The 55,552-nt window shown below is 73.0% G+C and carries 51 protein-coding genes, 7 pseudogenes and 1 riboswitch (1 of these 59 cut by a window edge); of the genes and pseudogenes, 31 read left to right on the top strand and 27 right to left on the bottom strand.

All coding sequences use genetic code 11. The annotated features are described in order from the left end of the window. The 5 genes from ACFRFC_RS18360 to tgmB all read left to right on the top strand — a co-directional run. Positions 1-829, top strand: the 3' portion of a protein-coding gene (locus tag ACFRFC_RS18360; protein WP_382687980.1) for an FAD-dependent oxidoreductase. Its footprint begins 536 nt before the window's first position; only the last 829 of its 1,365 coding nucleotides appear in the window; its start codon lies off the left edge, out of view; the stop codon is at positions 827-829. Positions 830-1,198: 369 nt separating this feature from the next. After that, positions 1,199-2,299: a hypothetical protein gene (locus tag ACFRFC_RS18355; protein WP_382687977.1), complete on the top strand. Its 1,101-nt coding sequence runs from the start codon at positions 1,199-1,201 to the stop codon at positions 2,297-2,299. A 273-nt stretch (positions 2,300-2,572) separates the two neighbouring features. Further along, entirely contained in the window at positions 2,573-2,863 is a 291-nt protein-coding gene (locus ACFRFC_RS18350) for a DUF1232 domain-containing protein (protein ID WP_382687975.1), read from the top strand. Positions 2,864-3,089: 226 nt separating this feature from the next. Beyond that, positions 3,090-3,281 (top strand): putative ATP-grasp-modified RiPP, encoded by a 192-nt coding sequence (gene tgmA / locus ACFRFC_RS18345; RefSeq protein WP_382687973.1) that lies wholly within the window; start codon positions 3,090-3,092, stop codon positions 3,279-3,281. Between the two features lie 18 nt (positions 3,282-3,299). Further along, on the top strand, positions 3,300-4,280 hold the full coding sequence (tgmB, locus tag ACFRFC_RS18340) for an ATP-grasp ribosomal peptide maturase (protein ID WP_382687971.1): 981 nt from the start codon (positions 3,300-3,302) through the stop codon (positions 4,278-4,280). Between the two features lie 109 nt (positions 4,281-4,389). On the opposite strand, the gene ACFRFC_RS18335 is transcribed toward tgmB, so the two are convergent. Then, entirely contained in the window at positions 4,390-4,638 is a 249-nt protein-coding gene (locus ACFRFC_RS18335) for a DUF5133 domain-containing protein (RefSeq protein ID WP_382687969.1), read from the bottom strand. A 389-nt stretch (positions 4,639-5,027) separates the two neighbouring features. Between ACFRFC_RS18335 and ACFRFC_RS18330 the strand changes: the two are divergent. Beyond that, positions 5,028-5,917 (top strand): annotated as a pseudogene (locus ACFRFC_RS18330) (Gfo/Idh/MocA family protein). A 325-nt stretch (positions 5,918-6,242) separates the two neighbouring features. On the opposite strand, the pseudogene ACFRFC_RS18325 reads toward ACFRFC_RS18330, so the two are convergent. Beyond that, a pseudogene (locus tag ACFRFC_RS18325) lies at positions 6,243-6,563 on the bottom strand (hypothetical protein); the annotation flags it as partial. A gap of 84 nt (positions 6,564-6,647) precedes the next feature. Continuing rightward, positions 6,648-7,547, bottom strand: a complete 900-nt coding sequence (locus ACFRFC_RS18320; RefSeq protein WP_382693008.1) for a GNAT family N-acetyltransferase — start codon at positions 7,545-7,547, stop codon at positions 6,648-6,650. A gap of 426 nt (positions 7,548-7,973) precedes the next feature. Here ACFRFC_RS18320 and ACFRFC_RS18315 point away from each other — a divergent pair, with 426 nt between their 5' ends. Continuing rightward, the gene (locus ACFRFC_RS18315; protein WP_382693007.1) at positions 7,974-8,180 is read left to right on the top strand and encodes a hypothetical protein; all 207 of its coding nucleotides are present in this window, start codon (positions 7,974-7,976) and stop codon (positions 8,178-8,180) included. Between the two features lie 52 nt (positions 8,181-8,232). Here the strand turns inward: ACFRFC_RS18315 and ACFRFC_RS18310 are convergent, their stop codons facing one another. After that, the gene (locus ACFRFC_RS18310) at positions 8,233-8,412 is read right to left on the bottom strand and encodes a hypothetical protein (protein WP_382693005.1); all 180 of its coding nucleotides are present in this window, start codon (positions 8,410-8,412) and stop codon (positions 8,233-8,235) included. A gap of 372 nt (positions 8,413-8,784) precedes the next feature. On the opposite strand from ACFRFC_RS18310, the gene sthA reads away from it, so the two are divergent. The 3 genes from sthA (at position 8,785) to ACFRFC_RS18295 (ending at position 12,984) form a co-directional block, all read left to right on the top strand. Beyond that, on the top strand, positions 8,785-10,188 hold the full coding sequence (gene sthA / locus ACFRFC_RS18305; protein WP_382693003.1) for a Si-specific NAD(P)(+) transhydrogenase: 1,404 nt from the start codon (positions 8,785-8,787) through the stop codon (positions 10,186-10,188). A 355-nt stretch (positions 10,189-10,543) separates the two neighbouring features. Beyond that, entirely contained in the window at positions 10,544-12,019 is a 1,476-nt protein-coding gene (locus ACFRFC_RS18300; RefSeq protein WP_382693001.1) for an APC family permease, read from the top strand. 11 nt (positions 12,020-12,030) lie between these two features. Then, positions 12,031-12,984: a hypothetical protein gene (locus ACFRFC_RS18295; RefSeq protein ID WP_382693000.1), complete on the top strand. Its 954-nt coding sequence runs from the start codon at positions 12,031-12,033 to the stop codon at positions 12,982-12,984. An 8-nt stretch (positions 12,985-12,992) separates the two neighbouring features. Here the strand turns inward: ACFRFC_RS18295 and prcB are convergent, their stop codons facing one another. The 7 genes and pseudogenes from prcB to ACFRFC_RS18260 all read right to left on the bottom strand — a co-directional run. Continuing rightward, positions 12,993-13,847: a proteasome subunit beta gene (gene prcB / locus ACFRFC_RS18290; RefSeq protein ID WP_382692999.1), complete on the bottom strand. Its 855-nt coding sequence runs from the start codon at positions 13,845-13,847 to the stop codon at positions 12,993-12,995. A gap of 84 nt (positions 13,848-13,931) precedes the next feature. Then, a complete protein-coding gene (locus tag ACFRFC_RS18285) occupies positions 13,932-14,900 on the bottom strand; it encodes a YbhN family protein (protein WP_382692997.1) in 969 nt (322 codons plus the stop codon). Positions 14,901-15,752: 852 nt separating this feature from the next. Continuing rightward, positions 15,753-18,098 carry a glycoside hydrolase family 65 protein gene (locus ACFRFC_RS18280; RefSeq protein WP_382692995.1) on the bottom strand — a complete coding sequence of 782 codons (2,346 nt, stop codon included), beginning with the start codon at positions 18,096-18,098 and terminating at the stop codon, positions 15,753-15,755. Next, complete coding sequence (locus ACFRFC_RS18275; protein WP_382692993.1) at positions 18,095-18,856, bottom strand: beta-phosphoglucomutase family hydrolase; 762 nt, start codon at positions 18,854-18,856, stop codon at positions 18,095-18,097. Before ACFRFC_RS18275 ends, ACFRFC_RS18280 begins: the two co-directional genes overlap by 4 nt. 95 nt (positions 18,857-18,951) lie before the next feature. Beyond that, entirely contained in the window at positions 18,952-19,347 is a 396-nt protein-coding gene (locus ACFRFC_RS18270) for a YybH family protein (protein WP_382692991.1), read from the bottom strand. A 328-nt stretch (positions 19,348-19,675) separates the two neighbouring features. After that, positions 19,676-20,296: a hypothetical protein gene (locus tag ACFRFC_RS18265; RefSeq protein WP_382693016.1), complete on the bottom strand. Its 621-nt coding sequence runs from the start codon at positions 20,294-20,296 to the stop codon at positions 19,676-19,678. Positions 20,297-20,392: 96 nt separating this feature from the next. Continuing rightward, a pseudogene (locus ACFRFC_RS18260) lies at positions 20,393-20,647 on the bottom strand (TetR/AcrR family transcriptional regulator); the annotation flags it as partial. A gap of 59 nt (positions 20,648-20,706) precedes the next feature. Here ACFRFC_RS18260 and ACFRFC_RS18255 point away from each other — a divergent pair. The 6 genes from ACFRFC_RS18255 to ACFRFC_RS18230 all read left to right on the top strand — a co-directional run bounded on the left by ACFRFC_RS18255 (position 20,707) and on the right by ACFRFC_RS18230 (position 25,726). After that, a complete protein-coding gene (locus ACFRFC_RS18255) occupies positions 20,707-21,576 on the top strand; it encodes an SDR family NAD(P)-dependent oxidoreductase (RefSeq protein ID WP_382692989.1) in 870 nt (289 codons plus the stop codon). Positions 21,577-21,686: 110 nt separating this feature from the next. Continuing rightward, positions 21,687-22,430, top strand: a complete 744-nt coding sequence (locus tag ACFRFC_RS18250) for an SDR family NAD(P)-dependent oxidoreductase (RefSeq protein WP_382692987.1) — start codon at positions 21,687-21,689, stop codon at positions 22,428-22,430. 178 nt (positions 22,431-22,608) lie between these two features. Then, positions 22,609-23,523 carry a MurR/RpiR family transcriptional regulator gene (locus ACFRFC_RS18245; protein ID WP_382692986.1) on the top strand — a complete coding sequence of 305 codons (915 nt, stop codon included), beginning with the start codon at positions 22,609-22,611 and terminating at the stop codon, positions 23,521-23,523. A 385-nt stretch (positions 23,524-23,908) separates the two neighbouring features. Beyond that, positions 23,909-24,292, top strand: coding sequence for a hypothetical protein (locus tag ACFRFC_RS18240; RefSeq protein ID WP_382692985.1), 384 nt, complete (start codon positions 23,909-23,911; stop codon positions 24,290-24,292). Positions 24,293-24,450: 158 nt separating this feature from the next. Continuing rightward, positions 24,451-25,119 (top strand): TetR family transcriptional regulator, encoded by a 669-nt coding sequence (locus tag ACFRFC_RS18235; RefSeq protein WP_382693014.1) that lies wholly within the window; start codon positions 24,451-24,453, stop codon positions 25,117-25,119. A 190-nt stretch (positions 25,120-25,309) separates the two neighbouring features. Continuing rightward, entirely contained in the window at positions 25,310-25,726 is a 417-nt protein-coding gene (locus ACFRFC_RS18230; RefSeq protein ID WP_382692984.1) for a Zn-ribbon domain-containing OB-fold protein, read from the top strand. 7 nt (positions 25,727-25,733) lie between these two features. Here ACFRFC_RS18230 and ACFRFC_RS18225 read toward each other — a convergent pair whose 3' ends face one another. Together ACFRFC_RS18225 and ACFRFC_RS18220 are read right to left on the bottom strand one after the other, a co-directional pair. Beyond that, entirely contained in the window at positions 25,734-26,123 is a 390-nt protein-coding gene (locus tag ACFRFC_RS18225) for a PPOX class F420-dependent oxidoreductase (RefSeq protein WP_382692983.1), read from the bottom strand. Positions 26,124-26,231: 108 nt separating this feature from the next. After that, complete coding sequence (locus tag ACFRFC_RS18220) at positions 26,232-27,419, bottom strand: MalY/PatB family protein (RefSeq protein WP_382692981.1); 1,188 nt, start codon at positions 27,417-27,419, stop codon at positions 26,232-26,234. Positions 27,420-27,605: 186 nt separating this feature from the next. On the opposite strand from ACFRFC_RS18220, the gene ACFRFC_RS18215 reads away from it, so the two are divergent. Beyond that, complete coding sequence (locus tag ACFRFC_RS18215; protein ID WP_382692980.1) at positions 27,606-28,946, top strand: S1 family peptidase; 1,341 nt, start codon at positions 27,606-27,608, stop codon at positions 28,944-28,946. 259 nt (positions 28,947-29,205) lie between these two features. Here the strand turns inward: ACFRFC_RS18215 and ACFRFC_RS18210 are convergent, their stop codons facing one another. From ACFRFC_RS18210 to ACFRFC_RS18200, 3 genes are all read right to left on the bottom strand, one after another. Then, the gene (locus ACFRFC_RS18210) at positions 29,206-29,391 is read right to left on the bottom strand and encodes a hypothetical protein (protein ID WP_382692979.1); all 186 of its coding nucleotides are present in this window, start codon (positions 29,389-29,391) and stop codon (positions 29,206-29,208) included. 187 nt (positions 29,392-29,578) lie between these two features. Then, on the bottom strand, positions 29,579-30,274 hold the full coding sequence (locus ACFRFC_RS18205) for a L,D-transpeptidase family protein (protein ID WP_382693012.1): 696 nt from the start codon (positions 30,272-30,274) through the stop codon (positions 29,579-29,581). 193 nt (positions 30,275-30,467) lie between these two features. Further along, positions 30,468-31,265, bottom strand: a complete 798-nt coding sequence (locus tag ACFRFC_RS18200) for an SDR family NAD(P)-dependent oxidoreductase (protein ID WP_382692977.1) — start codon at positions 31,263-31,265, stop codon at positions 30,468-30,470. Positions 31,266-31,314: 49 nt separating this feature from the next. On the opposite strand from ACFRFC_RS18200, the gene ACFRFC_RS18195 reads away from it, so the two are divergent. Then, positions 31,315-31,866 (top strand): hypothetical protein, encoded by a 552-nt coding sequence (locus ACFRFC_RS18195; RefSeq protein WP_382692975.1) that lies wholly within the window; start codon positions 31,315-31,317, stop codon positions 31,864-31,866. A gap of 64 nt (positions 31,867-31,930) precedes the next feature. On the opposite strand, the gene ACFRFC_RS18190 is transcribed toward ACFRFC_RS18195, so the two are convergent. The 3 genes from ACFRFC_RS18190 to ACFRFC_RS18180 all read right to left on the bottom strand — a co-directional run bounded on the left by ACFRFC_RS18190 (position 31,931) and on the right by ACFRFC_RS18180 (position 34,705). After that, positions 31,931-32,845, bottom strand: a complete 915-nt coding sequence (locus ACFRFC_RS18190) for an SDR family oxidoreductase (RefSeq protein WP_382692974.1) — start codon at positions 32,843-32,845, stop codon at positions 31,931-31,933. A 145-nt stretch (positions 32,846-32,990) separates the two neighbouring features. After that, complete coding sequence (locus ACFRFC_RS18185) at positions 32,991-33,620, bottom strand: MBL fold metallo-hydrolase (RefSeq protein ID WP_382692973.1); 630 nt, start codon at positions 33,618-33,620, stop codon at positions 32,991-32,993. Then, a complete protein-coding gene (locus tag ACFRFC_RS18180) occupies positions 33,620-34,705 on the bottom strand; it encodes an S-(hydroxymethyl)mycothiol dehydrogenase (protein WP_382692971.1) in 1,086 nt (361 codons plus the stop codon). Before ACFRFC_RS18180 ends, ACFRFC_RS18185 begins: the two co-directional genes overlap by 1 nt. A 321-nt stretch (positions 34,706-35,026) precedes the next feature. Between ACFRFC_RS18180 and ACFRFC_RS18175 the strand changes: the two genes are divergently transcribed. Both ACFRFC_RS18175 and ACFRFC_RS18170 read left to right on the top strand, forming a co-directional pair. Next, positions 35,027-36,391: a rhodanese-like domain-containing protein gene (locus ACFRFC_RS18175; protein WP_382692970.1), complete on the top strand. Its 1,365-nt coding sequence runs from the start codon at positions 35,027-35,029 to the stop codon at positions 36,389-36,391. Next, the gene (locus tag ACFRFC_RS18170; RefSeq protein ID WP_382692968.1) at positions 36,388-37,488 is read left to right on the top strand and encodes a TSUP family transporter; all 1,101 of its coding nucleotides are present in this window, start codon (positions 36,388-36,390) and stop codon (positions 37,486-37,488) included. The genes ACFRFC_RS18175 and ACFRFC_RS18170 overlap by 4 nt, the downstream gene beginning before the upstream one ends. A gap of 33 nt (positions 37,489-37,521) precedes the next feature. Here the strand turns inward: ACFRFC_RS18170 and ACFRFC_RS18165 are convergent, their stop codons facing one another. Beyond that, positions 37,522-37,809: a metal-sensitive transcriptional regulator gene (locus ACFRFC_RS18165; protein WP_382692966.1), complete on the bottom strand. Its 288-nt coding sequence runs from the start codon at positions 37,807-37,809 to the stop codon at positions 37,522-37,524. A gap of 72 nt (positions 37,810-37,881) precedes the next feature. On the opposite strand from ACFRFC_RS18165, the gene ACFRFC_RS18160 reads away from it, so the two are divergent. Together ACFRFC_RS18160 and ACFRFC_RS18155 are read left to right on the top strand one after the other, a co-directional pair. Then, on the top strand, positions 37,882-38,457 hold the full coding sequence (locus ACFRFC_RS18160; RefSeq protein ID WP_382692965.1) for a rhodanese-like domain-containing protein: 576 nt from the start codon (positions 37,882-37,884) through the stop codon (positions 38,455-38,457). A gap of 87 nt (positions 38,458-38,544) precedes the next feature. Beyond that, a complete protein-coding gene (locus ACFRFC_RS18155) occupies positions 38,545-40,299 on the top strand; it encodes an ABC transporter ATP-binding protein (protein ID WP_382692963.1) in 1,755 nt (584 codons plus the stop codon). A 26-nt stretch (positions 40,300-40,325) separates the two neighbouring features. Here ACFRFC_RS18155 and ACFRFC_RS18150 read toward each other — a convergent pair whose 3' ends face one another. Then, a complete protein-coding gene (locus ACFRFC_RS18150) occupies positions 40,326-40,631 on the bottom strand; it encodes a hypothetical protein (protein ID WP_382692962.1) in 306 nt (101 codons plus the stop codon). 479 nt (positions 40,632-41,110) lie between these two features. On the opposite strand from ACFRFC_RS18150, the gene ACFRFC_RS18145 reads away from it, so the two are divergent. The 3 genes from ACFRFC_RS18145 to ACFRFC_RS18135 all read left to right on the top strand — a co-directional run bounded on the left by ACFRFC_RS18145 (position 41,111) and on the right by ACFRFC_RS18135 (position 42,744). Continuing rightward, positions 41,111-41,473 carry a nuclear transport factor 2 family protein gene (locus ACFRFC_RS18145; RefSeq protein WP_382692960.1) on the top strand — a complete coding sequence of 121 codons (363 nt, stop codon included), beginning with the start codon at positions 41,111-41,113 and terminating at the stop codon, positions 41,471-41,473. A gap of 10 nt (positions 41,474-41,483) precedes the next feature. Further along, positions 41,484-41,711 carry a hypothetical protein gene (locus ACFRFC_RS18140; protein WP_382692958.1) on the top strand — a complete coding sequence of 76 codons (228 nt, stop codon included), beginning with the start codon at positions 41,484-41,486 and terminating at the stop codon, positions 41,709-41,711. A gap of 68 nt (positions 41,712-41,779) precedes the next feature. After that, a riboswitch (ZMP/ZTP riboswitch) is annotated at positions 41,780-41,861 on the top strand. 22 nt (positions 41,862-41,883) lie between these two features. After that, positions 41,884-42,744 (top strand): bifunctional 5,10-methylenetetrahydrofolate dehydrogenase/5,10-methenyltetrahydrofolate cyclohydrolase, encoded by an 861-nt coding sequence (locus ACFRFC_RS18135; protein WP_382692957.1) that lies wholly within the window; start codon positions 41,884-41,886, stop codon positions 42,742-42,744. A gap of 8 nt (positions 42,745-42,752) precedes the next feature. Here the strand turns inward: ACFRFC_RS18135 and ACFRFC_RS18130 are convergent, their stop codons facing one another. Beyond that, positions 42,753-44,723, bottom strand: coding sequence for a GTP-binding protein (locus tag ACFRFC_RS18130; protein WP_382693010.1), 1,971 nt, complete (start codon positions 44,721-44,723; stop codon positions 42,753-42,755). Between the two features lie 213 nt (positions 44,724-44,936). Here ACFRFC_RS18130 and ACFRFC_RS18125 point away from each other — a divergent pair, with 213 nt between their 5' ends. The 5 genes and pseudogenes from ACFRFC_RS18125 (at position 44,937) to ACFRFC_RS18105 (ending at position 49,279) form a co-directional block, all read left to right on the top strand. Beyond that, the gene (locus ACFRFC_RS18125) at positions 44,937-45,185 is read left to right on the top strand and encodes a hypothetical protein (RefSeq protein ID WP_382692955.1); all 249 of its coding nucleotides are present in this window, start codon (positions 44,937-44,939) and stop codon (positions 45,183-45,185) included. 53 nt (positions 45,186-45,238) lie between these two features. Then, entirely contained in the window at positions 45,239-45,364 is a 126-nt protein-coding gene (locus ACFRFC_RS18120; protein ID WP_382692954.1) for a hypothetical protein, read from the top strand. Next, positions 45,357-46,461: pseudogene (locus ACFRFC_RS18115) on the top strand (XdhC family protein). The gene ACFRFC_RS18120 and the pseudogene ACFRFC_RS18115 overlap by 8 nt, the downstream one beginning before the upstream one ends. Positions 46,462-46,476: 15 nt before the next feature. Beyond that, a complete protein-coding gene (locus ACFRFC_RS18110; protein WP_382692953.1) occupies positions 46,477-47,112 on the top strand; it encodes an SRPBCC family protein in 636 nt (211 codons plus the stop codon). A gap of 238 nt (positions 47,113-47,350) precedes the next feature. Continuing rightward, entirely contained in the window at positions 47,351-49,279 is a 1,929-nt protein-coding gene (locus ACFRFC_RS18105; RefSeq protein WP_382692952.1) for a glycosyltransferase family 2 protein, read from the top strand. A gap of 149 nt (positions 49,280-49,428) precedes the next feature. Here the strand turns inward: ACFRFC_RS18105 and ACFRFC_RS18100 are convergent, their stop codons facing one another. The 5 genes and pseudogenes from ACFRFC_RS18100 to ACFRFC_RS18080 all read right to left on the bottom strand — a co-directional run. Then, positions 49,429-50,232, bottom strand: a complete 804-nt coding sequence (locus tag ACFRFC_RS18100) for a class I SAM-dependent methyltransferase (RefSeq protein WP_382692950.1) — start codon at positions 50,230-50,232, stop codon at positions 49,429-49,431. A 61-nt stretch (positions 50,233-50,293) separates the two neighbouring features. Further along, positions 50,294-51,262 carry a dTDP-glucose 4,6-dehydratase gene (rfbB, locus tag ACFRFC_RS18095; RefSeq protein ID WP_382692948.1) on the bottom strand — a complete coding sequence of 323 codons (969 nt, stop codon included), beginning with the start codon at positions 51,260-51,262 and terminating at the stop codon, positions 50,294-50,296. Between the two features lie 265 nt (positions 51,263-51,527). Then, positions 51,528-51,683 (bottom strand): annotated as a pseudogene (locus ACFRFC_RS18090) (sugar phosphate nucleotidyltransferase); the annotation flags it as partial. A 133-nt stretch (positions 51,684-51,816) separates the two neighbouring features. Continuing rightward, positions 51,817-52,090: pseudogene (locus ACFRFC_RS18085) on the bottom strand (ATP-binding protein); the annotation flags it as partial. A gap of 213 nt (positions 52,091-52,303) precedes the next feature. Continuing rightward, positions 52,304-52,774 (bottom strand): annotated as a pseudogene (locus ACFRFC_RS18080) (GAF domain-containing protein); the annotation flags it as partial. Between the two features lie 554 nt (positions 52,775-53,328). Here ACFRFC_RS18080 and ACFRFC_RS18075 point away from each other — a divergent pair. Further along, on the top strand, positions 53,329-55,455 hold the full coding sequence (locus tag ACFRFC_RS18075; RefSeq protein ID WP_382692946.1) for a SpoIIE family protein phosphatase: 2,127 nt from the start codon (positions 53,329-53,331) through the stop codon (positions 55,453-55,455). Positions 55,456-55,552 lie beyond the last annotated feature (97 nt).

Here is a 55,552-nt window from a genome sequence, read left to right as displayed (position 1 = left end):
CAATGTGTACGAGGGCCTGAAGGCCAACAAGGCGCTGGAGGTGCACGTCTTCGGGCGGCGCGGCCCCGCGCAGGCCAAGTTCAGCCCGATGGAGCTGCGGGAGCTGGACCACTCCCCCACCATCGAGGTCATCGTCGACCCCGAGGACATCGACTACGACGCGGGCTCGATCGAGACCCGGCGCGGCAACAAGCAGGCCGACATGGTCGCCAAGACCCTGGAGAACTGGGCGATCCGCGACGTCGGCGACCGGCCGCACAAACTCTTCCTGCACTTCTTCGAGTCCCCCACGGAGATCCTCGGCGCGGACGGCAAGGTCGTCGGCCTGCGCACCGAGCGCACCGCCCTCGACGGCACCGGCAACGTCAAGGGCACCGGCGAGTTCAAGGACTGGGACGTCAGCGCGGTCTACCGGGCGGTCGGCTACCTCTCCGACAAGCTGCCCAAGCTGCCCTGGGACATCGACTCGGGCACCGTCCCCGACGCCGGCGGCCGGGTCATCGAGGAGAGCGGGGCGCATCTGCGGTCGGTGTACGTCACGGGCTGGATCCGGCGCGGCCCGGTCGGCCTGATCGGGCACACCAAGGGCGACGCCAACGAGACGGTCGCCAACCTGCTCGACGACCACGCCCATGACCGGCTGCACACCCCGTCGGCGCCGGAGCCGGAGGCCGTGTCCGACTTCCTCGCCGGGCGCGAGGTCCGCTTCACCACGTGGGAGGGCTGGCACCGGCTCGACGCCGCCGAGAAGGCGCTGGGCGAGCCGCAGGGCCGCGAGCGGGTGAAGATCGTCGAGCGGGAGGACATGCTCCGGGAGAGCGGCGCCTGATCCCGCCCGGGTTCCCTCGGTACTTGATCCCGCACGGGTCCCCTGTTTCCCCGCGCGCGGCGGACGGAAGGCCACGCGACGGACCGAAGGCGAGCGGAACCGCCCCAATGCGGATGGAGGGCGGTTCCGCTCGCCCCCGTGATTGTGGTGAGACGGTACGTCCGGGGCCACGGGTGCGCGACGGTCACCTGTGGCGCGGGAAGCGCGCCCCGTACGCGCCGCGCACTCCCCGTGTGCGGCGCGCGGTGTGTTCCTGATCACTCCGGGCGGGCATTCCCGCATACCAGGGCCGGTTCCGGTCGATGTTTCACAAGGAGTGCGGCGATACTGGCTGATCGCACTGCTTGGCCCCTTCTGACCGATGGACACATGCCCAGTTCCTCCTCGATCTCCCCGACCGTGTGGCTGGCCCGCGGTCGGTACGCCGGCTCCGGCGCGGCGGACGTCCTGCGGCGCACCCTGCGCCTGCGCAAGGACTCCGGCGCCCTGGACGACTTCTACGAACTGCCCGAGTCCGAGACCGGCGGCGGCCCGCTCGTCGTCGAGGCCCGCTGGCGGGTGGACGGGCCCGTCACCGTCCGGTCCCGGCTCACCCTCGACGACACCGGCCGGTGGACGCTGGTGGCCGAGGCCGAGGCCGCCTGGGAGCTGCACTGGCCCTCCCCCGCGACCCTGTTCTGGCCGGAGGACGACGACTCCTGGGCCCATGAGTCCGGTACGGAACTGCGGCTGCGGAGGATCAATCCGCTGCCGTCGGAGGAGCGCGACCTGCGGCAGGTGCTCAAGGCCGCCGCGCACGACCCCTGGACGATCCATGTCGTCGTCCACGAGGCGATGACCGTCGACGAGCGCGGCCTCAGACCCCTGGCCGCCGTGCTGCCGCCCGCGCTGCGGCACCGGGTGGTCGAGCATCGCGCGGCGCCGCAGCAGCTCAGGCCCGTGAACTGGGCGCTGCGCGAGGCCGGTGTGGAGGTGCCGCGCGGCGGCGCCGTCCTGCTGCCGGGCGTCCCCGCCCCGCCCGGGTACACCGCCGAGGGCTTCACCGTGCGCTCGGTGTTCCTCGACGGCTCACAGCCGGTGGAGCTGATCAGCACGGTGACCCGGTTCGCCGCGCTGTTCCGCTGGCTGCCCGACGGCGCCGAGCCGCTGCTGACCGCCCTGCGCGACGACTGGCGGCTGCTCACCACGGAGGAGGAGCTGGACCGCGAGCGGCGGCTGGTGGCGATGTACGTGGAGGCGCTGGAGGCGATGACCACCTCCCGCGATCTGTACCGGGAGGCCGCCGACTCCGCCCATGAGGCGCTGGCCGCCTACCGCGAGACCTACGGCGACCTGTCCGGGCCTGCGCGGCCCGCCGAAGCGGCGCCGTCCCCGCTGCGCCAGCTGACCCAGACCTTCGGCCGGCTCCGGCTCCCCGGCCGCCGCACGGACCCCGGCGCCGGCGCCAGTACCGATGGCGTGTCCCCCTGAGCGAACCTCGGGGGACACGCCCGCGTGGCACACAGGCCCTTCTTAACGAGACGGAACAAGATGAGCGGCGACAAGACACTCTCTTGACCCGGAACAAAGGCTTCCGCCTACGGCCTCTCATGTGACTTGTGCCGCGAAGCAGCAATATGACCCGCGTTTGCGGGAATTCATGGAGTGCGAACGCATTGCGGCGTGGGGATCGAGCAGGGCCGAGTAGGGCCTAGTGAGACCGACTGGGATCGAGTGGGACCGAACCTGATCGAGGGGGACCCTGTGGAGACGACCACCGTGGTGCTCATCGCCGTCGTCCTGGTGTTCGCCGCGCTGGCGCTGGCCGCCGCCGTGGGACTCCTGGTGCGGCTGGTGCGGGCGCGGCGGGGGTTGCGCCGGGCGGGGCTCCCGACCGGTCCACGCTGGGTCTTCTGGGGCGCGGTCCTGTATTTCGTACTCCCCGCCGACCTGTTGCCCGATCCCGTGTACCTCGATGACATCGGTGTCCTCCTGCTCGCCCTGCGCACCATGCGGGGGCGGGCGGAGGTCGCCCGGCCGGGCGATCCCGTCTGAGATCCGGACCACACAGCAACCACACAAGTCGTCCACGGATCAACCGATTGGCCCTCCCGACCGTCTCAGGTTCAGAGCGGCTCAACTCGCCTGTGACTACGGAGTGTAAGGAAACCATTCACCCGTTCGATTCGTATAAGTGCATGGGGCCCAGAAGATCCATGGGCGAAGCAATGACGCGGCCTGCCGACAGCTTGCTCGGAGCGGCACCGACGAGGGAGAGACGATGCAACCGTTCACGCTCAACTACGCACGGCCGGCTGCGGAGTTGGACGTCACCACTCCGTACGCCTACGACTCCGGACAGCAGTTGAACGTACTCGTGGATGGCCGGATCGCCGCCTCAGATCTGGCACTGCTCAGAGAATTGGGGACGACGACCTCCACCGCGGGTTCCAAGACGCACTTCGACGACTGACCCACGGACCCTAGACAGATGACCGTGCTGATCCTGACCTCCGAGCAGGATGTGACGGCCGACATGGTGGTCGTCCATCTCAACGCCTCGGGGGTGCCCGTGGTGCGCATCGACCCCGCCGACCTGACCGGCGGGGTGGCCCTCTCGGGCGAATATGTGCACGGCGCCTTCCGCGGGCACGTGTGGTCCGCGGGACGGCTGGTGAGCATGGACGGGCTCAGATCCATCTGGGTACGCAGGCCGGGCACCCCGGCCACCCGGGTGCCCGAGCCCTCCGAGTGGCTGACCGAGGAGTCCGCGCAGGCGCTGTACGGCATGCTGCGCTCGCTGGACGCGCGCTGGATGAACCATCCGGACGCGGCCCGCCGGGCCCGGCACAAGCCGTGGCAGCTGCGGCTCGCCCAGCGCACCGGGCTGCCCGTGCCCGCCACCCTGATCACCACGTTCCCGCAGGCCGCCCGCGATTTCGCGGACCGGTTCCCGGATCTGGTGGTCAAACCGGTCTCGGGCGCCCATCCGCAGGAGCCGCCGCGCGCGGTGCCGACCAGCCGGGTGGCGCCCGGCACCGACTTCGCCGCCGTGGCCTACGGGCCGACCCTGCTGCAACGGCGGGTCACCAAGCGGGCGGACATCCGGCTGACCGTGGTGGGCGAGCGGATGCTGGCGGCCCGCAATCCCACCGCGCCCGACGCCGACCCGGACGACGTCGACGTCCGGTTCGCCCCGTCCACCGGGCCCTGGCAGGAGACCCGGGTGCCACCGCGCATCGCCGACGGCGTCCGCGCGTATCTGAGGGAGGCGGAACTGTCGTACGGCGCCTTCGATTTCGCGGAGGACGGGGACGGCACCTGGTGGTTCCTGGAGTGCAATCAATCCGGGCAGTTCGGCTTCGTGGAGGTGGACACGGGACAGCCCATCGCCCGCACCATCGCCGAATGGCTGGCGCGTCCGGCGCGCTTCCCGCAGCAGGTGCGGGGTGCGGACACCCGGGTGCGCTGATCCCACCACCCGCCGGGCGGCCGACGGCCCTGTCCTGCCGTCGGCCCCGGCCCCATGATCTTCCGTCATGCCTTCCTGTGTGCCTTCTTGCCTGTCTTCTTGCCTGCCGTCATACGGCGATCGGTACGGCGTCGCCCCCCGCGGGGGCCCGGCGTGCGCCCGGCACCGCCGACAGCAGCACATCCGCCCTGGCGATGGCCTCCGGCACCTCGGAGGTGTCCATCAGTTCGCACAGCAGTCGGCTCACGTCCGTCAACTCCCGGGTCACGGCGAGTCGTTCCCGCTCCGACTGGGCGATGCGCAGCGCCGCATAGCGGGTCAGCAGCTCTCTGACGGCCTTCGGATCCGGCACCGTCACGAGACGTCCTCTCTCTCGAACCCTGAGATCTCTTGAATCTCCCGGGCCTGTTGGGTGTATCTGATCAGTCAATTCTGTCTGGTTCTGTCGAGGCTGTCTGGTCTGTCGGGACTGTCTGGTCCGTCGGATTTCCTGAATCTCTTCTGAGATCTCTTGGATCTCTCGGAAAAAATCTCGGGTCTCGCAGGTTTGTGCTGCGTATGCCCGGATGGTGGCGAAGCATTCGTCCCGCGGGGTGTGTGCCGCCTCATTGGCCGAATACCGCCTCGGCCGCCGCCGCTGAGAAACGGAATCGGGCTGCGCAGATCGGCCGTCCGTGTGACACGCTCCCCCTGGCCGCGGACCCGGCCGTTCGGGGCCCGGCACATCGGCACAGGAGAGGCGGCAGTATGCGCATCGGACTGCTCGGAACCGGCCCGTGGGCCCAGCTGGCCCACGCGCCCGCGCTCGACGAGCACCGCGGGCTGGACTTCGTCGGCGTATGGGGCAGGCGCCCGGACGCCACGAAGGAACTGGCCGGCCGGCACGGGGTACGGGCCTACGACGAGGTGGACACGCTCCTCGCCGACGTGGACGCCGTCGCCGTGGCCCTGCCGCCCGGGGTGCAGGCCGAGCTGGCGGTGCGGGCCGCGCGGGCGGGCCGTCATCTGCTGCTGGACAAGCCGCTCGCGGCGACCGTGGCCGAGGCGCGGGCGGTGGCGGAGGCGGCGCGCGAGGCCCGGGTGGCGTCCGTGATCTTCTTCACGGCGCGGTTCCAGACCGAGACCGAGGCGTGGATCGCCGAACAGGCCGCCACGGAGGGCTGGTTCACCGCGCGGGCCCAGTGGCTCGGGTCCGTGTTCACCTCCGGCGACAGCCCGTTCGCCGCGTCGGCGTGGCGGCGGGAGAAGGGCGCCCTGTGGGACGTGGGACCGCACGCCCTGTCCGTGCTGCTGCCGGTGCTCGGCGACGCCCTGCGGGTGGCCGCCGCCGCGCACGGCCCCGGTGACACCGTGCACCTCGTCCTCGACCACGCGGGCGGCGCGTCGAGCACCCTCACGCTGAGCCTCACGGCACCGCCCGCCGCCGGGGGCACCGAAGTGGAATGCGGGGCGCGGCCGGGGTGGCCCGGCTCCCCACCGGCTCCGAGGGCGCGGTCCCACCCCTGCTCCGGGCCGCCGACGCCCTGATCCTGGCCGCCGGGAGCGGACGCCCGCATCCCTGCGACGCCGCGTTCGGTGTGCGGGTTACGGAGATCCTGGCGGAGGCGGAGGGGCTGCTGGGCGAGCCGGTGGGGTAGCCGGGGGGCGGGAGGGGCGGTGGTCGCCGGGGGGCGTTTCCGGGATAGGGCGGTGGTCGCCGGTCAGCAGTAGTTCCCCCGGGCAGCGTTCGCCGGGGGTTCAGCGGTCGCCGGGAGCGCGGGCGGCGTCGAGAGCGGCGTCCGGGGCGGGTCTGCCGCCCGGGGTGCTGGTGTCGGCGGCTTCGACAGCACCACCCCTTCGCGCCGCACCGCCCTCCTTCTCCACGGCACCACCCACGCCAACCCCCGCACCCCCGCTCCCCACATCCCCCGCCGCAACATCCCCCACCACGTCGACCACCTCGACCTCCTCCACGGGCTCCCCCTCGAACGGCTCGTCGCTCCAGCGGAACCACGCCCGCTCCCCCTCGATGTGCAGCAGAAACTCCGGGACCGGTCCGTCCGGCGAGGACAACGTCACCCGGCGGGTGATCTCGTCGTACGCCGTCTCCCAGGCCGCCCACTTCGCGTCGTCGTCCCGTCGGGTCAGCGCCAGCTCCCGGGCGAACAGCTCGCGCACGTCCTCGTACGCCGGGCCCGGGGTGAAGCTGCCCGACAGCCAGGGGAAGTCGGCGTCCTGGATGAGGATCTCCCCGATGTCGCCCGCGCCGCAGCGCACCCGCCAGACCTCGCCCAGGAACCCCACGCCGGCCTCCCCTTCACTCCGCTGATCCTGTTCGCCCAGCATGGCACCCGGCACTGACAACGCGGTCCGGGCCTGCCGTCCGGGTCAGGCTTCCCTGGGCGGCGCGTAGTTCACGCGTTCCTTGGTCACCGGGTAGCCGGCCCTGCGGAAGTTCGCGGCCATGGGGCGGTTCCCCCGGTCCGTGGCCGCCGCGATGAACTCGGCGCCGCGTTCGGCGAGGAAGTGCGTGCACTCGGCGAGCAGGTCGTAGGCGTAGCCGTGGCCGCGCCGCTCGGGCAGTACGCCGATGAAACCGACGCAGGGCCCGGAGGGATTGTGGCCCGGGATGTGGATGCCGACCGGTTCGCCCTCGCGGGTGTGGGCGACCTGCCACCACGCGCGCGGGGACGGCAGCCAGTGGAAGAAGTCGAGTTCCTCCTGAGCGGCCCGGGCGACCCCGCCGTCCTCCTCGATGATCCGCCGGGCATGGGCGTCCAGCGTGCCCGTGTGGATGCGGCGCAGGGCGTCGAGGAAGACGGTGTCATCGGGTTCGGGGCGGAAGACCAGCCGGCCGGGGCGCTCGGGCAGGCCGTGGTCCGGGGTCCAGCGGTAGAGATGGCGGTCGGCCAGGAACGCGTACCCCGCGGCCCGGGCGGCATCGAAGCGGACCTGGGCCGCCGCGTGCAGGGCCGGGTCGGTACGCCAGCCGCTGGGCAGGGTCAGTTCCAGCTCGACCTGCCAGGGCGCGGTGCGCAGCAGCTCGGCGCCGGCCGCGGCCTCGCCCTCGGCGACATCGAACCAGTTCACATTGACCGGCTCGGTGTCCTCGGGGCCGCCCCACCAGGCGCCCCGGGCAACCACCCGGCCGTCGCGCAGGGCGACCCGCTTCCATTCCGGGCGGTGCACGGTGCGGCGGTGGGTGTCGGCGGCGCCGAGCGGGTCGGGCAGGGCGTCGAAGAGAGAGGTGTGCCGGGCGTCGAGCGTACGGATGACCGGATCGGTCATGAAGATCCTCCGGGAGGGCTGTGCTGCGATGCGCGCTCCCGGTCCGGATCATCCGGATCAGATGTCGGCCGCCGTGGCAACGGGGCGGGAGCGCTGTGGTCGGGAGAACGGCACGGCACTCACCTCCTTCGTCGGTCGTCGGCGTGCCCGCACAAGATAGCGAGCGGCTCGCACACCCGGCCACCGTATTTCGACACCGACGACCGACGAAGGACACCGACGCCGCCCCCGTCCCCCCGGTTTCCCCGGTTTCCCCGGGAAACCGTCTCCCGGGATGCACGCCGGCCCGGGGCGTTGAATGGTGATAGTGCACCGGATTTCCGAATCGCACCCACCGTCCGCTCCCGGCGCGCGTCCCGTCCGCCCCGGGTCCACACCCCGTCGGCCCCGGGTCCGCGTCCCCCCTGGACCGGAGGAACAGTCATCATGTCCGCACCCGAGCCCGAAGCGTCCCGGCCCCCGCAGGACCGCGCCACCCCCGACCGCCTGCTGCACGCCCGTACCGGCACCGATGTCTCCCCGGAGGACCTGGTCCTGGCCTCCGGCAAGGACGTCACCCCGCACACCCTGGAGTGGGCCGAGCGCAAGCTCGCCCTGGAGGGCACCGCCGCGCTGGACAAACTGCTGCCCTGACCCCGCTCACCAGTGGCGAGGCGGTTCACGGGGTCGCGATCGCCTCGGTGGGTCAGGCCCGCCGGCGCCGGTCCGCGAGGGCGACGGTGAGGGTGGTGACCGCGAGCAGGGCCCAGGCCGCCCACATCACCGGAATCACCGTCGGCTGCATCCCGGCGACGACGGTGGTCGCGGTGAGCGCCAGGAGGCTCATGGGCGTGGCGATGGTGAGGGCCTTGACGGCTGGGTGCATGACGTCTCTTCCGGTGCGGAGGGGGCGGGGCGAGGTGCCCGCCCGGCTGTCGGGACAGGTGATGCGCCGCACGCCTTGGCAGGCCGCCTCTCGGTGAGATCCGGCGCCCGTGTCGTCGGCGCACGGCACGATCATGCTCCCATTCCGGGCAAGCGGGTCGAATACGCGGGTTCCGCTCACGGCCCGCCCAGCGGCAGAACCCCCGGCCACCGCGCGGGCCCGGCACAGACGTCCCGGCACAGACGTCCCGGCACAGAGACCCTCCGCGCCCGGCCCCCTCACCACAGCCCCCTCGCCACAACCCCTCGCCATAACCCCCTCGTCCCCGGCCCGCCCTTCCCGTCACCCGTCCGTGCTGACAGACTCCGGAGGGTGCCCGACTTCGACATGCTTGTCATCGGTTCAGGTCCCGGCGGTCAGAAGGCCGCCATCGCCGCCGCCAAACTAGGCCGCCGGGTGGCCGTGGTCGATCTCCCCGACATGGTCGGCGGCGTCTCCATCCACACCGGCACCATCCCCTCCAAGACCCTGCGCGAGGCGGTGCTCTACCTCACCGGACTCACCCAGCGCGATCTGTACGGGCAGAGCTACCGGGTGAAGGACGACATCACCGTCGCCGATCTCACCGCCCGCACCCAGCACGTCGTCAGCCGCGAGGTGGACGTCATCCGCAGCCAGCTCGCCCGCAACCACGTCGCCCTGTACGCCGGTACGGGACGGTTCGTCGACCCGCACACCGTCGCGCTGCGCGAGGTCAACGGGCACGAGCGGCTGCTGAGCGCCGAACACATCGTCATCGCGACCGGCACCCGGCCCGCGCGCCCGGACAGCGTCGAGTTCGACGGCCGTACGATCATGGACTCCGACAATGTGCTGGCCCTGGAGCGGGTGCCACGGTCCATGGTGATCGTGGGTGCGGGTGTAATCGGGATGGAATACGCCAGTATGTTCGCCGCGCTCGGCAGCAAGATCACGGTGGTGGAGCGGCGGGCCGGGATGCTCGACATGTGTGATGTCGAGGTCGTGGAGTCGCTCAAGTACCACCTGCGGGATCTCGCCGTGACCTTCCGGTTCGGGGAGACCGTGGCGGCCGTCGAGCGGCATCCGCGCGGCACGCTGACCGTGCTGGAGAGCGGCAAGAAGATTCCGGCGGACGCGGTGATGTACTCCGCCGGACGGCAGGGCATGACCGACGACCTCGCGCTCGACAAGGCGGGCCTCGCGGCGGACCGGCGCGGCCGGATCACGGTGGACGAGCACTACCGCACCGAGGTGCCGCACATCTACGCCGTCGGCGATGTCATCGGTTTCCCGGCGCTGGCGGCGACCTCGATGGAGCAGGGGCGGGCGGCGGCGTACCACGCGTTCGGGGAGCCGGTCAGGCGGATGCTGGAGCTTCAGCCGATCGGGATCTACACCATCCCGGAGATCAGTTTCGTCGGCCGGACCGAGGACCAGCTGACGGAGGACTCCGTGCCGTTCGAGGTGGGGGTCTCGCGCTACCGGGAGCTGGCGCGCGGGCAGATCATCGGGGACTCGCACGGCGTGCTGAAGCTGCTGGTGTCGCCGCAGGACCGCACCCTGCTCGGGGTGCACTGCTTCGGGTCGGGCGCGACCGAGCTGATCCATATCGGCCAGTCGGTGATGGGGTGCGGCGGCACCGTCGACTATCTGGTGGACGCCGTCTTCAACTACCCGACGCTCGCCGAGTCCTACAAGGTGGCCGCCCTGGACGCCACGAACAAACTCCGCCAGCTCGACCGCATAGCCGACTGAACCGGCCGCCCCCGGCACCTGGCGTGAGCCGGATCGGCCGGTGGCCCCAACGGGCCCGAGCGGGGGCCAACACCCCCACCGGGCACCGGAATTCAACCCTCCGCAAGGGGCGTACCGGACCGACGCACATTACCAGTACATCCCGCTCGAAAGCCCGGCGCCTGGGGCTATCATCACTCGGACACACGGCGTGACCGGCTGTCCACACGGCGGCAGGACACACCCCCGCCACGCCCTTCGCCGCCCCGACCCCAGAGGCCAACCCTCCCCGGTTGACGGCGGGTTCACCCCCCACCCCCCTACGCCGTCGGGGCCTGGTCGCCCTTGCGTCGTGCAAGTCGGAAAGCAGCGCTTCATGAGCAACAGCAGCGGCAGAGGGTTGCAGCCCGGCGCCCTCGGCCTGTTCGACACCGTGGTGATGGCCATCGCCGGCAGCGCACCGGCGTACTCCCTGGCCGCGACCACGGCGGTGCTGGTCGGAGCGGTCGGACTCGCCGGCCCGGCCACGTTGCTGTACTGCGCGATCCCGATGCTGGGCATCGCGCTCGCCTTCAGTCACCTCAGCAGGATCGACGTCAACGCGGGCGCGAGCTACTCCTGGGTGGGCCGTACGCTCCATCCGTTCCTGGGCTTCATCAGCGGCTGGGCGCTGGTGGTGTCGGCGACCCTCTTCATGGTGGCCGGTTCGCTGCCCGCCGGGGCGATGACGCTCGCGCTGTTCGACGAGTCCCTCGCCGAGAACACCGCGCTGGCCACGGCGGTCGGCGCGGGCTGGTTCCTCGCCATGCTGCTGGTGGTGCTGGGCGGCGCCCGGCTGACCGTACGGGCGCAGCTGCTGATGTCCGGGGTGGAGCTGGTCATCCTGGCGCTGTTCCTGGTGCTGGCGCTCTTCCACACCGACGACGCCCGGCCCTTCGACTGGTCCTGGCTGGGTTTCGGGCACTTCGACGGGACGGCCGGGTTCGCGGCGGGCGCGCTGGTGGCGGCGTTCTACTACTGGGGCTGGGACGTCACCAGCAATCTCAGCGAGGAGACCCGCGACAGCCGCCGCACCACCGGGCTGGCCGGGATCATCGGTCTGGGCGTGGTGTTCCTGCTGTTCGAGGCGTTCACCATCACGGTGAACATCGTGCTGACCGACCGGCAGATCGCCGAGAACGGGGCCAATGTCCTGGGCGTCCTGGGTGCCGAGATCTGGCCGGGGCCGGGTGGGAAGCTGCTGATCGTCGCGGTGATGCTGTCCACCATCGCCACCCTGGAGACCACGCTCATCCAGGTGACGCGCTCACTGTTCGCGATGGGCCGGGACCGTACGATGCCGGCCGCGCTGGGGCGGGTGCACCGGCGCTGGAACACGCCGTGGGTGGCGATCGTGGTGGTCGGCGCGGTGGCGCTGGCGCTGTTCATCGCGTCCAACGCACTGGGCTCGGTCGGCGAGATCCTCGGGTACGCGATCTCGGCGATGGGTCTCCAGATCGCCCTCTACTACGGGCTCGCGGGCCTCGCCGCGGTCGTCGCCTACCGCAAGACGCTGTTCAGGTCCTGGCGGCGGTTCGTGCTGGGCGGGGTGTGGCCGCTGTTCGGTTCGCTGTTCATGTTCTGGATCTTCTTCGAGTCGCTCGGTGAGCTGAGCGGCCCGGCGATCGGGATCGGCATCGGCGGACTGGCGGTCGGCCTGGTGCCGATGCTCTGGTACTGGAGGCGGGGCAGCGACTACTACCGGCCGGCCGCCCTCGACGCCACCCGGGCCGTCGAGACCGACTACCGCGTCCCCGACAGCCGCACGGCCGCCTCCTCCCGTGTCCATGAGGGTCTCCCCACCGACTTCTGAGCGAGATCCCGATGGCACGAGACCGCTTCACGCCCGGCTTCGACCCCGACTGCGGGGACGCCGAACTCACCGCGGCCCGCCATGACATCGTCATCGGACGCTGGCAGGGGCTGCGCGAACTGCTGCGCGAGACCGGCCCCGACTGGGCCGTGCGCGGCCACCGGGTACGGCTGCTCGCGCAGGCCTGCACCGGCAGTTCCACGGTCGAGACCTGGCTGGCCGCCGAGCCCCGCTCCGCCGACGCGCTGGTGCTGCACGCGGCGACGGACACGGCCCGCGCCTTCGAGCTGGCCATCGCGGCGGGCCGGGGCGTGCCGATCGACCGGGCCAGGATCGACGCGGCGGTGCTGGCCAGTCTGTCGGCGGCGGACGCCTACCCCGAGGACCCCACCCCCTGGATCTCCCTGATCTCGGTGGCCCGGCTCTACCCCAGCGGGGTGCGCCGCCGGGAACTGGCCCGCTGGTGGGACGAGTTGCACCGCCGCGACCCGTACAGCGTCGAGGGGCATCTCCAGGTGCTGCACTACTACTCGTCCCGCTGGCACGGCACCCATGGACTGATGTACGACTTCGCCCGTGACGCGGCAGGCGTGGCCCCGCCGGGCTGCGCGCTCCCGGTCCTGATCCAGTACGCCCGCGTCGAGGAGTACCGCTCCGCCCTGGACGCCGCGCAGGGGCAGCACTCGGCGATCGGACTCGCCCAGCACTGGGACCACGACGGCGCGGTCAGCGACGTACGCCGCACCTGGCAGCGCTGGATCCTGGGCCGCACCGAGAACACCGTCGCCCCCAGCGAACTGCGCGACCTCAACTACCTCGCCCACGCGGCCTGCCACGCCGGTACGCCGGAGATCGCGGTGGCCCTGCTGCGCATGATGGGGCGCCGGGCGACCCGTACCCCCTGGTCGTACACGGGCGACCCGCCCGCCGAGATCGTGAAGTGGCGCAACCATCTGCGCCTGTGACGGCGGGGCTAGGGGTGGGCGGTCGGGCCGTCCGGGTGGCGGTGGCGCTGGTCGACCATCGCACGGCTCAGCTCGGCCGTCTCGTCCTGCGGGAGCCGTTCGAAGCCGTCCTCGGTGATCAGGGAGACGACCGGGTAGATACGGCGGTGGAGGTCCGGGCCGCCGGTCGCCGAGTCGTCGTCCGCCGCGTCGAACAGGGCGTGCAGCGCGGCCAGCACCGCCTCACGCCGGGACAGTCCGGGCCGGAACAGCTTCTTCAGCGCGCCGCGCGCATAGGGCGACCCGGAGCCCTCGGCGTAGAAGTCCGTCTTCTCGTAGACGCCCCCGGCGACGTCGAAACCGAAGATCCGGCCCCGCCGCGCGGCCGGTGCCCGGACGTCGTAGCCCGCGAGCAGCGGGACCACGGCGAGGCCCTGCATGGCCTGGGCCAGGTTCTGCCGGAGCAGGCCGGACAGCCGGGTCGCCTTGGCGTCCAGGGTCATCGGGAGGCCCTCGACCTTCTCGAAGTGGGCCAGCTCGACCTGGTACAGCTTCACCATGTCGGCGGCGAGCCCGACGGTTCCGGCGAAGGCGATCGCCGTGTGGTCGTCGGCCGGGTGCACCTTCTCCAGGTCGCGCTGGGCGATGACATGGCCCATGGTGGCCCGGCGGTCACCGGCGACCAGCACGCCGTCGGCGTAGGCGAGCGCCAGTACGGTCGTGCCGTGCGGGAAGGTACCGGGCGCGGCGCGGACGCCGTCGGGGAAGGGCGGGCGGGTCGGCAGCAGTGCGGGCCGGTGCGCGGCCAGGAACGCGGTGAACGACGACGACCCCGGGGTGAAGAACGCGTCCCCGAGCCGGCCCTCGCGGTCCATCGGCCTCATCTGACTCCCCCTCCGAGTACGGACGACAGTCGACTCCTACCAGACGAGGGCGGACAGGAAACCCGCCGGGCCGTACCCCGGCTCTCACAGTGCCTTGCGCCGGACCAGCACCCCCAGCGTCACCAGGCCCGGGATCAGCGGCAGCCACACTGTCAGCAGCCGGTAGCCCAGGACCGCCGACGCGGCGAGCGCGCCCGGCGCCCCGGCCAGCGTGAGGGCGAAGATCAGCGCCGCGTCCAGCGAGCCCAGGCCCCCGGGGGTCGGCAGCAGCGCGGCGGCGGAGCTGGCGGCGAGGTAGAGCAGCGCCACCCGCTCCGGGGGCAGCGGCAGTTCGACGGCCCGCGTGACGGCGATCAGCACCAGCGCGTGCAGCGCCACGAAGGCCAGCGAGCCGCCCCACAGCGCCGCCGCCCGCTGCGGCCTGGCGTGCACGGCCCGGATGTCGGCGGCGACCGCCGCGAGCACCCGGCGGCAGCGCGCCCACAGCGGGGTGAACGGCACGGCCGCCACCAGCGCCGCCACCCCGAGCACCGCCGCGACGGCCACGCGGGGGAGGTGCGGCAGCCGCAGCATGCCGGGACACACGGGGGCGAGTACGGCGATCAGCGCGCCTCGTCCCACACCACCCGCCGTCGCCTTGACGGCCAGGGCGGTCGCCGAGCGGGTGACGGGCAGGCCGCAGCGCATCAGGAAGCGCAGGTTCACCGCGCCCGCGCCGAGCCCGGCGGGCAGCACATGGCCCGCGGCCGAGGCGGCGAACTGGGTGGCCACCAGCCGCCCCGTGGGCAGGCTCTGCGGCACCGCGCCCTGCTGGGCGAGCGCCGAGCACATCCAGGTCGCCACGGTGGCACTCGCCCCGACCAGCAGCCAGCCCTGGTCGGCGACCGCGAGCCGGACCGCCCCGCGCTCCAGCGTCGGCCAGTGCCGCCAGGCCACCCACACCGCCACGCCGACCACGACAAGACTGAGCCCGCTGTGCCAGCGCAGGCGACGCCGGGTGCGGCGCAGGCGACGCCGGGTGCGGGGGGAGGCGACGCCGGGCTCGGGGGTCATCGGGTGGCTCGGGTGGAGTGGGGGGCGCGGATCGCTGGCGCTGCGCGGATCACTGGGGCTGCGGCGACGGCTGGGGCTGTGCAGATCAATCTGGTCGCGGCGACGGCTGGCGCCATGTCGACCGCTGGGACCACGCCGACCGCAGGGGCCGGACCGACGGCTAGGGCCATGTCGACCGCTGGGGCCGCGCCGACCGCTGGCGCCGGACCAACAGCTGGCGCCACGCCGACCGCTGGGGCCGGACCGACCGCTGGCGCCGAACCGACCGCTGGCGCCAGGTAGGGCCTTGGCGCCACACCGACCGCAGGGGCCACCTGGGGCCCTGGCGCCACGCCGGCCAACCGCGTCAGACCGACCGACCGCGCCGGACCGAGCAACCACTCCGGACCGAGCAACCACGCCGGGCCGCGTGCCTCCGGCCGTCGGGCCACCGGCAAGGAGCCACGCGCCTCAGGCCCTCCGGCCGACGGCACCGAGCCGCCCGGCAGCGGCGCTTCGAACACCGGCGCCGAGTCACCCGGCAGCGGCTCTCCGAGCACCGGCACCGAGCGGCCCGCCGGTGACCCGTCGGCCCGCGGTGCCGACCCTCCGGGCCGGGTCCCGGCGGCGGACGCCACCGGTGCGATCGGGCCCGGCCGCGCCGGACGTAAGGGCGCGGCGCGAGTGGTGGTGGGGTCGGCCATCGTCGCCTCGCCTCCACCCTGCTCGCCGGGGCCCGGATACCCCGTCAGGCGGCGGAAATCCGGGAAAACAAGCAAAAACTAACCCACCCCGGCGGCTCGCGCAGATCCCGGTACGGCCAACCGCCTCACCTCGCTCACTCCTCGGACCAGGGACAGGTTCGCTGCCGGGTCAGCGGGGGTTCGGGGCGCGGTGGCGGGGCTGGGCCGGGGCCGGGTGGTCCGGGGCGGACGGGAGCGGGCGGACGGCCGGGCCGTCGGCGCTGACCAGGAACGCCTCGCCGTGGTGGGAGATCCGCAGCGGCTGCCCGGACAGCAGGGCGTAGGTCGCCTTCTCGTGGGTGATCTCCACCCGCAGGGTGCGGCCGAGGACCTGGAGGCTGAAGGCGAGCCGGCTGAACCGCTCCGGCAGCCGGGGCGCGAACCGCATGGTGCCGGAGCGGTCGGCGCGCAGCCCGCCGAACCCGGCGACCAGCGCCATCCACGTACCGGCGAGGGACGCGATGTGCAGTCCGTCGCGGGTGTTGTGCTCCAGGTCGTGCAGGTCCATCAGCGCGGCCTCGGCGGTGTAGGCGTAGGCGAGCTGGAGATGGCCCGCGCGGGCGGCGATGACGGCCTGGCAGCAGGCGGACAGCGAGGAGTCGCGGACGGTCAGCGGCTCGTAGTAGGCGAAGTCGCGGGCGATGTGCTCCTCGTCGAAGTAGTCGTCGCAGGTGTACAGGGCGAGGACCAGGTCGGCCTGTTTGACGACCTGTTTGCGGTAGAGGTCGAAGTACGGGAAGTTCAGCAGCAGCGGGTACTGGTCGGGGCGGGTGGCGTCGAAGTCCCAGCGCTGGTAGCGGGTGAAACCGGCGTGCTGCTCGTGCACACCGAGGGCGTGGTTGTAGGGGATGTGCACGGCCTCGGCCGCGTCCCGCCAGGCGGCGGACTCCTCCGCGTCGACGCCGAGCGCGCGGGCCTGCTCGTGGTGGCGCTCCACGACGTCGGCGGCGGCGCGCAGGTTCGCGCGGGCCATGAGGTTGGTGTACGTGTTGTCGTCGGCGACCGCGCTGTACTCGTCGGGGCCGGTGACGCCGTCGATGTGGAAGGCGCCGTGGGCGTCGTGGTGGCCGAGCGAGCGCCACAGCCGGGCGGTCTCCACCAGGAGTTCCACGCCGGTGTCGCGCTCGAATCCGGTGTCCCCGGTGGCCGCCACATAGCGGGTCACGGCGTCGGCGATGTCCGCGTTGACATGGAAGGCGGCGGTGCCCGCGGGCCAGTACGCGGAGCCCTCCGAGCCCTCGATGGTCCGCCAGGGGAAGGCGGCGCCGCGCAGGCCGAGCTGGACGGCGCGCTCGCGGGCGGCGGGGAGGGTGTTCTGGCGCCAGCGCAGCGCCTCGGCGACGGCGCCGGGCGAGGTGTAGGTGAGCAGCGGCAGGACGAAGGTCTCGGTGTCCCAGAAGGCGTGGCCGTCGTAGCCGGAGCCGGTCAGGCCCTTGGCGGGGATCGCGCGCTGTTCGGCGCGGGCGCCCGCCTGGAGGACGTGGAAGAGGGCGAAGCGTACGGCCTGCTGGATCTCCTCGTCGCCGTCGACCTCGACGTCGGCGCGGGCCCAGAAGTCGTCGAGGAAGGCGCGCTGTTCGGCGAGCAGGCCGTGCCAGCCGCTGTGCGCGGCGGCGGCGAGGGCGGCCTCGACCTGGCCGCTCATCGCGGGCCGGGAGCGGGTGCCGGACCAGCCGTGGGCGACGGTCTTCTCCAGCCGCAGCCGCTGCCCGGGTTCGAGGACGGCGGTGACGGTCAGCCGGGCCACGTCGGTGCCGCTCTCGCAGCCGGTGAGGGTGCCCTCGGGGCCGGTGACGACGTGATCGGCGGCGACCGCGACCCGCAGGCCGCTGTTGCGGGTGCGGTGCACGAGCCGCAGGCGCGTTCCGGCGGCGTGGTGGTCCTCCTGCTCCAGCGGGGACCTGAGGGTGCGGGCGGCGCGCGGGTCGCCGCCGGACTCGGGCAGGCTCTCGTTGGCGACCAGATCGGACTGGATGACGACCCGGGTGCGGCTGTCGAGGGGCTCGACCTCGTAGGCGACGGCGGCGATGGCCCGCTGGGTGAGGGAGACCAGCCGGGTCGAGCGGACCCGGACCGTGGAACCGGCGGGGCTGGTCCACTCGCAGACCCGTTCCAGGACGCCCCGGCGCAGATCGAGGGTGCGTTCATGGCTGATGAGCCGGCCGTAGCGCAGGTCGAACGGTTCGTCGTCGACGAGCAGCCGGACGGGCTTGCCGTTGGTGACGTTGATGACGGTCTGGCCGGACTCCGGGTAGCCGTAGCCGGCCTCGGCGTACGGCAGCGGGTGCACCTCGTGGACGCCGTTGAGGTAGGAGCCGGGCAGGCCGTGCGGCTCGCCCTCGTCGAGGTTGCCGCGCCAGCCGACATGGCCGTTGGACAGGGCGAACACGGACTCGCTCTGCGCCAGCAGGTCGAGCGCGAGGGCGGTCTCGCGCACGGTCCAGGGCTCTACGGTGTACGACCGGTCGCCTATCACGACCGCTCCCCCTCGCGCGTGGTGCCGGCGCCCAGTTCGGCGAGGTCGCGCACCACGATGTCCGCGCCGTGCGCGTACAGCGCGTCGGCCTGTCCGACCCGGTCCAGGCCGACGACGTACCCGAAGTGGCCGGAGCGGCCCGCGTCCATTCCGGCGAGGGCGTCCTCGAAGACGGCGGCCTGCTCGGGCTCCACGCCGAGGTCGGCGGCGGCGGCCAGGAAGGTGTCGGGGTTCGGTTTGCCCGGCAGGGCGCGTTCGGCGGCGACCACTCCGTCGATCCGTACGTCGAAGAGGGCTTCGGCGCCGATGGCGCGCAGCACGTCGCGGGCGTTGGCGCTGGAGGACACGAGCGCGGTGCGCAGGCCCTGGGCGCGGGCGGCCCCGGCATAGCGGATCGTGCCCTCGTACGCCTCGACGCCGCCGGTGCGGATCTTCTCCAGCACGAGTTCGTTCTTGCGGTTGCCGATGCCGTGGACGGTCTGTGCGTCGGGTGGGTCGCCGGGGGCGCCGTCGGGCAGCTGGATGGCGCGGGAGGCGAGGAAGGAGCGGACGCCGTCGGCGCGCGGGAGGCCGTCGACGTACTGGTCGTAGTCGGTGTGCGCGTCGAAGGGGCGGAAGCCGTCGCCGTCATGGGCGCGCAGGAAGGCGTCGAAGGTCTCCTTCCAGGCGGCGGCGTGCACGGCCGCCGTCCTGGTGACGACGCCGTCGAGGTCGAAGAGGCAGGCCAGGATGGTTGCGGGAAGACCCAGGTCCGTCATGTGTTCCATGGTCTCCTGTCCGGGGACGGGGATGAGGGCGGCGCGGCGGGTGCGGCGCACGTCACGGAGGGGGTGCCCGGCGGGTGCGGGCCGGGTCAGTCATGCGGGAACGAGTGGTGCTCGTGCGCCACCAGCCACCGTCCCCGCTCCTTGCGCAGGCCGAAGGTCAGGCGCAGGCGCAGGGTGGGCCGGTCGGCGAGTTCCTCGGCGGTGCCGCAGCGCAGCAGGGCGTGGGCGAAGGCGACGTACGCCCCGGCGGTGATCTCCAGGGTGTCGATCTCGAAGCAGGCGCCGTTTGCCTGCCACGCGAAGAACGGCGGCCAGATGGCCCGGTAGGCGGCGAGTCCGTGCAGGCCCTCGTGCGGTGGCGGTACGTCGTACATGACCAGGTCGTCGGTGTGGTCGGCGGCGACGGCCGCCAGGTCGCCTCGGTGCACGGCGTCGGCCCAGCGGGTGATCAGGGCGCGGATCTGGGTGTGGTCGTCGGGCATGGTGGCTCCTTTCCTGGGGGCGGGTTCTGCGCGTCTCCCGCCGGTCGGGGCGGTGCGTCTCCCATCGCTCGGGCAAGGGCGTCGGTCTGCTTGACGAGTGTCACATCCGGGGTTGTGTACGGCCTTTACGCGCCTGGTCGCACGGACTCGGACGTCCACCGCTCGATCCCGCCGGCCACGGCTGCGGTGCAGCGCGTCCGGAAGTCGGGGGGCTTGGGCGCGATGCCGGGAGGGCCATTCCGCCGGTACCGGTGGTGGGGTCGGTACCGCAGACAGCACCGGAGCCGGTGAGAGAACCGGAACCGGCTTGCGGCGTCGGCGCCGATCCTCACACGGTTCCCCGCCCGCTCTCCCGCATGCCCCGCAGCAGCGCCGTCAGGATCCGGACCAGGGTCGGTTCGACGTCGACCACCGCGTGCGCCAGTTCGGGACGGGTCTCGTACAGCTCGCGCAGCTGGGTGCCCGGCGCGGCCATCTGCCAGAGCGCCCCGGCCATGCCGGTGGCCGTGGCGACCACGTCGGTGGCCCGGGTCGCGGTGAGGCCGAGCAGGTCGCCCAGCGCGGCGGCGAGCGTGGCGACCTCGCCGAGCGCGACCTCCTTGAACGCGGCGGCGGCGTCGAGGGAGACGTTGCGCTCCAGGTTCAGCGGCGCCTGGGCGAGCAGGTCGCAGAAGAACGGGCGGGCCACCAGGGAGGCGGCGATGGCGGCGGCGACGGCCTCGGGAAGCCGGTCGGGGCCTGCCTGAGGGACCCGGCTGGCGACCGGTTCGGGGCCCGCGTCGGCCACCGGCTCGGGGCCCGCCCCGGGAACCCGATCGGCCACCGGCCGCGAACCCGGGTCGGCGGCCACGGGCGCTGAACCCAGGTCGGCCACCGGCGCTGAGCCAGGCTCGGCCACCGGCTCTGGACCCGCCCCGGAATCCCGGTCAGCCCCCGGCCCTGAGCCCAGCTCCGCGACCGTCTCCCGGCCCGGCGAAGGGCCCGGCGAAGGGCCCGGCTCGAAGCCCCCCTCCCCGCCCCCCTCAAACCCCGCCCCGGCAAGGCCCGCCAGCCGGGTCCGCAGATCCGCCGACCAGTCCCGCCACCCCTCCGCGGTGAGCGCCAGAAATATCTGCTCGCGCGTCTCGAAGTAGCGCAGCATCGCGGACTTGTGCATGCCGACCGCCGCGGCGATGTCCGTGAGGGTCACCTCGCGGACGCTGCGCTCGCCGCCGAGGGTGCGGGCGGCGGCCAGGATCGCCTGCTCCCGCTGCTGTTTCGCCGCCGCGCTGCGGGCCCGCCGGGGTGCTGCTGTCGTCATGCCACAAACGCTAACACAACCAAGTTGCACTAATAACGAAACCGTGTTTCGCTAGAACCATGACCACACAGACCTGGCTCATCACCGGTTCGTCCCGCGGCTTCGGCCGCAACCTCGCCGTCGCGGCCCTGGAGGCCGGCGACCATGTCGTGGCCACGGCCCGCAGGCCGGAGCAGCTGGCCGACCTCGTGCGGAAGTACGGAGACCGCGTCCTGCCCGTCGCGCTCGACGTCACCGACCGGACGGCCGCCGAGGCCGCCCTGAAGGCGGGCGTCGACCGGTTCGGCCGGGTGGATGTCGTGGTCAACAACGCCGGATACGCCAACCTCGCCGCGATCGAGAACACCCCCGCGGACGACTTCCACCGGCAGTTCGCCACCAACTTCTGGGGCGTCTACCACGTCTCCACGGCCGCGATCCCGGTCCTGCGGGCGCAGGGCGGCGGCACGATCGTGCAGTTCTCCTCGATCGGCGGCCGGGTCGGCGGCACGCCCGGCCTCGGTTCCTACCAGGCGGCCAAGTTCGCCGTGGACGGCTTCACCCGGGTGCTGGCGGCCGAGACCGCGCCGTTCGGCATCACCTGCCTGGTCGTGGAACCGGGCGGCTTCGCCACCGACTGGGCCGGTTCGTCGATGCGGGTCCCGGACGTCCCCGCGGAGTACGACGCGACCGTCGGCGAGATGGCCCGGCTGGTCAGCGGCCCGGTGTCGGTGGCGGGCGACCCGCAGCGGGCCGGGGAGATCCTCGTCCGGGTCGTCAAGCACCCGAACCCGCCGACCCATCTGGTCCTCGGGGCGGGTGCCGTGCGAATGGCGCAGGCGTACTCGCACAGCCAGTTGGAGGAGGCCGCCGCCTGGGAGCGGGTGAGCGGTTCGGCCGACTTCGGCCAGGAGTACCCGGTCGACCTGGTCGACCCGGCACCGAAGTAGGCCCGCGGCCCCTCGCGGGCAAGCACACGACGCCTGACATACCGACTGACCTACCGACTGACACACACCACTGACACACACCGAAGCAGACTCAGGCAAAGGGCGGGACCATGGCACAGTTCACGGACAAGGTGGCGCTGGTGACCGGCGCCGGCAGCGGAATGGGCGCGGCGACGGCGATCCTCCTCGCCGAGCGGGGCGCCGCCGTCACCCTGGTCGGCCGACGCGCCGAGAAGCTGGAGGAGGTCGCGCGGCGGATCAAGGACGCCGGCGGCCAGGCCCTCGCCGTCCCCGGCGATGTCAGCGACGCGGCCGACGTCCAGCACGCCGTCACCCAGACCGTGGAGACCTTCGGCGGCCTCCACCACGGGGTCAACAACGCGGGTGTGACGGGGAACTTCATCCCCACCGCCGATATGCCCCTGGACCACTGGCGCAAGGTCATCGGGATCAATCTCGACGGCCTCTTCCACGGCCTGAAGTACCAGATCCCGGCGATCATCGCGAGCGGCGGCGGCGCGATCGTCAATGTCTCCAGCGTGTTCGCCGACCGGGGCGGCCCGACCGTCGAGTACTCCACCGCCAAGCACGGCATCCGCGGTCTGACCCGCACCGCCGCCAAGGAGTACGGCGCCCAGGGCGTACGTATCAATGAACTCCAGCCCGGCGTGATCGACTCCGAGATGACCCAGGCCAACCCGGCGGCCACCCAGGAGGTCGCCGAGCGGGGCGTGCCGCTGGGCCGGATCGGACGCGGCGCGGAGATCGCCACCGCCATCGCCTTCCTGCTGTCCGACGACGCCTCCTACATCACCGGCGCGCATCTCGCGGTCGACGGGGGCTTCCTGGCCTGACCGGCGAGGTCCGACTCCCACCATCCCCCTTCACACACAACGGCCCGCCCCCCGGCGGGCCGTTCGGCATGCCGCGTCCGGTCCCCCGGGCACGGTGGCGGAGGGTCATCGCACCCTCCTGACCGCCAAGTTCGGTGAGTTATGTTGAACGTCCTCGGGAAACGAAGGAGGCGCACCGGTGCCCACGTCCCAGCAGGCACGCGCACAGGCATCCGCGATCACCTCGGGGAAAGCGGCTCCGGAGGCCGAGGCGGCCCCGGTCTCCCAGCTCAGAACGCTCTTCGACCGCCAGCGGCTGTCCCCGGGGCACCGCAGGATCGCCCAGTACCTGATCGAGCACCTCCACGAGGGCGCGTTCCTGTCGGTCACCGAGATCGCCGACCGGGTCGGGGTCAGCCAGCCCTCGGTGACCCGGTTCGCCACCGCGGTGGGCTTCAGCGGTTACCCCGCGCTACGGGAGAAGCTCCAGGCGATCGCCCTCGGCACGTTCTCCGGCGCCGCCGACGAGAACCGGGGCAATGAACTCCAGGCGGCGGTGGACGCCGAGATCGAGAACCTGGAGAACCTGCGGCGGGACTTCGCCGACCCGGACCAGGTCATCGACATCGGCCGCGAGCTGGCCGCCTCGACCCCGCTCACCGTGCTCGGGCTGCGCATCTCCGCCTCGCTCGCCGAGTACTTCGCCTACGCCGCGCGGCGGATCCACCCGGACGTCCGGCTGGTGACCCGGGGCGGCAGCGTCGCGTACGACGCGCTGCTCCAGTCGCACGCGGCCGGGGGTTCGTGGGTGCTGGCCTTCTCGATGCCCCGGCACGCCCAGGAGACCCTGTCCGCGGTCAAGGTGGCGCGGGACGCCGGGCTGCGGGTCGCGCTGATCACGGATCTCGCGCTGGGCGCGGTGGCCGACGCGGCGGACGTCACCTTCGCCACCGGCACCGGATCCCGCCTGGTCTTCGACTCGTACGCGGCCCCGGGGCTGATGGCCGCCGCGCTGCTCCAGGCGATGACCGACGCCGATCCGGAGCGGACGCACGGCCGGCTGGAGGAGTACGACCACATCTCGGAGCAGCACCAGTTCTTCCTGCGGGACTGACCACTTCTCCTTACGGGACTGACGGGACCGGCCGCCCACTTTGCGGCACAGTCCATACACAGCACGCGTGAATGTTTTCATACGGCTTGAAAACCGATCGGCATATATAAATACTTCTTGCGGATCACGCACCGCCCGCAGAGAGCCGACGTTCCGCCATGCGCACAGCAGCAGACGAACCGCCGCGCGGGCCGCGCCTGCCCTTCACAGAGGGCTCACGTTCGAACATCCGGGACCGCCGTTCCCTACCCACGACGGACTCCGGGGTGTTCGGTCGGGCCTCGCCTGCGCGAGCGCCCGCGGCGGTCCCGGTCATCCCCTAGACCGGGGCCGCCCAACTCTCGGATCTCAGCCGACGCCGCCGTCCCACCCGGAAGCGAAACCCATGTCCCTGACGTACCCGCGAACCAATTCGGACTGGCCGTGCCAGGTCAAGATCCCCGGCAGCTACGACTGGGAGCGCTCGGCCGCCAAATGGCTGCGCGAGCTGGTCCCGGCCCGCTACGCCGGGTATCCGGCGCTGATCCGGCATCCGGTGCTGCTCGCCCGGCACGCGGAGATCCAGGTGCAGCAGGAGGTCCGGATCGCCCGCACGGCCTTGCAGACGGCCCGCGCCGACCTGCCGCGCCTCGGGGTGCCCGAGTCGGTGATCGAGCACACCATCAAGCTGTACGCGGCCGAGGTGCTCCAGTTGCAGCACATCGCCCGCAGTGTCCGCGCGGTGGGCCAGGCCCTGGCGGACCACAACAACACCCGCCGGGCCGCCTAGGGCCGGACGAGCCCCACCACCGCCGCCGCCAAGCGCACCGAGTTCCCTCTTCCCACAGCACTCAGTGCCATCCATGCCGAAGTGATGCTACGTTCCCCGGCATGACCTCCATCGATCCCGGCAGCGGCGGGAAAGCGGACGCGGCGGGCAAGCCGCCCATGCGGGACGCGCTGGTCGCGGCGGCGTTCCAGCTCTTTCTGGAGCGGGGCTACGAGGAAACCACCGTCGACGACATCGTGGCGCTGGCCGGGGTCGGACGGCGGTCCTTCTTCCGCTACTTCCCCTCCAAGCTGGACGTGGTCTTCCCGGACCACGACCGGTGCCTGGCGGACATGACGGAGTTCCTGGCCGACAGCGCCCCGGACGACGAGCCGGTGCGCCGGGTGTGCGACGCGGCCCGGCTGGTGCTGCGGATGTACGAGGAGAACCCGACGTTCTCCGTACAGCGCTACCGGCTCACCAAGCAGGTGCCGGGGCTGCGGACGTACGAACTGTCGGTGGTGTGGCGCTACGAGCGGGCGCTGGCCGACTTTCTGCGCGACCGGTTCGCGGGCCGGCGGGACGGCATTCTGCGGGCCGATGTGATCGCCGCCGCGGTGGTCGCCGCGCACAACAACGCCCTGCGGGCCTGGCTGCGTTCGGACGGGCGGTGCGACGCGGACGCGGCCGTGAACCACGCCCTGGGGCTGGTGCAGTCGTCCTTCGGACTGCCCGGCGGGCCGCCTGCCGAGGAGACGCCCGAGGACGTGGTGGTCGTGGTGTCCCGGCGCGGGGCGCCTTTGTGGCGCGTGGTGCAGGAGATCGAGACGACCCTCGCCCGCGACTGACCCGCCCACCGAAGCCCTCCGCAATGCCCCGCACAGAATTCCCATCATTTCAGGGTACGCAGTACCTTTACGGTTGACACTCAGTGCCATAAAGTATGGCTTGTGCACGGTGGCACGAAGGACCGCGCACGGCGTGCGCGGTGAGCCGCGCACGCGGGATTCCGGCCGAGTGTGCAGGGAGTTGACCAGCGTGTACCACCACCCCTCAGGGAGCTTCGCTCAGCAGGGAGCCGGCCTCGCGGCGGGCGTGCTCGACCCTCAGCCCCCGAAGGAGGAGTCGATCCTCTTCCAGCGCTGCGACTGGTGCGGCACGGCGATGTACCACCGCCTGCTCTGCCCGGTCTGCCAGGGCAGTGATCTGCGCACCGACCGCAGCACGGGCACCGGCACGGTCCGCCACACCACGGTGGTGCACCGCAACACCCCGGCGGCCCGCAATGTGTCGCTGGTCGAGATGGCGGAAGGGTTCGTCGTGCGCGGCCGGGTCATGGGCCCGCTGATCGCCATCCACAGCGGCGACCGGGTCCGGCTGACCACGGCGAAGGACCCGGTGCGCGGCGAGCCCGTGTTCCAGCTGGTCGAGGAGCCCTACCGGGCCTGGAGCTGACCGGCCGTCATCCGGCGGGCGTCAGGGTGATCCTGATGCCGACGGTGCCGTCGGACCCCCGCCGCAGCCGGCTGCCCCACAGGGTGAGCCGGCCGATGATCCCGTACTTGCGCACCAGCAGTCGGCGCACCCGGGCGGTGGCCTGCGCGTCGCAGATCTCCGCCGTGCCCGGCACCTGCTCGCCCTTCGGCCTGCCGCGCGCGTCACAGGGTCCGACCAGCACGTCGGCCCGGTTGCGGATCCGCTTGACCTTCCAGGAGTCGCTGACCGTCCAGACCGCGAGCGCGTCCCCGTCGCCCACCACCCAGACCGGCGTGGCGACCGGGCTGCCGTTCTTCCGGTAGCTGGTGATCAGCAGGTACTGGCCTTCGGCGAGCCGGGTGGTCGTGGCGTCCATGGCGGGCAGTGTACGGGGTTTGCCCGGAGGTAACACCGGGGGTACGCCGCCGACGGGGCACCACCCCATCCCCGTACGCCACCCATCTCACCCCACCAACACCGCACCTCACCCCACCCCCGTCGCCATCCTCTCCACCGCCTCCGTGAGGATCTCCGGCGAGGTCGCCAGGTTCAGCCGCAGATGGCCGGCGCCGCCCGTGCCGAAGGCGAGGCCCGAGCTGAGGGCCACCCGGCCGCGTGCCAGGAAGACCTCCGCCGGGTCGTCGCCCAGACCGAGCGCGCGGCAGTCGAGCCACGCCAGACAGGTCGCCTCGCCGGGCCGGTACCGCACCCCCGGCAACCGCTCGGCGAGCAGCCGGGCGACAAGGCGCCGGTTCTCGTCGAGGCCGGTCAGCAGCGCGTCCAGCCAGGCGGTGCCGTCACGCAGGGCGGCGGTGTGGGCGATGACACCGAGGTGGCTCGGCCCGTGCCCGACCTCCTCGGGCAGCCGGGCGAGATCGGCGGCGGCGCCCGGACCGGCGAGGGCGAGGGCGGCCTTGAGCCCGGCGAGGTTCCACGCCTTGGAGGCGGACATCAGCGACAGCCCGGTTTCGGCGCCCGGCACGCTCAGATAGGGCACGAAGGCCACGCCCGCCGCGACGACCGGGGCGTGGATCTCATCGGCGACGACCCGCACCCCGTACCGCTCGGCGAGCGCGGCGACGGCGGACAGTTCGGCGGCGGTGTGCACGGTGCCGGTCGGGTTGTGCGGGCTGCACAGCAGATACCCGGCCCGCCCGCCGCCGCGCACGGCCCGCCGGAACGCCTCCTCCAGCGCACCGAGGTCGAGCCGCAGATCCGGCCCGAGCGGGGCCTCCACCACCCGCCGGTCCATGTGTTCCACGAACTGGTAGAAGGGCGGATACACGGGCGGGTTCAGCACGACCGGATCGCCCGGCCCGGTCACCAGCTTCAGCATCTCGACCACGCCCAGCATCACATCGGGCACGATCGCGCTGCGCTCCACCGCGAGCCCGTCCCAGCCCCACCGCTTCCCGGCGAACGCCCCGAGCGCCTCCGCGTAGGCGGTGCCCGCCGGGTACCCGGTGTCGCCGAGGGCGAGCGCCTCGCTCACCGCGCGGACCACGGGTTCGGCCAGCGGCACATCCATCTCGGCCACCCACAGCGGCAGCACGTCCTCGGGGTAGGTGCGCCATTTCATGCTGGTACGACATCGGAGCCGGTCGAGGGTGAGGGCGCGCAAGGGGTTCGGTGTGCCGGACGGGCCGGGTGATACGTGCGCGTTTGTGGTCATGAACCCAACATAAGCGTCCCCTGTGCACCCCGGCAGGGGCCCGGCGAGGGCGGACACGGCCCCGGCGGACCCGACCCCGGCCGCCGCTGAACACCCGTGGCGATCGCCGCGTACTGAGGGTGGGCGCTCGACTGCCGGAGGGCCCCGCGGTGTTGCCGCCGCGCGGTCGGGGTTCGGGAGCCATGGATGAGGCACGTACGACGACGGATCGTCCGCCGGGCGGCACGGCTGGCGGCCGTCGGCGGACTGCTCCTCGGAGGAGCGATGGTCACCCAGGCGGTGGCGAGCGAGCCGCCCGGCACCTCGGCCCTGACCCGTGCGGCGGGCACCGGGTCCGCCCTGGTGGACCGGCTGGGCGCGGGCCGTACGGCGGGCAGCTGGATCGGCGCGGACGGGCGGCCGGTCGTCGCGGTCACCGACGCGGCGGCGGCCGACGAGGTGCGCCGGGCGGGCGCCGAGCCCCAGCGGGTCCCGCACAGCATGCGGGACCTCAAGGACGCCACGGCCGCCCTGGACGAGGCGCCCCGGGTCGCGGGCACGGCGTGGGCGCTGGACTACCGGAGCAACGAGGTGGTGGTGCGCGCCGACCGGACCGTGTCCGCCGCCGACTGGTCACGGATGACCGAGGTCGCCGAGGGCATCGGCGGCTTCGTGCGGATGGAGCGCACCGAGGGCGCCTTCACCACCAGGCTGGGCGGGGCCCAACCGATCCTGTCGACGGCCGGGCGCTGCTCGGCCGGTTTCAATGTGACCGACGGCAGCCGGGACTACATCCTCACGGCGGGGCACTGCGGGCCGATCGGCTCGGTCTGGTTCGCCGACGACCGGGGCGCCGAGCAGCTCGGCCAAACCGTGCGCGGCAGCTTCCCCGGCGACGACTACTCGCTGATCCGGTACGCGGGCGGCCGGGCGGGCGAGGGCGCGGACGTGGTGGCGATCGGCGACGGGCAGGGGGTGCGGATCAGCGGCGCGGACGATCCGTCCGTGGGGCAGCGGGTGTTCCGCAGCGGCAGTACGAGCGGGCTGCGCGACGGGCGGGTGACGGCGCTGGAGGCGACCGTGAACTACCCGGAGGGCACGGTCACGGGGCTGATCGAGACGGATGTGTGCGCGGAGCCCGGGGACAGCGGCGGCCCGTTGTTCGCGGAGGGCATCGCGCTCGGCATCACATCGGGCGGCAACGGCGACTGCACGACGGGCGGTACGACGTTCTTCGAGCCGGTGACGACGACGCTCGCGGAGCTGGGCGTGCGGGTGATCGCCGCGGCACCGGCGCCCGGGGAGGATCCGGCGCCCGCGCCGTCGGACGCGGCCCTCGCGCCGGGAGCGGCGCGGCCGGGTTCCACCGCACCGGCCGGAGGTGGCGGTGCCGCGGCGCTGCTGGGGCCGCTGACGGATCCCAGAAACGTGCGGCCGGGGCTGCTGATCATCGTGGGGAGCCTGGTGGCGCTGGTGGGCACCCGGTACATCCGCGCGGAGCAGGACCGCAGGGCGTACCGCGACCGCTACTCGGCGACCTGGGGTTGAGGCCGCTCCCCCACGGGCCTGTCGGACGGGAAAGGTCGGACAGGCCCTGGACGGGGTGCGGCCGAAAAGGACGGCAGCGACGGCGGCGGCGGCAAGGCCGGCAGCGACGGCAGCGACGACAAGGCCGGCTTGCTCGGCGGAAGTCGGCCGAGGTCTGACGAAGAACGGGCTCCGGTGCGGGAAGCCCTGGGCGGGTGCCGGATCGGCGGTGGTGTCGGACGACGCCCGACACCCGACGACCGGCTCCGCGAGACGGCGCTCAGGCCGCCCGCGACGGCTGCGGGGCCGCGGCGGCCCACTCCAGGACGAGTCGCTGATACTCCTCGCGCTGCTCGCCGCTCAGTGTCCCGCCCGACCGGCGCCACAGGGCCCGGATCTCGTCGTTGACCTCGGCCGCCGATCGCTCGGAGTCGGGTTCAACAGTGGTGGACATGATGTGAAGCATACGGCGCCCGAGGTGAAGGCCACGTCAGCAATCATGAACTTATCGGACATAATCGACCGTGTTGCTGATCACGTCCATCTACCAGGAAGTCGTGCGGAGTTCAACCGTTACCGCAGGAGATAGTTCAGCATTTGATGGCCCTCGGCACCGGCCGACCGAGGACGGCCAGGGTGGCGCCGCGGACGGCTCAGGTGCCCGGCTTGCGGCCGTACACGTACACGTCGTCGCCGTTCTTCAGCAGCGACCAGTACTTCTGGGCGACGGTCCTGGTCATGTTGACGCAGCCGTGCGAGCCGGGCGGGTTCCACATGCTGACGCCGGCGGAGTGGAAGGCCTGGCCGCCGTCGAAGAACTGCGCGTAGGGCATCGGGACGTCGTAGATGGAGGAGACGTGGTCGATGTTGCGCCAGTAGATCTTCTTCAGGCCGGTGCGGGTCTCGTAGCCGTCGCGGCCCGTGCGGACCGGGACCGGGCCGTAGACCAGGCGGCTGCCGTCCTGGATCCAGCTGAGCTGGAGGGTCAGGTTCACACAGGCGATCCGGCCCTTGTCGACCGGGCACTTGCCGTCCTTGTTGGGCTTGTTGCCGACGGCCTTCTGCTTGTTCATGAGGTCCATCGCGCCCCAGGTGACCGGACCCGCGTAGCCGATGTTCGGCTTGATGCCGTGCTTGTTCTGGAACGCCTGGATCGCCTTGCAGTCGGCGGTGGACTGCTTGCCGTCGACCGGGCGGCCGAGGAACTTCTCGACCTGCTTCTGGTGGGGCCCCGCCTGTGTCGTACAGCTCGCCGCCTGCGCGGGCGCCGCGCCCAGCCCGATCACGAGCGGTGCCACCAGCGCGGTGGCCCCCGCCACGACGACGCCACGTCTGCGTATGTCCCCCATGCCCGTCATGCCCGTACCCCTCATCTGCGCGTCCGCGCACCCGCACCGCGCGCACCTCGCGCGGTTCCGTCCAGCTAGACCGGCGCCGGACCGGATCGGTTGTGGCGGGGCGCCGGCCGCGACGGAACCGTGACAATCGAGGCACCCCGGTGGCAGCCCTCACGGCCGGACCTCGGACGCCCGGGGCCGGGCGTCAGCCTTCGTCGCCGCCGCGCCAGGCCGCCCGGAATCCCGAGTCCACCGCCGTGAGGCCGCCGTCGACGGTCAGGGTCGTGCCGGTGATCCAGGCGGCGTCGCGGGAGGCGAGGAAGGCGACGGCGGCGGCGATGTCGTCCGGTTCGCCGACCCGGCCGAGCGGGTAGAGAGCGCCGACCGCGTCGAGTGCCTCGTCGCGGCCCTCCCAGGCCGGGGTGCGTACGGTGCCGGGGGCCACCAGATTGACCCGCACCCCACGACCGGCCGCGTGTCCGGCGAGGGTGCGGGTCAGGGAGCCGAGGCCGGCCTTGGCGGCGCTGTAGGCGTGGTTGCCGAAGTCGCGCAGCCCGTTGACGGAACCGACGCTGACGATCGCCCCGCGTCCGGAGGCGGCGAGGTGGGGCAGGGCGGCGCGGCTGCACCGGTAGGCGCCGGTGAGGGTGACGTCGAGGTCGAGGGCCCAGGCGTCGTCCTGCTCGTCCTCGAAGCGCGGGGCGTCGGGCGAGCAGTGGTAGGCGTTGTTGACCAGGACGTCCAGGGAGCCGAAGGCGCTCACCGCGTGGGCGACGGCCGCCTCGACCGAGGTCCGGTCGGTCACATCGCAGGCGAACGCCTCGGCGGACAGGCCCTGTTCGCGCAGAGCGCCCGCCGTCCGCCGCGCGGCGGGATGATCGACGTCGGTGACCAGGACCCGGGCGCCCTCCTGCGCGAAACGGCGGACGACGGCCGCGCCGATGCCCCTGGCCGCGCCGGTGACCAGAACCCCGTACCCCTCGAAGCGCTCGCTGTCAGCCATGGGGCGAACCTACTGCCCGGGAGATCATCGCGGCAGATAGCGTGCGCCCATGTCTGAGTTCCTGGGGCAACTGCCCGCTCTGATAGGTGTCGTGGTCGGCGCGCTCGGCTCGTATGTGGCGGTGATGCGGGGCGAACAGGTCCGGTTCCGGCGGGAGCAGGCGGCCCGGTGGGAGGAGCGGCTGCTCACGGTGTACGCCGACTACGCGCGGGCGCTGAAGACGTCCGTCACCCTGTCCTACCGGGTCGCCGCGCACCTCGGCAACGACCCGCATCCGCATCCGCTCACCCCCGAGGAGGCCGCGCCGCTGCTGGCCGAGGCGACGGTGGCCCGGGATCCGTCGGGCGAGACGCTGCTTCTGCTGGGCAGCGCGGAGGTGGTGGCGAAGGCGCGGACGTGGGTGGTGGCCGTGATGGAGATGGAGTCGTTCCTGCGGGCCGGGACCCGCGATCCGCGGGCGTGGGGTGCGCTGATGGAGCGGCAGCGGGCCGCGCGGGAGGCGTACTACGCGGCCGTACGCGGTGATCTGGCGCTGCCGCCGGGCCACGGTGGGCGCTGGGCCCTGCCGGTGCCCGGTGACGCGGCCGGGCGGCAGCGGTAGGAGGCTGCCCGGGGGCAGCGGTGGCCCGGTCCGGCCGCAGCCGTGGCCTTTGGCCGGTCCGGGGTCAGCGGTAGCCGGTGGTGTCCGCGGGCCTGTCCTGGTCCTGGACCTCGACGATGTAGCGCCAGGCGTCGGGGCGGCTGCCGTCCAGGTCGGTGAAGCCGTACTCCTGGGCGAGGCCGCCGCTGGACAGTGACCGGCCGTTGAACCGGTGCACCTCGGGGTCGGCGGCGAGCGCGGCGACCGCGCGGCCGACGAAGCGCGGGCTCTCGGAGATCGCGAAGTGCGGGACCTGGCCGAGGGCGTCGCGCCAGTTGTCCTCGCGGACCCCGAAGCCCTCCAGCATGATCTCCGAGCGCATCCAGCCCGGGGTGAGGGTGACGGCGGTGGCGCCGCGCGGGCCCAGTTCATGGCCGAGGGCGAAGCCCATCCGCAGTACGGACGTCTTGGCGAGGTCGTAGAAGTAGTTCACGCGGTAGTGGGCGGTGTTGTAGTCGGCGGTGCCGTCGGTCATCTCGATCACCAGGCCGCCCGGGTGGCGCAGCAGCAGGGGCAGGGCGTGATGGCTGGTGATCGCGTGGGTCTCGACGGCGAGGCGGAGCAGCCGCAGGCCGTTGTCCAGGTCGTGCTCCCACATCGGGGTGTCCCACTCGAAGAGCTTCTCGCCGCCCCAGATGTCATTGACCAGGACATCGAGCCGCCCCTGTTCGTCGTCGACGCGGCCGACGAGGGCGGCGACCTGCGCGGGGTCCAGATGGTCGGTGGGGACGGCGATGCCCTGGCCGCCGGCCTCGGTGACCAGGTCGGCGGTGTCCTCCAGGGTCTCGGGGCGGTCGTACTCGGAGCGGCGGGCGCGGGTGCTGCGGCCGGTGACGTAGACGGTGGCGCCGGCCGCGCCCAGTTCCACGGCGATCCCGCGTCCGGCGCCCCGGGTCGCCCCGGCGACCAGTGCCACCTTGCCCTGCAACGGTGCTGACATGTCCGTACTCCTGTGGGGTGCGCGTGCTGTCGTACCTGCTCGTACCTGGCTGTCACCACTGTCACGGGAAAGCCGGACATCTTCTGTCGGTATTGACGTCGGTATTGCCGGCGAGTCGCTGTCCTCCCGTGCGGGGCGTCCGGGATCAGTGCCCGCGTGCGATCCACTCCTGGAGGTGGGGGGCCTCGGCGCCGATGGTGGTGGGGTCGCCGTGTCCGGTGAGGACCCGGGTCCCGGGCGGCAGGGTGAGGAGCCGGTCGCGGATCGAGTCGATGATCGTCGGGAAGTGGGAGTACGAGCGTCCGGTGGCACCCGGTCCGCCCTGGAAGAGGGTGTCGCCGGTGAAGACCGCGCCGAGCCCGGGGTCGTACAGGCAGACGGCGCCCGGGGCGTGGCCGGGGGTGTGCAGGACGCGCAGGTCGGCGCCCGCGGTCTCGATGACCTGGCCGTCGGTGAGATGCGCGTCGGGTGCGCGGTGGGGGTGGGTGAGCTTCCACAGCGGGAGGTCGTCGGAGTGCAGCCAGATGGGTGCTCCGGTGCGCTCGGCGAGCGCGGGGGCGGCGTTCACGTGGTCGTTGTGGGCGTGGGTGCACACGATCGCGGTGAGCCGGCGGTCCCCGACGGCCGTGGCGATGGCGTCGGCGTCGTGGGCGGGGTCGATGACGAGGACCTCGTGGTCGTCGCCGACGAGCCAGACGTTGTTATCGACGTCCCAGGTGCCGCCGTCGAGCGTGAACTGCCCGGAGGTGACGAGGTGTTCGATGCGGGCGGTCATCAGAGCACCACCACCGAGCGCAGGACATCGCCCTGGTGCATCCGCTCGAACGCGTGCTCCACCTGGTCGAGGGCGATGGTCTCGGTGACGAACGCGCCGAGGTCCAGCCGTCCTTGCAGATGGAGGTCGATCAGCATGGGGAAGTCGCGGGAGGGCAGACAGTCGCCGTACCAGGAGGACTTCAGGGCGCCGCCCCGGCCGAAGAAATCGAGGAGCGGAAGCTCCAGCTTCATCTCGGGGGTGGGGACGCCGACCAGGACGACGGTCCCGGCGAGGTCGCGGGCGTAGAACGCCTGCCGGTACGTCTCCGGGCGGCCGACCGCGTCGATGACGACATCGGCGCCGAAGCCGCCGGTCAGCTCGCGGATCGCCTCGACGGGGTCGGTGTCCTTGGAGTTGACGGTGTGGGTGGCGCCCATGGCGCGGGCCTGCTCCAGCTTGCGGTCGTCGATGTCGACGGCGATGATCCGGGCCGCGCCGGCCAGCCGGGACCCGGCGATCGCCGCGTCCCCGACGCCGCCGCAGCCGATGACGGCGACGGTGTCGCCCCGGCCCACATTGCCGGTGTTGATCGCGGCGCCGATACCGGCCATCACCCCGCAGCCCAGCAGTCCGGCGACGGCGGGTGACACGGCCGGGTCCACCTTGGTGCACTGCCCGGCGGCGACCAGGGTCTTCTCGGCGAAGGCGCCGATGCCCAGGGCCGGGGACAGCTCGGTGCCGTCGGTGAGCGTCATCCGCTGTTTCGCGTTGTGGGTGTCGAAGCAGTACCAGGGGCGCCCGCGCAGACAGGCGCGGCACCGGCCGCACACGGCACGCCAGTTGAGGATCACGAAGTCGCCGGGCGCCACGTCGGTGACCCCCGCGCCGACGGACTCCACCACGCCCGCGGCCTCGTGCCCGAGCAGGAAGGGGAAGTCGTCGTTGATGCCGCCCTGCTTGTAGTGCAGATCGGTGTGGCAGACGCCGCACGCCTGGACGCGCACGACGGCCTCGCCCGGACCGGGGTCCGGCACCACGATGGTCTCGACCCTGACCGGCTCGTCCTTGCCCGGTGCGATGACTCCGCGCACTTCCTGCGCCATGTGCAGCCCCTCTCGTCGGTGATCATGCGTCCCGCCGCCGACCCTACGCGTGATCGATCGGCCGCGGCCAGCACCGGGCCCCGCAGGGCGCCACCGGTCGCCGACCGGCCCTCGGACCCATGCCTGGCATACCCCCGGGGGTACTCTGCTACGGTGGCCGAAAGATACCCCCCGGGGTAATTGGCGGGTCGGTGTCCGGCGCCCATGTGGGCGAGGTGCCACCGCGCCGAAAGGAACGCGTCCGAGGAAAGCGCGAGAACGCGCGCGAGAACGCGCACGACGAACGTGTACGAGGAACGTGTACGAGGAAGGAGTGCCGCCGTGTATTTCGTCGACGCCATCGACGTGCCCGGACTGGGCAACCGCGGCTATCTGGCGGGCGGCGCCGACAGCGCCGTGGTGATCGACCCGCCGCGCGACGCGGACCGAGTGATCGCCGCCGCCGCCCGGCGCGGGGTGCGCATCACGCAGGTCGCCGAGACCCATGTCCACAACGACTACGTCTCCGGCGGTCTGGAGCTGGCCCGGCTCACCGGCGCCGCCTATCTGGTGCCCGCGCGGGCCCGGGTCGGCTACGCGCGCGTGCCGGTCGAGGACGGGGACCGGGTGACGGTCGACGCCGGACTGGAGCTGCGCGCCCTGGCCACGCCCGGCCATACGCCGCATCACCTGTCGTACGTCCTGGAGGACGGCGGCGCGGCGGCGGCGGTGTTCACCGGGGGTTCGCTGCTGATCGGCACGGTCGGGCGGCCCGATCTGGTCGAGCCCCGGCTGACCCGGCGGCTCGCGCACGCGCAGTACGACTCGGCGCACCGGCTGGCGGCCGAGCTGCCGGACGCCACGGAGGTGCTGCCCACGCACGGCTTCGGCAGCCTGTGCGCGGCCACGCCGTCCGGCGAGGGGGTGGGGGCGAGCACCATCGGCCGGGAGCGGATGGCCAACGAGGCCCTGGTCAAGGACGCCGGTACCTTCGTCGCCGGGCTGCTGGCCGGGCTGGACGACATTCCCGCGTACTACGCCCACATGGGCCCGGTCAATGCCGACGGTCCCGCGCCGGTGGATCTGACGCCGCCGCGCCGCGCGGACGCCCGGGAGATCGCGGACCGGCTGGCCGCCGGGGAGTGGGTGGTCGATCTCCGGAACCGGGTCGCGTTCGCGCACGGCCATGTCGCCGGGGCGCTGAACTTCGAGGCGGCGGGACAGTTCGCCGTCCAGCTGGCCTGGCTGCTGCCGTGGGGCAGGCCGGTGACGCTGCTCGCGGAGTCGGCCGGGCAGCTCGCCGCCGCCCAGCGGGAGCTGGTGCGCGTCGGCATCGACCGGCCCGCCGCGGCGGCCACCGGCGCCCCGGCCGAGTGGCTGGTGCCGGGTGAGACGCCCCGTGCGTTCCCGCGCGCCACGTTCGCCGACCTCGCGGCCCGCACGGACGGAGTCGTCCTCGACGTACGACGGGACCGGGAGCGGTCGGCCGAGCACATTCCCGGCTCGCTGCACATCCCGCTGCACCGGCTGCGCGACCGGCTCGCGGAGCTGCCGGACACCACGGTGTGGGTGCACTGCGCCGGGGGCGCGCGGGCGGCCGTCGCGGCCTCGATGCTCGACGCGGCGGGGCATCCGGTGGTCGCCGTCGACGACAGCTTCGACGCCGCGCGGGCGGCCGGGCTGACCGTGGCGGCGGGGCTCCCGTGAGCACGCTGGTCCTGATCCTGGCCCTGTCGGCGGGGGCCCTCACCGGGCTGGCGCTCGGTGCGCTGGGCGGCGGGGGCAGTGTGCTCGCCGTGCCCGCGCTGATCTATCTGCTGGGCTTCACGCCGGCCGCGGCGGCGACCGCGAGCCTGGTCGTCGTCACGATCACCTCGGTGACGGCTCTGGCCGGGCACGCGCGCGGGGGCACGGTCGACTGGCGCCGGGGCGCCCTCTTCGCCCTCGCGGGCCTGGCCCCCGCGGCACTCGGCGGCGCGCTCTCCACCCGTCTTCCGGCTGCCGCCCTCACCGGGGCGTTCGCCGTCCTGGCGGGGGTGGCGGCGTTGGGGATGCTGCGTGCGTCTCCCTACGGGGGTGGGGGCGGGGCGCGGCGCGGGCGTGGGGACGGGGCGCGGCGCGGCGGTGGGGCGGTCCGCCGGGGGCGGGGGCGCGGGGGCGGGACGGTCGTCCGGGGGCTGCGGCGCGGAAACGGGACCGTCGTGCGGGGTCGGCGCGGAGGTGGGACGGTCCGCCGAGGGCGGGGGGTGGGTGCTGGGCTCGTGACGGGGGGTGGCGCTGGGCCCGTCGCGAGAGCCTGCGTCAGGCGCGTCGCGGGAGCCGAGGCTGGGCGAGTGGTGGAAGCCAGTACCGGACGCGTCCCGGGCGCCGGAGTCGGGCGCGTCCCAGGGGCCGATACCGGGCCCGTCGCCGGAGCCAAGGCCGGGCCCGTCGCCGGAGCCAACGCCGGGTGCGTCGCCGGGGCCGGGGTTGGGCTGGGGGCCGTTACCGGGGTGCTGGGGGTGGGTGGGGGCTTTCTCGCTGTGCCGGCGTTGGTGAAGGTGGTGGGGCTGCGGATGCGCGTCGCCGTGGGCACCAGCCTGCTGGTCATCAGCATCAACTCGGTCGTCGCCCTGGCCGGGCGGGCGGGCGCGTCCGTGCCCGTCGACTGGGCGCCGGTCGCGCCGTTCGCGGCCGCGGCCGTGCTGGGCGCCTGGGACGGGCGGCGGCTCGCGGCGAAGGTATCGGCCGGGACGCTTCAGCGGGTCTTCGCGTGGGGGTTGCTGGGGGTGGCGGCGTTCATGCTGGTGGAGGCGGTGCTGTGAGCCCCCTGATGACCGGCCGTCGGCCGCCTTCGGTCAGGCCAGGGAGAGGAACAGGCGCTCCAGGCGTGCCTTCATCTCCTCGGCGGACTCCCCGTCGCTGCGGCCCTTCTCCAGGTCCGTCACACACTGCTGGAGCCCGGTCGCGATGATCGCGAACCCCGCCCGGTCCAGCGCCCGCGACGCGGCGGCCAGCTGGGTCACCACGTCCTCGCAGTCCCGCCCCTCCTCGATCATCCGGATCACCCCGGAGATCTGCCCCTGTGCCCGACGCAGCCGGTTCAGCACCGACTTCAGATCATCGCCTTCGAACCGAAGCTCCACGATCAACTCCTCCACATACCCTCGGGGGTATATTACCTCCCCCTCGGGCTTCCAGAAAGGTATCTCCCGCTCATGAGCACTCCCCTCGCCCTCGACGCCGACCAGGCCCGTACCCGGCTCGCCGAGCTGACCGTCATCGACGTGCGCACGCCCGGCGAGTACGCCTCCGGCCATCTGCCCGGCGCCCTGAACATCCCGCTGGACCAGCTCGGCCGGGCCCTGCCCGCACTGCGCGAGCTGCGCGGCGAACTGCTTGTCGTGTGCGCCTCCGGGGCCCGTTCGGCGAACGCCTGCGCGCTGCTCGCCGAGGAGGGCGTCCGGGCCATGACGCTGACCGGCGGCACGGCCGACTGGTCGCGGCGCGGCCACGCCCTGGGCCGCCCGGCGTCCGGTGCGCGCGCCGTGTGGCCGATGGACCGGCAGGTCCGGTTCACCGCCGGGACCCTCGTCCTGACCGGCCTGGCGCTGGGACTTCTGCACCCCGCCTGGCTGTTGCTGTCGGTGGGGATCGCGGGCGGCCTGGTCTTCTCCGCGGTCACCGGCACCTGCGGGATGGCCGCGCTGCTGGCGAAGCTGCCGCACAACCGCCCGCGTCCGGCGGACCTGGAGGAGACGCTGGCGCGGCTGGCGGCGACGGCCGGGCGCTGACGGGGAAGATCGGGCGGCCCGTTGTCAGTGGCTCCCCGTACGCTGACAAGCATCGTCCGATCGGGTCCGCGTCGTCCAAGGAGCCCTGTGAGCACCGCACACACGGAGACCGTCACGCCCCCGTGGCGCATGCTCCTCGGCTATGTCCGGCCGCACCGCTGGGCGTTGCTGCTCGGCGCGGTGCTCTCGCTGGTCACCGGGGCCACCGGGCTGCTGCTGCCGCTGGTGGCGCGGGGATTGATCGACGATCTGGAGCACGACCGGGCCATCACGGGCGCGTTGGTCGCGATGTCCGGCCTGGTCGTGGCCAACGCGGCGGTGGGCGGGGTCGGCGCGTACGTCCTGCGGCGCACGGCCGAGTCGGTGGTGCTCGGCGCCCGGCGCACCCTCTCCTCCTATCTGCTGCGGCTGCGCATATCCGCCGTGGACCGCAGCGAGCCCGGCGATCTGATGGCCCGGATCACCTCCGACACCACGCTCCTGCGCGAGGTCACCGCCGACTCCCTGGTGGGCCTGGGCACCGGCGGGCTCACACTGGTCGCGACGCTGGTGATGATGGGCGTCGTCGATCCGGTGCTGCTCGGCGTCACCCTCGCGGTGATCCTCGGCGCCAGTACGGTGCTCACGGTCATCGTGCCGCGCATCAACCGGGCCAGCAGACAGGCCCAGGCCGCGGTGGGCGTGATGGGTGCCTCGCTGGAGCGGGTGCTGGGCGCGCTGCGCACGGTGAAGGCGTCCGGCGCCGAGCACCGCGAGGAGCAGCGGCTGCACGAGGCGGCCGAGGAGTCCTGGCGGCAGAGCGTGCGCGCCGCCAAGTGGTCCGCCGCCGCGGGCAACACCGCCGGGCTGGCGATGCAGATCGCCTTCATCACCGTGCTCGCGGTGGGCGGGGCGAGGGTGGCGACCGGCGCGGTGGATGTCGGCACACTCGTCGCGTTCCTGCTCTACGTCTTCTATCTGATGATGCCGATCCAGCAGGTCGTCGGGGCGATCACCCAGTACCAGGCGGGCTCGGCGGCCCTGAGCCGGATCCAGGAGGCGCTGAACCTGCCGGCCGAACCCCGGCCGACGGCCGCCCCGTTGCCCGCGCCGGAGACCAGTCCCGCGGCGGTCACCTTCGAGGACGTCCGGTTCCGGTACGCGGACGATCTGCCGTACGTCCATCACGGGGTGAGCTTCGAGGTGCCGCCGCAGGGCATGACGGCGTTCGTGGGACCGTCGGGCGCCGGGAAGACGACGGTGTTCTCGCTGATCGAGCGGTTCTACGATCCCGAGTCGGGCGTGATCACCCTGGACGGCCGGGAGGTCGGCCAGTGGGAACTGCCCCGGCTCCGGGCGGCCATCGGGTATGTGGAGCAGGACGCGCCCGTGCTGTCGGGTTCGCTGCGGGAGAATCTGCTGCTGGGCCATCCGGAGGCGGACGACGGCCAGGTGGCGCGGGTGCTCAAGACGACCCGGCTGGACGGCCTGGTGGAGCGGCTGCCGGACGGACTGGACACCCTGGTCGGCCATCGTGGCACCAAGCTGTCCGGCGGGGAGCGTCAGCGGGTCGCGATCGCCCGCGCGCTGCTGCGCCGCCCCCGGCTGTTGCTGCTGGACGAGGCGACCTCGCAGCTCGACGCGGTGAACGAGGCGGCGCTACGGGACACGGTGGCCGATGTAGCGCGGTCGACGACGGTGCTGGTGGTCGCGCACCGGCTGTCGACGGTGACGATGGCGGACCGGATCGTGGTGATGGACGCGGGCCGGGTCCGGGCGGTCGGCACCCACCAAGAGCTGGTGGCCGCCGATCCGCTGTACGCGGAGCTGGCGGCCACCCAGTTTCTTGCCACGACCGGGTAGGCCGGGGCGGGGGGATCCTCGCGGGCTCAGTACCCCACGGCGGGCACCAGGCCCGTGACCGGCGCGGCCAGATCGGTGAGCTGGTGCAGCTCGCTGAGCTGGTGGAGGCCGTTGAGCTGGTTCAGCTCGGCGAGCTGCTTCGAGGGGCGCGGCACGGCGGCCTGGTGCTCGGCGGGGATGTCGGACACGGTCAGCGAGTCGAGCACGGCGACCGGGTTCAGTTTGCCCTCGCTGGCGGCGCCCGCCTCGGCCGCGCCCGCCTGCGGCGCGGCGAGACCGGCGGCCCCGACGGCGAGAGCGGCGGCGGCGAGAATACGACGAGTTGAGATCATGTCTTCAGCAACGCGCGCGGCCCGTACCGGACACGGCCGGGGCGGCCCCCTCACCCGACAGGCGCACCACCGCCCGGCACCGGCCGAATGCGCCTTTCGAACGGGCCCTGGGCGCCCCGCGCGACCGGATCGGCGCCCGGCGGAGGGGCTGCGCGGCTGGCCGGAGGCCCGGCCCGGCCCGCCGGGCGGGTCCATACGGCCGTACCCGGCGAGAGGAGCGTGATGGACAGGACCAGCAGAATTGGCCGGGCCAGGCAGGGCAGGCAGACCACGCACGCCACGTAGGCAGGGCAGGCAGCCAGGCAGAGATGGCCGCCCGCCGACCCTCCGCGCTCCAGAGTCGGCGCCCCGCGCGGCAACGCCCACGGCCCCTCCCCACCACCCCGCGTTTGCCGACCCCGTCGGCGCGGGGGAGGCTCGTAACAGAGGCCCTCCGTGGCCCGTCCCTCCGTCGGGCCACGTCCTCGAAGGAGGTCACGATGGGCACTGTGGCGAGCCCCGTCTTCGACGCCGAGACACTGCGCCGGGGCATCGAGGGCAATCCGAACACACTGCTCGCGCTCTACGCGGGCGACGCCGAGGTACGGGTGGTGGACCAGGTCAGCGGGCCCAGCCACCCCCGGGTGCTGCACGGGCGGGACGAGATCAGCGCGATGCTGGACGACATCTACGGCCGGGACATGACCCACACCCTGGAGGACTGTGTCATCCAGGACGACCGGGCGGCGTTCACCGAATCCTGCGAGTACCCCGACGGTGTGCGGGTGCTGGCCGAGTCGATGCTGTCGCTGCGGGACGGCAGGATCGCCCGGCAGACGCTGATCCAGGCGTGGGACGAGTAGGCGGGAGGCGATGCCCGAGTTCCATGTCCGTACCCGCCTGAACTGGTCCTTCTCGGCCCGTGCCGGGATCGGCCGGCCCCGCCGCGCCTCGACGGCCACGCGTCTGGCCCGCGCGTCGGTCCTGCGCGCCCTGCTCCGCGCCGCCGCCCGTTCCACCGAGCGACGGGCGATCGCCCCGGGGCACCGGCACCACCACGTGCTCCCGCACCGGCACGTACGTCGGCGCAGGACGGGCTGATCCGCGCCGACCGCACACGACCAAGCACGACCGCGCCCGACCGCGTCCACCGGCCCTCGGTTACCCTCGCCGTGGGCCGTGACTGGCGCTGAGGTGGAGCACCACCGGGGAGCGGTCCGCATGTTGCTGCCGTGCGCCTGGGCGATGAGGTCGATCAGCTCAGGAGTGGACCATGCCCCAGGCCCGGCTCATGGACGGCACCGTACTCGCCCGCCGTATCGTCGCGGAGGCGGCTGAGCGTGCCGCCGCCCTCACCGAGCGCACCGGCCGGGTGCCGACGCTCGCGACCGTACTGGTCGGCGAGGACCCGGCATCCGTCACCTACGTCCGGATGAAGCAGAACCGCTGCCGCGAGGCGGGGATCGGCTCGCGGCGGGTGGCGCTGCCCGCCACCACGACGACCGGGGAACTCGTCGCCGCGCTGAGGGAGTTGTCGCAGGACCCGGAAGTGCACGGCATCCTGCTTCAGCATCCGGTCGGCGGGCACATCGACGAGCGGGCGGCGTTCGAGGCGATCGCGCCGGAGAAGGATGTCGACGGGGTCACCTTCGCCTCGTTCGCGACGATGAGCTTCGGTCTGCCGGGCTTCGTGTCCTGCACGCCGGGCGGGATCATGCGGCTGCTCGACGCCTACGAGGTGGACCCGGCGGGCAGGCGGGCCGTGGTCGTCGGCCGCAGCGCCATTCTCGGCAAGCCGGTCGGCATGCTGCTGCTGGGCCGGGACGCGACGGTCACGTACTGCCACTCCCGTACCCGGGAGCCGGCGGAGGTGGTGCGGGAGGCGGACATCGTGGTGGCGGCGGTTGGCCGGCCCCGGCTGATCCGGGGGCGGGACATCAAGCCGGGCGCGGTGGTGCTCGACGCCGGGTACAACGCGGGCAATGTCGGTGATGTCGACTTCGATTCGGCCGTGGAGCGGGCCTCGCTGATCACGCCGGTGCCGGGCGGTGTGGGTCCGATGACCATCGCCACGCTGCTGGAGCAGACGGTGACGGCCGCCGCCCGGCAGCTCGGGGCGGGCGAGGGGCGCTGACCGGGGGTTCAGCCGGTCACCCTGCGCAGGACGCTCAGCAGGTACTCCTTCCGGTTCAGGGGGTTGTGGTCGGTGCGCGGGCGTTCGGGGAAGGTGCCGTGCCGGACCGGGGCGTAGTGGTCGAAGGCGCTCTCCCAGGCGCCCTCGCCCCGGGTCAGCCCCGGCAGCCGCTGTTCCAGGGTGTGGACGCGGGCGGCGGGGACGATGCCTTCCAGGAGGGTGCGCGGGCCGCGGGAGTCGGTGGTCGCGGGGACGGCCCGGTGAGCGGACAGCACCGGCAGCAGGGCGCCGAGGGTGTCCGTGGGAGTCTCGGCGCAAAAGCGGTGCATCGGTTCGTGGACCTGGGTGCCCGCGCGGCGCAGGGCCGCCATCAGGACCAGCGGGGTCAGCCCGCGGAAGTCCTGGCCGGTGCTGGACATGCTCTTGTCGAAGCCCTGGTGGGCGTGGCTCTGCCGGGGGTAGTAGCCGGAGTGGGTCATGGTGACGGTGAGGTCGGTGACCTGCCAGCCGTGCAGGCCCTGGCCGAGGGTCTCGCGCACGGTGTCCTCGACCGCCCGGAAGAAGGCGTACGGCATCGAGCCCAGCTCGACCTCCAGGCGGAAGGTGAGCCCGCTGCCGGGCGGCGCCGGGTCCACGCGCAGGCCGACCGTGGCGAGGAAGGGGTTGGGGGCCTTTCCGATCAGCTCGGCCGCCGCTCCTGAGCCGGTCGGGCGTTCGATGCACAGGGGGGTGGTCTCGCGGAAGGTGACCTCAAGGCCGTACTCGTCGGCGAGGGTGGCCTGGATGACCTCCTTCTGCACCTCGCCGTACAGGGAGACCGAGGTCTCGCGGCGTGGTTCGTCGTGGCGCAGGGCGATCAGCGGGTCCTGTTCGGCGAGCTGGGTGAGGGCCTGGTGCAGGGCGCCCCGGCCGGTGCCGTTGCCGGGGACGACCACCGTCTCCAGGGTGGGCGGGGCGAAGTGGCGGCCGGGCGCCGCGCGCGGCACGCCGATCGAGTCGCCGATGCGGATGCCGGGCAGGCCCCACAGCCGGGCGATCCGGCCCGCCGTCACCGTGTCGGCGCGGATGTCCGTGCCGCCGTCGAAGACGCTGATCGCGGTGACCTTGCCCTCCGTTCCCGCCGGGCCGAAGGGGATCCGGTCGCGGGTGCGCAGGGTGCCGGTGAAGAGCCGGGCGTACGCCACCTTCTCCCCCGCCGGGCCGCGCTCGACCTTGAAGACGGTGCCCGAGACGGGTCCGGCCGGGTCGCCGGAAGCGGCCGGGAGCAGTTCCTCGATGGCGGTGATCAGGGCGTCCACCCCGGCGCCGGTGACCGCCGACCCCGCGTACACGGGGTGCACCCGCGCCTGCCGGGTCCGGCGGGCCAGGGCGGCGTACAGCAGGGAGGGGTCCGCCGTGCCGTCGGCGTAGGCGGCGAGGAGGTCGTCGTCGTGCCGGGTGAGGACCTCCAGGGCCGCGCGGCCGGGGCCGGGGGTGAAGCCTGCGGCCGGGGTGCCGAGGGCGGTGGCGGTGCCCATGGGCACGACGGACGCGGTCAGCCGGTCGGCGAGGGACCGGACCACGGCGTCGTAGCGGGCGCCCCGGCGGTCGATCTTGTTGACGAAGATCAGGGTGGGGATGCGCAGCCGGCGCAGGGTGCGCATCAGGACGCGGGTCTGGGCCTGGACGCCCTCGACCGCCGACACGACGAGGACGGCGCCGTCGAGGACGCCGAGGACGCGTTCGACCTCGGCGATGAAGTCCGGGTGGCCGGGGGTGTCGATGAGGTTGACGGTGATGCCGCCGACCGGGAACGAGACCACGGCGGACTTGATGGTGATGCCGCGCAGGCGTTCCAGCGCGAGGGTGTCGGTCCGGGTGCTGCCAGCGTCGACGCTGCCGATCTCGTCGATCACTCCTGCGGAGTGCAGCAGCCGTTCGGTGAGGCTGGTCTTACCTGCGTCGATGTGCGCGAGAATGCCGAGATTGAGCAGATGCACCGGTGCCATGTCCTTCGAAGTTCTTCGAAACGGGGGTCATTCCTTCCGTGGCGGACATGAACGGTGCTCGCATCGGGGCTCCTCGGGGTGCGGTGGCGTGGACGGTGTCGTGAACCCCGGCAGTGCAGCAGAGGCCGGGCCCGCGAGGCAATGGATTAACGCTCAACAAGGGGGGCGCCGGAGCACTCGCCGCCGCCCCGGCACGGCCATAGAGTGACTTACATCACGCCACCCTGGCTGGTTCCTCCGCCCGCCGTCGCGCTGACCGGCTCCGCCGAGGTGCCGCGGCACCGGGACATCGCGGAGCTGACCGGCGCCGGGCGGGCGCGGGGCGGCCGTACGGAGGTGTTCACCGTCGGCACCCGGCTGACCTGGGATCCCGACCTGGCTCTGGCGGCGGTGGTAGGGGGGCAACGGCGCCGGACGGCAGCCGTGGGGCGCGGCGGGGAGGCGGCGCGGTGATCGCCGTCGGGACGGGCGGGTCGGGGGTCGGCGGCGGGCCGAAGGGAGCACACGTGCGTCAGAACCTCCCGGCGCCCGGCGCCTCCTGGTTCGGGCTCGCCGTGGCGGGCGTGGGGCGGGCGGCGGTGGTGGGCGTCGGGGCGCGTGGCGTCGGGGGTGGAGGGAGGGCGTATGCGTGAGATGTTGCCGGTGCTGGGTGGCCGGTATGCGGCCGGAGCGGCGTTCGGGCTGGCCACGGTGGTCGGGGTGAGGCGTAGTGCGCCCTGGGGTCTGGGGGCGGCGATGGCGGTGGGGCCGGGGGACGAGGTGGTGGGGAGTGTGTCCGGGGGGTGTGTCGAGGGGGCCGTGTTCGAGCTGGCGCGGGAGGTCGTGGCGGACGGGGACGCGCGGCTGGAGACCTTTGGGTACAGCGACGACGACGCGTTCGCGGTCGGGCTGACCTGCGGTGGCGAGATCACCGTGCTGGTGCGGGCGGTGACCCGGGAATCGGATCCGGCGTTCGGCGCGGTCGCCCGGTCCGTCGCCGAGGGCCGGCCGGTGACCGTCGCGACAGTCACCGGCGGTCCCGCACCGCTGGGCGCCACCCTCGCCGCATGGCCCGACGGCACCGCGGGGACGCTCGGCACGCCGGGCCTGGACGCGGTGGTCGGCGCCGACGCGCGCGGTGAACTGGCCCTGGGCGCCACGGGCGTACGGCACTACGGGCCGCGCGGAGAGCGCCGCGAGGACGCGGTGTCGGTGTTTCTGCACTCCTTCGCGCCGCCGCCCCGGATGCTGATGTTCGGCGCCATCGACCACGCCACGGCGGTGGCCCGCATCGGTGTCTTCCTCGGCTACCGGGTCACGGTGTGCACCGCGCGCGGTGTTCGCGACGCCGAAGCGGTTCCCGCCGGGCGTCGACGTGGTCGTGGACTGGCCCCACCGCTCTCTGCGGGGCATCGACACCGACGAGCGGTCGGTGATCTGCGTGCTGACCCACGACCCCAAGTTCGACGTACCGCTGCTGGCGGAGGCGCTGCGCCGCCCGGCCGCGTACATCGGGGCGATGGGCAGCCGCCGTACCCACGACGACCGCAGGAAACGCCTGGTCGACGCCGGAGTGACGGACGCGGAGCCGGCCCGGCTGCGCTCGCCGGTCGGGCTGGACCTCGGGGCCCGTACGCCGGAGGAGGTCGCGGTGTCCGTCGCGGCCGAGATCGTCGCCGTGCGCCGGGGCGGCAGCGGCGCCCCGCTGACGGCGACAGCGGGCGCCGTCCACCGGCCGGACTCCCGGTGACGCTAGGAGGAAATCATGGAGCTGCACCACGAGTTCACCGTCCCGGTGCCGGTCGACGAGGCGTGGCGGGCGCTGGTGGACATCGAGCGGGTCGCGCCGTGCGTGCCGGGCGCGACGGTCGAGGACTACGACGGCCGGACGGTGACCGGCTCGGTGCGGGTGAAGGCCGGGCCGGTGACGCTGACGTACCGGGGCACGGCCGTCTTCGAGGAGCAGGACGAGGACGCCCACCGGATGGTGCTGGCCGCGAAGGGGCGGGAGGCACGCGGTCAGGGCACCGCGCGGGCCGTGGTGACGGCGGTGGTGTCCGAGCGAGGCGGCGGTACGGCGGTGGCGGTGCGCACCGAGCTGATGGTGACCGGGCGGCCGGCCCAGTTCGGGCGCGGGGTGCTGGGCGAGATCGGGGACCGGCTGGTGGGGCAGTTCGCCACCTGTCTGGCGGGCCGGCTGACCGAGGCGGAGGCGGTAGCGGGACCGGAAGCGGAAGTGGAGGCGCAATCTGGCCCCTTCGCCGAGCCCGCCGCGCCCCTCGACCTGCTGCGCGCGGCCGGGGTGGCCGTGGCGAAACGCGCGGCGGTGGTGCTGACGGCGGCCCTGCTGGCGGCCTGGGCGGCCCATCGGCGCTCCCGCCGCCTGCGGCGATCCGGATGACTCCGCCCACGCCGCGCGCCGCGCACGAGCACGGCCATCACGTCACGCCAATTATCGACGCGATGAGCGACCCGGCCGCCGAGCCGCACGAGTAACAGTGCGCGCCCACGGCTGACCCTCGCTCACAGTCCCCTCACCGCCACCCGGGATAACATCGGCCACTTCACTCATGTCTGTCGCACATGTCTCGTGTGCCGATCTCGCGCCACCAGCGCAGAAACTCTGAGGGGGCCGGACGTTGCCGGTGAAAGTCAGTGTCATTGTTCCGGTGTACAACCCCGGGGACTACATAACCGACTGCGTCGACTCGCTGCTGCGGCAGTCCCTGCCTCCGGACGCGTACGAGGTCATCTTCGTCAACGACGGTTCCACCGACGGCACCCCGGCGCGGCTCGACGCGGTGGCCGCCGAGCACGAGCGGGTGCGCGTCATCCACCAGGAGAACTCCGGCTGGCCCGGCAAGCCGCGCAACGTGGGGATCGACGCGGCCCGCGGCGAGTTCGTGATGTTCGTCGACAACGACGACTATCTCGGCGACGAGGCCCTGGAGCGGATGTACGACTACGGGGTGGCCCATGACGCGGATGTCGTCGTCGGCAAGATGGCCGGCAAGGGACGCGGGGTGCCCGTCGAGCTGTTCAAGGTGAACCGGCCCCGCGCCTCGGTCGCGAACGCCCCGCTGATCGACAGTCTCACGCCGCACAAGATGGTCCGCCGCGCGTTCCTGGACCGCACCGGGCTGCGCTTCCCCGAGGGCCGGCGGCGACTGGAGGACCATGTCTTCGTCACCGAGGCGTTCCTGCGCGCCGGGAACGTCTCCGTGCTCAGCGACTACGTCTGCTACTACCACCTGCGCCGCGACGACTCCTCCAACGCCGGTTTCCAGCGCTACGACCCCGCCGGGTACTTCGGCAATCTGCGCGAGGCGCTCGACGTCGTGGAGCGGTACACCGAGCCGGGCCCGGTGCGCGACCGGCTGTTCCGGCGCTGGCTGCGCAACGAGATGGTGGAGCGGCTGCGCGGGCAGCGCTTCCTGTCCGCGCCCGAGGACTTCCGCCGGGACCTGTTCGAGCAGATCCACCGGGTGGTGGTCGAGCGGTTCGGGCCGGGGGTGACCGACGGGCTCCAGCCGACCCAGCGGGTGGTGGCGGCGCTGGTGGCCGCGGGGCGCTACGACGACGTGACCGCGTTCGCCGAGTGGGAGACCGGCGTCGCCCTCAAGGCCGTGCCGGAACAGGTGAGTTGGCGGGACCGCACCCTGCGGATCGACCTCACCGCCGAGTACACGGTGCACGGCGAGCCGATGACCTTCCCGGCCGGGACCTCGAAGGAACTGCCCGCCGCACCGCCGCTCGACGTGCCCGGCGCGATCGACTGGGTGGGCATGGACACCACCGCCCGCTTCGACCGGGCCACGCTGGAAGTGCTGCTGCGTGAACGGGCCAGCGCCGCCACCCACTTCCAGCCCGTGGAACTCACCCGCGAGCGCGTGCCCGTCGGCGACGGCTCCCGGGTCCGGCTGGTGCTGCGCGGCACGGCGCTGCTCGATCTCACCACCGCCGTCGAGGGCGCACCGCCGGGCGGCGGGCTCTGGGACCTCGACACCCGGGTGAAGCTGGGCGGCTGGACCAAGGGGCGGCGCCTCGGCCCCGCCCAGGCCCAGCGGCGCGCGCTGCCGTCCGCCGCCGTGGTCGCCGGGCATGTGGTGCTGCCGTACTGGACCCAGCCGCACGCCCATCTCGCCCTGGACGTCGACCGGGCCCGCAAGAGCCTCGGCCTGGACCGGCTGACGCCGGACGCGGTGACGAGCGCGGACGGCCGCCTCCGGGTGCGGCTCCCGCTCCAGGTGCCCGCCGCCGCCGACGTACTCGTGCGGCTGACGGCGGCGGGGTCGGGGTCGGACGGGGTGCGGGACCTGCCGGGGAGGCTCTCGCCGGAGGCGGCGGGGGCGTTGCTCCTCGCGGAGATACCGGCGGAGGCGCTCGACGGCCGGACATGGCGCGTCTCCGTGAACCTCGCGCCCGAGGCGGACGAGCCCCGCTTCCACCCGCTGCCGGTGCGGCTGCGGCCGGGCGCCAACGGGTTCGAGGTGGTACGCGGGACCCGTCCCGGCCCGCTGACACGGCTGGCCGGAAAGGTCGGGCGGGTGCTGCGCGGGGCGCGGTGACGGAGTTACGGAGTTGTGGTGGCGGTGACGGCGGAGCCGGTGTGCTCGGCTGCTCGGTTCCTCGGCTGCTCGGCTGCTCGGCTGCTCTGAAGTGATGTGCAAGGGCGCGGCGGCTGTGGGTCGCCGCGCCCCGGGCCGGGCGGGAGGCGTCAGCGGGTGACCGCGAGTTCCTCCACGGCGCGGCGCAGCGGGGGCCAGCCCCGGGAGCGGCCCGCGCCGATGTTGCGGGCGCGGGCGAGCGGGCCCCAGAAGCGGGCCGCCAGCAGATCCTCCGGGCGGATGGTGTTGACTCGTTCGAGGATGGCCTCGGGCACCTTCTGCGGGTCGGGGACCTCGAACTCGGCGATGATGTCGTCGTACTTGTCGGTGAGCACCGTGTTGGTGGGGTCGGCGCCGAACACCACCAGCTGGCCGGTGGGCTCGGTGTCGACCAGGACCGTCACCAGGTCGGGGCGGTAGCGGGTGAGGATCTCGACCAGCTTGTAGACATCGCCGGTCCAGGCGTTGGTGTGCCGGTCACGGGCGGCCTCGTCGATGCTGCGCGGCAGCATGTCGTCCAGAACGATCACGCTGGCCCAGTCGGAGTGCTTCTCGACGTTCATGAAGTCGCGCAGCGCGTACTCGAACAGGTGCATGCCGTCGATGAAGGACAGGTCGAGGGAGGTGCGCCGCCAGTGGCCGAGCGGGCTGCGGCCCCTGGCCAGATTGCGCAGCGGGTGCCGGCCGCCCTTGAGGTGGGCCAGGGGGTTGTCCCGGGCGAAGAAGTCGTCGCTGGTCGCCTTCACCAGGTGGACGTCGCAACGGATCTCCGTGACCACCTTGAACGCCGGGTCGATGGCGATGCTGGGCACCCGCGACAGCGTGAGGCTGCGGCCGTCGTTGACGCCGATCTCCAGGTAGTTGCGGTTGGCGGTGGCCTGGTGCAGGCCGCGCAGGAACTCATGGCGTTTCACGCGGGTGACTCCTCGTGGATCAGGGGCGGTTCTTCGTGCGGTGTGCGGGTCGGGTGGGCACTCACGTCGGCACCACGCGCTGCTTGAGCGCGCGCCACCAGGCGCGGTGGGTGCGGTACCAGGCGGCCGTGGTGGCGATGCCGGTCTCGAAGTCGTGCAGCGGGCGGTAGCCGAGTTCGGCGCGGGCCTTGGTCCAGTCGACGCTGTAGCGCAGGTCGTGGCCCTTGCGGTCGGTGACGTGCTCGACCATGTCCCAGCTCTCGCCGAACACGTCGAGGATCAGGGAGGTGAGTTCCCTGTTGGTCATCTCGGTGCCGCCGCCGATGTTGTAGATCTCACCGGCCCGGCCCTTGGTGCGCACCAGCTCGATGCCGTGGCAGTGGTCCTCGACGTGCAGCCAGTCACGGACGTTGAGGCCGTCGCCGTACAGCGGGACCTTGCGGCCCTCAAGCAGGTTGGTGATGAACAGCGGGATGACCTTCTCGGGGAACTGGTGCGGCCCGTAGTTGTTCGAGCAACGGGTGACGCGCACGTCCAGGCCGTGGGTGTGATGGTAGGCGAGGGCGAGCAGGTCGGCGGATGCCTTGGAGGCGGAGTACGGGGAGCTGGGGCGCAGGGGGTGTTCCTCGGGCCAGGAGCCGGCCTTGATCGAGCCGTACACCTCGTCGGTGGAGACATGCACAAAGGTCTCCACGTCGTGCCGCAGGGCGGCTTCCAGCAGGGTCTGGGTGCCCATGACGTTGGTGCGGACGAACTCGGCGCCGCCGTCCAGGGAGCGGTCCACCTGGGACTCGGCCGCGAAGTGCACGACCTGGTGGATGCGGCCCATCACCCGGTCGACGGCGGCCGGGTCGCAGATGTCGCCGTGGACGAACTCCAGCCGGGGGTGCGCGTCGGGGAGGTTGTCCCGGGTGCCGGCGTGGGTGAGCCGGTCGAGCACCGTGACCCGCGGTCCGCCGGGCCGGGCCAGCAGCCCGCGGACGTACGTGGAGCCGATGAACCCGGCGGCGCCGGTGACGAGGAGGTTCATGTAGGGATCTGCACCTTGGTCATGTCCGGAGAGACAGTACGGCCGGCTCGCGCCGGGCGCGGGTGGGGGACAACGGAGAGAACGGGGTGAACGGAGAGGACGGGGTGAGCGGGGAGGGCACAGCGGGCCGGGGTACGGGACCGCCGCGGGTCGTTCATGTGCGGATCGGGACCTTGCCGTGATCGCCGGTGTCGCGCAGGTGCTCGGGCTTGTCCTTCGGCCGGACCACGTGCCCGGAGGGGCTCGGCTCGGCGACGAACGCCTCCACCGGGCCGTCGTCGGTGACCCCGGCCCGCGCGAGGGGTTCCGGGCCGTGGAGCAGCACGGCTCTGTCGGCCACCGGGTCGAGGTGTCCGGCCGAGGTGTGCGTGATCGGCCGGAGGCGTGTTCCGGCGCCCCCGGACAGCACAAGTGCCTTCATCTGGCACACCATAGCCGGGGAACGCCCCGAATGGAGGTGCTCCGTTGTGGTTGCGTATCACTCCATTCCGACTCCCGTTTCCCGAGGTGTCACCTGGGCAAGGCGGGGGTGGAGCGAGGCCGTTGGGGGTGGATCAGCTGCCAGTCACGATGATCTCGCTCCAGACCTGTTTGCCGCCGCTCACCGGCATGGTTCCCCAGGTCACCGACAGGGCCTCCACCAGCAGCAGCCCGCGTCCCCCGGTGGCCTCCCAGCCGATGCCGGCCGGCTTGACGGGGCTGCGTGCCAGTGCGTCGGCGACGGCGATCCGGAGCCGACCGCCGAGCAGCGTCAGATCGAGGCGGACCTGTCCGTCGGTGTGCACCAGCGTTGGTGACCAGCTCCGACACCACCAGCAGTACGGCGTCGTACTCCTCGGAGTTCCCGGGGTTCCCGGGGTTCCCGGGGGCCTGCGGGTCCCGGTGGCTCGGGGGGCTCTGGAGGCTCTGGGGGTTCTCGGTGACGCCCCAGGCGCGCAGGGCGCGGCGGGTGAAGCGGCGCGCGGTGTCCATGGCGAGCATGAAGCCGCCGGGCGTCAGGTCCCCGGCGTCCGGCGGGCGGTCGGGGGCGGCGGCCGTGACGGCGTCGGCGATCAGTTCGAGGCAGGCGCGCTCATCGGGGCCGAAGCCCTCCGGGGACTCGGTGACGGCCAGCAGCAGACCGCCGTGCCGGGCGGGAAGGACGGCGAGGGAGTGATCGGCCGCGTGTCGCTCCGCTCCTCCGGCGGCGGTCTCGGCGGGCCCCCGCCAGACGGGCTCGCCGGTGCGCAGGGCGGCGGCCGGGGCGGAGGGTCCGTCGGCGGGGTAGGAGTCCCGCAGCCCGTACAGCGCGCGTGGCGCCCCCGCCGCCTCGGCCAGCCGCAGCCGCCCGCCGTTCCCGGCCGGGGCGTAGACGCCCGCGAAGGTGGCCCGGGTGAAGGCGAGCACCTGCTCCAGCACCCGGTGGCGCCGCTCGGCCGAATCCGGATCACCGGCGAGCGCCTTGAGGGCGGCCTCGGCACGCGGCACCCGCGCTCCGCGTCCCGCTGCGCCCTCAGTGACCACGTCCGTCATTACAGCGCGTATGCCGCCGTGACGCAGCCCCCTGTGCAACGGGCGGTCGTACGGCCACGGCCGCGCGCCGCGCCCCGCCCGGCGCCGCCCGTGTCAGGCCACCGCCCACGGCCGGTCGTCTCGGGACCACGACCCGATCGCTCCGCTCCCCCACGGCCGATCGCCGCCGACCACAGCCCGGTCCCCCGGCCCGGTCCCCCGCCCTGGACTGCCGCCCTGGACTGCCGATCACCTCCGAACCCGTATCCCGATCGCTCCGCCCTGCGCTGCCGATCTCCGCCGAACCACAACCCGGCCCCCGCCCTCCACCACCGATCACCTCCGAACCACGACCGAAGCACCAAACGAATCCCCCCGCCCCCGCCGCCGGTCAACTCCGCGCAACAACCCGATAACCGCACCCCACACACCTGATCGCCCCCGAGAACGCACCCCCCGTATCCGCCCGCTCACCGGCGCTCACCCCCGCTCGCCGTGCGCCGCGGGACGTGCCGGGGGAGAGTGTGTTCTGTTCCCTGGGGCCCGTCCCGCGGCCGGTCGAGGAGGTGGTCGGCATGTCCGACGGGCAGCCCTCCGGGCGGCCGAGGGGCCCGGCCGGACGGCCGCTGCTGTCCCTCGCCCTGATCGAGATGATGGAGGGCGTGAACGCGCACTCCGGCGCGGTGTATCTGCTCGCGGAGGAAGAGCCGGTGCTGGAGATGGCGGTGATGGCGGGGCTGCCACGGGCCTTCGCGGCGCCCTGGGAGCGGGTGGGGCTGGCCGCGCCGATCCCGGTCGCCGACGCGGCGCGCGAGCGCCGGGTGGTGTGGGTGGGCGGCGAGGAGGAGATGGCGAGCCGCTATCCGCGGGTCTCCGTGGTGCTGCCGTATCCGTTCGCGCTGGCCGCGCTGCCGCTGGCCACGGACACCACGGTGTACGGGGCGGTCTTCGTCACCTGGCCCGGATCGCATCCGCCGGAGCTGTCCGACCGGGAGCGCGGGCAGCTGACGGCGGCGTGCGGGCGGCTCGCGCTGCGTCTTGAGCGGCAGGAGCGGCACACTCTCCCGCTGCTGCCGGAGCCCGATCTGCCCGGTGCGCAACTGGTCGGCAGTCTGTCGGCGACGCTCGGGTCGGTGGAGGCGGTCCGGATGGCGGCGCGGCTGCCGTACGGGCTGTGCTCGCTGGATCTGCACGGCCGGATCGGCTTCGCCAACCCGGCGGCGGCCGACCTGATGGGCGTCCCGGTGAGCCGGCTGCTGGGGCTCCAGCTGTGGGCGGCGGTGCCCTGGCTGAACGACCCGGTGTTCGAGGACCGCTACCGGGCCGCGCTGATCAGTCAGCAGATCACGTCGTTCGTGGCGCTGCGCCCGCCGGGCGACTGGCTGTCGTTCCGGCTCTTTCCCAGCCGGACCGGGCTGAGCGTGCGGATCAGCCCGGCACAGGCGGTGGCGGAGATGGGCCGGTCCGGGCCACGCGAGGGCGGTACGCCGCCCCGGCTGGTGACCATGTCCCAGGTGCTGACCCTGGCCGGGGCGCTGACACAGGCGGCGAGCGTCCAGGACCTGGTGGAACTGGTCGCGGACGAGGTGGCCCCGGCGGTGGGCGGCCAGGCCGTCGTCCTGCTCACCTCGCGCGCGGGGCGGCTGCACGTCCTGGGCCATCGCGGCTATCCGGACGCGCAGGTCATCGAGCGCTTCAACGGGACCTCGCTGTCCGAGCCGACCCCGGGCGTGCAGGCCGCGAACAGCGCGGTGCCGTCGTTCTTCGAGTCCCAGGAGCATCTGGAGCGGCTGTATCCCACGCGGTACGCCACCCCTGACGGCTTCGCGGCCTGGGCCTATCTCCCGCTGATCGCCTCCGGCCGCCTGGTCGGCACCTGTGTGCTCGCCTACGCCGAGCGGCATCCCTTCCCCACCGAGGAGCGGGCGGTGCTGACCAGTCTCAGCGCGCTGATCGCGCTCGCGCTGGAACGGGCTCTGCTGTACGACGTCAAGCACCAGCTCGCCCACGGCCTCCAGGCCGCGCTGCTGCCCAACTCGCTCCCCCCGCTGCCCGGCATCGACGCGGCGGCCCGCTATCTGCCGGGCACCCGGGGCATGGACATAGGCGGCGACTTCTACGACCTGGTCCCGGCCGCGGGTGCGGCGGCGGCGGTGATCGGCGATGTCCAGGGGCACAACGTGACGGCGGCGGGGCTGATGGGCCAGATCCGTACCGCCGTACGCGCCTACACCACCGTCGGGCAGCCGCCGCACGAGGTGATGAGCAGCACCAACCGGCTGCTGATCGAGCTGGGTTCGGATCTGTTCGCGAGCTGTCTGTATCTGGGGCTGGATCCGGTGCGCGGGCGGGCCGTGATGGCGCGGGCCGGTCATCCGCCGCCGCTGCTCAGACGCCCGGACGGCCAGGTGCGGGTGCTGGATCTGGCGGGCGGCCCGCTGCTGGGCATCGACAGCGAGGCAACCTACCCGACGACGGAGGTCGAACTGGCCCCGGGTTCGGTGCTGGTGCTGTACACGGACGGGCTGATCGAATCCCCTGGCGTGGACATCGAGGACGCCTTGGCCGACCTGGGTGTCCGGCTCGGTGAGGCGGGCCATCTGCCGCTGGACGAACTGGCGGAGGCGTTGATGAGCCGGGGCGCGGCGGGGGGCGAGCGGCCGGACGACGTGGCGCTGCTGCTGCTGCGGGCGACGGGCTGACGGCACGTACGGGAGGGGGAGCGGCCCGGCCCTCCCGCCGGGGATGCTGTTGGTTAATTCGGGCGTGTGCGTGACGTCGGCCTTCGAGACCTGGTTG

Origin of the sequence: Streptomyces sp. NPDC056734 (assembly GCF_042790455.1) — a bacterium.
Taxonomy (GTDB): Bacteria; Actinomycetota; Actinomycetes; order Streptomycetales; family Streptomycetaceae; genus Streptomyces.
The sequence above is the reverse complement of the archived record's forward strand: the minus strand, read 5'-3'. Positions and strand labels throughout refer to the sequence as shown.

Bases quoted from the DNA above. Each gene is read 5' to 3' on its own strand.
- ACFRFC_RS18355 (WP_382687977.1), top strand. From the start codon at position 1,199: ATGCCCAGTTCCTCCTCGATCTCCCCGACCGTGTGGCTGGCCCGCGGT.
- tgmA (WP_382687973.1), top strand. From the start codon at position 3,090: ATGCAACCGTTCACGCTCAACTACGCACGGCCGGCTGCGGAGTTGGAC.
- tgmB (WP_382687971.1), top strand. From the start codon at position 3,300: ATGACCGTGCTGATCCTGACCTCCGAGCAGGATGTGACGGCCGACATG.
- ACFRFC_RS18320 (WP_382693008.1), bottom strand. From the start codon at position 7,547: ATGACCGATCCGGTCATCCGTACGCTCGACGCCCGGCACACCTCTCTC.
- ACFRFC_RS18315 (WP_382693007.1), top strand. From the start codon at position 7,974: ATGTCCGCACCCGAGCCCGAAGCGTCCCGGCCCCCGCAGGACCGCGCC.
- ACFRFC_RS18310 (WP_382693005.1), bottom strand. From the start codon at position 8,412: ATGCACCCAGCCGTCAAGGCCCTCACCATCGCCACGCCCATGAGCCTC.
- ACFRFC_RS18300 (WP_382693001.1), top strand. From the start codon at position 10,544: ATGAGCAACAGCAGCGGCAGAGGGTTGCAGCCCGGCGCCCTCGGCCTG.
- ACFRFC_RS18295 (WP_382693000.1), top strand. From the start codon at position 12,031: ATGGCACGAGACCGCTTCACGCCCGGCTTCGACCCCGACTGCGGGGAC.
- prcB (WP_382692999.1), bottom strand. From the start codon at position 13,847: ATGAGGCCGATGGACCGCGAGGGCCGGCTCGGGGACGCGTTCTTCACC.
- ACFRFC_RS18285 (WP_382692997.1), bottom strand. From the start codon at position 14,900: ATGACCCCCGAGCCCGGCGTCGCCTCCCCCCGCACCCGGCGTCGCCTG.
- ACFRFC_RS18275 (WP_382692993.1), bottom strand. From the start codon at position 18,856: ATGACGGACCTGGGTCTTCCCGCAACCATCCTGGCCTGCCTCTTCGAC.
- ACFRFC_RS18270 (WP_382692991.1), bottom strand. From the start codon at position 19,347: ATGCCCGACGACCACACCCAGATCCGCGCCCTGATCACCCGCTGGGCC.
- ACFRFC_RS18255 (WP_382692989.1), top strand. From the start codon at position 20,707: ATGACCACACAGACCTGGCTCATCACCGGTTCGTCCCGCGGCTTCGGC.
- ACFRFC_RS18250 (WP_382692987.1), top strand. From the start codon at position 21,687: ATGGCACAGTTCACGGACAAGGTGGCGCTGGTGACCGGCGCCGGCAGC.
- ACFRFC_RS18240 (WP_382692985.1), top strand. From the start codon at position 23,909: ATGTCCCTGACGTACCCGCGAACCAATTCGGACTGGCCGTGCCAGGTC.
- ACFRFC_RS18235 (WP_382693014.1), top strand. From the start codon at position 24,451: ATGCGGGACGCGCTGGTCGCGGCGGCGTTCCAGCTCTTTCTGGAGCGG.
- ACFRFC_RS18225 (WP_382692983.1), bottom strand. From the start codon at position 26,123: ATGGACGCCACGACCACCCGGCTCGCCGAAGGCCAGTACCTGCTGATC.
- ACFRFC_RS18220 (WP_382692981.1), bottom strand. From the start codon at position 27,419: ATGACCACAAACGCGCACGTATCACCCGGCCCGTCCGGCACACCGAAC.
- ACFRFC_RS18215 (WP_382692980.1), top strand. From the start codon at position 27,606: ATGAGGCACGTACGACGACGGATCGTCCGCCGGGCGGCACGGCTGGCG.
- ACFRFC_RS18210 (WP_382692979.1), bottom strand. From the start codon at position 29,391: ATGCTTCACATCATGTCCACCACTGTTGAACCCGACTCCGAGCGATCG.
- ACFRFC_RS18205 (WP_382693012.1), bottom strand. From the start codon at position 30,274: ATGGGGGACATACGCAGACGTGGCGTCGTCGTGGCGGGGGCCACCGCG.
- ACFRFC_RS18200 (WP_382692977.1), bottom strand. From the start codon at position 31,265: ATGGCTGACAGCGAGCGCTTCGAGGGGTACGGGGTTCTGGTCACCGGC.
- ACFRFC_RS18195 (WP_382692975.1), top strand. From the start codon at position 31,315: ATGTCTGAGTTCCTGGGGCAACTGCCCGCTCTGATAGGTGTCGTGGTC.
- ACFRFC_RS18190 (WP_382692974.1), bottom strand. From the start codon at position 32,845: ATGTCAGCACCGTTGCAGGGCAAGGTGGCACTGGTCGCCGGGGCGACC.
- ACFRFC_RS18185 (WP_382692973.1), bottom strand. From the start codon at position 33,620: ATGACCGCCCGCATCGAACACCTCGTCACCTCCGGGCAGTTCACGCTC.
- ACFRFC_RS18180 (WP_382692971.1), bottom strand. From the start codon at position 34,705: ATGGCGCAGGAAGTGCGCGGAGTCATCGCACCGGGCAAGGACGAGCCG.
- ACFRFC_RS18160 (WP_382692965.1), top strand. From the start codon at position 37,882: ATGAGCACTCCCCTCGCCCTCGACGCCGACCAGGCCCGTACCCGGCTC.
- ACFRFC_RS18150 (WP_382692962.1), bottom strand. From the start codon at position 40,631: ATGATCTCAACTCGTCGTATTCTCGCCGCCGCCGCTCTCGCCGTCGGG.
- ACFRFC_RS18145 (WP_382692960.1), top strand. From the start codon at position 41,111: ATGGGCACTGTGGCGAGCCCCGTCTTCGACGCCGAGACACTGCGCCGG.
- ACFRFC_RS18140 (WP_382692958.1), top strand. From the start codon at position 41,484: ATGCCCGAGTTCCATGTCCGTACCCGCCTGAACTGGTCCTTCTCGGCC.
- ACFRFC_RS18135 (WP_382692957.1), top strand. From the start codon at position 41,884: ATGCCCCAGGCCCGGCTCATGGACGGCACCGTACTCGCCCGCCGTATC.
- ACFRFC_RS18110 (WP_382692953.1), top strand. From the start codon at position 46,477: ATGGAGCTGCACCACGAGTTCACCGTCCCGGTGCCGGTCGACGAGGCG.
- rfbB (WP_382692948.1), bottom strand. From the start codon at position 51,262: ATGAACCTCCTCGTCACCGGCGCCGCCGGGTTCATCGGCTCCACGTAC.
- ACFRFC_RS18075 (WP_382692946.1), top strand. From the start codon at position 53,329: ATGTCCGACGGGCAGCCCTCCGGGCGGCCGAGGGGCCCGGCCGGACGG.